A 56,900-nucleotide genomic window follows, 5' to 3' on the forward strand; every position below is an offset into this window, starting at 1 on the left:
CCGATCAGGGCGGGGGAGCGCAACGGTGCGCTGCGGGTGGACAACCCGGCGTACGTGATCTACACCTCCGGCTCGACCGGCACGCCGAAGGGCGTGGTGGTCACGCACGGTGGTCTGTCGAACTTCGCCGCGGAGACCGCACAGCGCTTCGAGGTCCAACCCGGTTGCCAGGTCCTGCATTTCGCGACGCCGAGCTTCGATGCCGCCATGCTCGATCTGCTGCTGGCACTGGGCGGTGCCGCGACGCTGGTGATCACGCCGCCCGGTGTGGTCGGCGGGGCCGAGTTGGCGAAGGTGTTCATCGACGAGGGGATCACGCACGCGTTCATCACCACCTCGGCGCTGGGCACGGTCGATCCGACCGGAATCACCGAGCTGGCGCATGTGCTGGTCGGCGGCGAGGCGCTGCCGCCGGACGTGGTCACTCGCTGGGCGCCCGGACGCAACCTGTACAACGTGTACGGGCCGACCGAGACCACCATCGTCACGGTGATTTCGCAGCCGATGACGCCGGACGGGCCGATCACGATCGGCGGGCCGATCCGCGGTGTCAATGCGACGATTCTCGACCCGCGCCTGTATCCCGCGCCGGTCGGGGTGACCGGTGAATTGCATTTGGCGGGCAGTGCTCTGGCGCGGGGTTATCTGAACCGGCCGGGGCTGACCTCGCAGCGGTTCGTCGCGAATCCCTATGGCAAGCCCGGGGACAGGATGTATCGGACCGGCGACCTCGCGCGGTGGGCAGCCGCGGCGGAGCGCGAGATCGAGTACTTGGGCCGCACCGATCATCAGGTGAAGATTCGCGGGTTCCGCATCGAACTCGGCGAGATCGACGCGGCGCTCGCGCGGCACGACGCGGTGGAGTTCTCGACGACCATCGGATACCGCACACCGGCCGGCGTGACGGCACTGGTGTCCTATGTGAAGCCGCGCGACGGAATCACGCTGAGCGCCGCGGAACTCACCGAGCATGTCGCCGAGCGAGTGCCGAATTACATGGTGCCGCAATCGATCATGCTGATCGACGAGGTGCCGCTCAGCCCGGTCGGCAAACTCGATCGAAAGGCGTTGCCGGAACCGGTCTTCCGCGCGATCGAGGGCTATCGGGCGCCGACCACCGCGACCGAGGCAGAGCTGTGCGCCGCCTTCGCGGCGGTGCTCGGTGTCGAATCGGTGGGTGTCGACGACGGGTTCTTCGAACTCGGCGGCAACTCACTGCTGGCCACCAGGGTCGTGGCTCAGCTGCGTGCCAACGCCATCGATCTCCCGGTGCAGTTGATGTTCGGCGACTCCACCCCGGCCGCCATCGCGGCCCGGTTGGACGGAACCGGCGCCACCGGCGCGGCCATCGCCGCGACGCTGGATCCGGTACTGCCGATTCGCGCCCGCTCCGCCGCGAGCCGGGCCCCGCTGTTCTGTGTCCATCCCGCGATCGGGTTGGCCTGGTGCTATTCGGGCCTGCTCGCGCATCTCGCACCGGACCGCCCGGTGTACGGGCTGCAGGCACCGCACGTGGCGGGCGAGGACGGCTTCGATTCGATCGCCGAAGCCGCGAAAGACTATGTGGCGCGGATCAAGTCGATCCAGCCGGACGGCCCCTACTATCTGCTCGGTTGGTCGCTGGGCGGTTTGATCGCCCAGGAGATCGCGATCCAGCTGCAGGAGGCGGGCGAGGAGGTCGCGCTGCTGTCGATGATGGACAGCTACCAACTGACCGACGAATGGCTCGAGCACGCGATCCCCACGGTCGCCGAGATCATCGGCGAATTCGGCAGCGACGCACTCGGCGACGACGAGGAGTTCGACCCGCGGATGAGCCTGCGCGACGCCGCCGACCTGCTGCGCTCGCGTCCCGGCCCCTTCGCCGCCCTCACCGTCGACCACCTGGAGCGCCTCTACGCGGGCTACACCAACGGCACGGTGCTCGCGCACGGCTTCCGTCCCCGCACCTTCGACGGCGACCTCCTGTTCTTCACCGCGGCCGACGACGAAATCAACCACACCGACCCGACCCGCTGCGCCGCCGCCTGGCAACCCTTCATCACCGGCACCATCCACAACCACGACCTCCCGTGCAAACACTCGGCCATGACCACCCCGGAATCCCTGGCAGTCATCGGCCCGGTGCTGAACGAGCACCTCGAAGGCGCGAAGGAGGCCCAACGGTGAGCGAAAACAGCCGGGAAAGCGTCAGCAGCGAGCAGGTGCTCTCGTGAGAGAGCGTATCGAGCAATCCGTGTACACAGCGCCCGTCAGCGGAGCGGAAAGCAGGTGCCGTCGAGGTGGATTCGCCTCGGGGCAGCGCCAGCGAAGCGAGGGGACCGCACCGGTGCGGACACCGGAGCCGAGGGCTAGAGGGAGAGACGTGAGCGAATGTGAGCGAACAGTAGGCGCGGTGCGCTCGGACGCGTCGGGCCCCAGTGCCGACGAGGTGTACTCGTGAGCCTCGCGGTGGAGGTACTCGGCCTGGTCAAGAACTACGGCCGGGTGCGGGTGCTGGACGAGATCGATCTGGAGATACCGGCCGGGACGGTGATGGGGCTGCTAGGGCCCAACGGTGCGGGAAAGACGACGACGGTGCGGATCGTCACCACATTGCTGCGGCCGTGTGCCGGATCGGTGCGGGTGGCAGGTGTCGACGTATTGCGCGATCCGGCGGCGGCACGACGGCGGATCGGGTTGTCCGGTCAGTACGCGGCGGTCGATGCCAATCTGACCGGCTACGAGAATCTGCGGATGGTGGCGCGGCTGTACGGAATGTCGCAGCGGCAGGCCACCTCGCGCGCGGCCGAACTGTTGAACGCCTTCGGTCTGGACCACGCGGCGCATCGTCGCGCGGGCATCTACTCCGGCGGTATGGCGCGGCGGCTCGACCTGGCAGGGGCATTGGTGGCGCGGCCTGCGGTCGTGGTGCTCGACGAGCCGACCACCGGCTTGGATCCGCGCGGGCGACTCGATATGTGGCGCGTCATCGGCGATCTCGTCGACGACGGCACCACGGTGCTGCTCACCACCCAGTACCTGGAGGAGGCCGACCAACTCGCCGACCGGATCACCGTGATCGATCGCGGGCGGGTCATCGCCAGGGGTTCGGCCGATGAGCTGAAGACTTCCATCGGTGGCGAGCGCCTCACCGTCACCTTCGCCGTCGGACAGGATGTGCAGCCCGCGCTGACGATCCTGGCGCAGGTCGGCATCGGTGAGCCGATCCACGATCCGGGCACCGACGAAGCCTCCATCGTGGTCGGCGACGGTTCGCGCACCATGGTCGAGGCACTGCGCAGACTCGACGACGCCGGGATATGCGTGGTCGACGCCGACGTGCACCGCCCCAGCCTCGACGACGTATTCCTGTCCCTCACCGGCACCACCGCGCGCGAACCCGAGCCGGAAACCGACGATGTACAAGAGGAGATCTTGTCTTGAGCGCAGGCGCGAGCACCGCAGTCGAAACGGTGCCGACCACGAAAACCGAATCACCGCAGCTGATTCGGCAGCCGCACGCCCGGATAATCCGGGACAGCGCCATCGTCGCCCACCGCAACCTGCTGACCATCCTGCGGGTCCCGACCCTGCTCGTGACCGCGACGATCCAGCCGCTGATGTTCGTCTTCCTCTTCGCCTACATCTTCGGCGCGTCACTCGGCGGCGGCCAGTACCGCGAATTCCTGCTCGCCGGAATCTTCACCCAGACAGTCGCTTTCAACGCCGCTTTCACCACCGTCGGCCTGGCGGGCGATCTGGAGAAGGGCATCATCGACCGCATGCGCACCCTGCCGATGTCGCGGCTGGCGGTGTTGATGGGCCGCACCCTCTCGGATCTGGTGGTGAACATCCTCAGCCTGGCCGTCATGGTCGGCTGCGGCTATGTGGTCGGCTGGCGCATCAACGGCGGTATCGCCGACGCCGTACTCGCCTTCGCGGTGATCCTGCTCTTCGCCTTCGCCATGTCCTGGGTCGGCGCCCTGACCGGCCTGGTCTCACCCACCGTCGAAGTGGCCCAGAGCGCGGGCCTGATCTGGCTGTTCCCGCTCACCTTCATCTCCTCGGCCTTCATCTCCGCGGAGTCCCTGCCGGGCCCATTGCGCACTGTCGCCGAGTGGAACCCCATCACCGCGGTCTCGGCCGCCGGCCGCAAACTGTTCGACAACGGCTCCCCACCCGCCTTCGGCACCGCCACCGGTTGGCCCGCCGACCACTGCATCGAATACGCGGTCGCCTGCTCCATCGCCATCCTGGTCGTCGTCGTCCCCTTGGCCCTGCTCCGCTACCGCAAGGTCGCCAGCAAGTAACCCCTGTCCCACCCACCGCACCAATGGCATTTCACCGCTATCGAGGCGAGTCGAATGGTGGCCCGAGACCTAGTCCGCAGCCACCATTCGACTCGCCTCGACGCGTATTCACCCCCAGCAGCATCGACGCGAATGCGGACAGCGGCCGCCGGCCGGTGCCGGGCATACGAAAAGCCGCTTACATCAAAACAATTCGATATAAGCGGCCTTCTGCGATCTGGACTGACGCAACGGCTGCCCGTACGCCTGGAGCTGCGACTAGACCCGACGCCGAGTCTTCAGCAGGTCGAGCCGCTCCTTGAGCAGCTCCTCCAGCTCTTCCTTGCTGCGACGCTCCAGCAGCATGTCCCAGTGCGTGCGCGGCGGCTTGACCTTCTTGGTCTCCTGAGTGGTGCCCTCCATGAGGGTGCCCTCCTGGCCGTTGCGGCACAGCCAGGTCGGGGGGATCTCGGCATCGTCGGCGAACGGAACGTCGAACTCCTCGCCGTTATCGGTCCGGTACCGAGCAATCCGTCGCGGGGCCAGGTCGTGGTCGCGATCGGTTTCGTAGCTCACCGCTCCGAGCCGACTGCCCCGGAGTACGCGATCTGCCATGGTGTGCCTCTCCCTGTGTGCTCGAGTCTTGTTGTGCTGCGACCCCGTCCCGCAGTGGTCACTGCCGGACGGACGCGTCACGCTCGCTGGACCTTAGGTGTAACGACCGTGCCCGCGCCAATAGTTCCCGACGTGCGGGACTTCAACCGTTCCATTGTAGTGGGTGGGTCCGACACGCCCCGCCACGCCCGTGCCGCGTCGGCAAACTGGGGCCGCAAGACCCACACGCCCTCCGCAACCACTACTGTTCTGCGTCATGTCGCGCCGCTTGCTGTCCTGCCTGTGGTGTGGGCGGGAGATCGTCGAATCGGAGGCCGGACGTCGTCGCCGGTACTGCCGTCAGTCCTGTCGCCAACGCGCCTACGAACACCGCAACAGCCTGAAGGGAACCGGGATTCCCGACGATTCGGTGGTTTTGAGCGCCCAGGAGTCGGCCGACCTGGCCGACCGCTGGTTCGCCGCCCGCTGCGCCGCCGAGGACGTCGCCACCGCCATCGGCGAGGGCGCCGACACCGAGGAACTAAAGGCCCTCTGCACCACTCTGCTGACTCTGACGCGCGAGGCCGAACGCCTTCGCTGAGTGCAAACCGGCCTGAGCGTGAACGTGGCTGAAATTGCCAGATTCGGCGGGAAGTGCACGGTCAGGCCGGATCTGCCGGTGCCTGGTGCTCGCCCCGAGCACGCGCAGTTCACCCGCGATGGCGAGTGCCTGCGGTGAACAGCCGTGCGGCGCTCGGGGCGTTGCGGCTCTGGTTGGCGGCGGCTCGGGCCCGCCAGTAGACGGTCGCGGTCAGCAGGCCGACAATCCAGAGCAGCGCGCCGAAGGCGAACAAGGTGCGTCCGTCCGGGTGAACGAGCGATTGGGCTCGCATCGCCTGCCAGAACACGATCGCGAGCAGCCCGGCGTAGCCGAGGGCCAGTACACCGATGAGGGCGGCGCGGGTGCGTTCGGGGCGCAGCCACGGGCAGCGCGGTGCGAGCCAGGCCAGGGCGACGACCGCGAGCAGCAGGACCTGGATGGCGTGTAGTCCGAGAAAATGTGGGATCCGCAGGTCGCCGCCGATGGTGCTCCAGTGCGTGATCGGCATGCCGCCGGCACCGTCACGGGCGTCGAGGGTTCGAGATGTCTTGTCGAGCACGGTATGTCCGGCCACCAGCTCAACGACATCGCCGTCGGCGTCGCGCACCAACTGCTTGCCGGTGAAGCCCATCAGGTAGCCGAGTGCCATACCGACCACGGCGAGGCCGAGTCCGGCGTGTATGGCCCGTGCGGTCGGCCGGTCGACCAGCCGCTGCCACGAAAGGATCAGCACGATAATCAGATTCGCGAAGAACAGCCCCGGCACGCCGGACGCGAACACCAGCTGACCGATCGAATTCACCGCATCGGTCTCGCTGTTGAAGTGGCTATAGGTCCCGCGCGCGGCCTGCACCACGATGAACCCGACATCGACGAACCCGGCGACCGCGAACGCCGTCCCGAGCCACCAGGTGACTCGACTTCCCCTGTGCGGCAACGACAGCAGCCATGCCAGCGTGAAACCGTAGAGCACGAACGCGAGCCCGAACTTGCCGGGTTTGAGCCAGACGGATTCATCGAGCAGCATGCGATCGTCGAATATCGTTCCGGCCATGGAGAACAGGACGAGCGCGCCCATCGCGACCACCATGCACAGCAGTGGGCGATGCAGGCGGCCGCCGCGCGGCAAATCGAGTGTGGCAGGGGCTGGCGTCGGGTGGCGGTGTCGCGGGTGGCGTCGCGCGGAATCGGCGGGGGCGGAAAGCGTGTCGATCGTCGGCATGACCCGACGGTAGGAATCGAGAGTGCGCGTCGACGTCCCGCTGTAGCGCCATTCACGGGTAATACCGAGGTACTAGAAAGCGACTACCGGGGCATTCGCGATCCCTCATCGAATCGCGAATGCCCTGGTGGCCGAATCGGATCCCGGCCGATCTCGGGGTGGGCAGGACCCCGAGACCGGCGGGACGCGGAGCAGCGGGAGGGGGCCGCTTACTCCGCGGCGATACCGACGGCGATACCGCGCGCGCCGAGCCAAGGCATCGGATCGATCGGCCCGCCGTCGGTCTGATGGACCTCGTAGTGCAGGTGCGGCCCGGTGGAGAAGCCGCGGTTGCCGACAGTGGCGATGACATCGCCCGCGCGCACCGGCTGGCCGACGGTGGCCAGGATGTCGTTGACGTGTCCGTAGACGCCGATGGTGCCGTCGTCCTGTTGCACTCGCACCCACAGGCCGAAGCCGGAGGCCGGGCCCGCCTCGATGACGGTGCCGTCGGTGACCGCGGCGATCGGGGTGCCGATGGGGTCGGCGAAGTCGAGGCCCGCGTGCAGTGCGCCCCAGCGCGTCCCGAAGTTGGATGTCAGGACGCCCGCGATCGGACGAACGGTGCGCGGACGCGCCGCTTCCGCGGCGATCCGGTTCTGCTCCCAGACGACGGTCTCGGGCACGGTCTGCGGCATCTGTGCTTCGCGCGGGGTGAATGCGGTGGAGGCGACCGCTCCGTCGGCTGTGTCGGCGCTCGGCTGGTCGGCCTTGCCGGCGAGTGGCAGCGCGTCGGGATCCGCGGCGGCGAGTACGCCGAGTGCGGCGCTCACGACTGTGGTGGCGGCAAACACCCGGGTGGCGGCGCGGTGGCGGCGTGAACGGGCCGAGCCGCGACGGTAAGATAACGGAACGATCACGGGCATGGCTCGAACGTACGGGACCCCGATTCGAGTCCCGCAATCCTGTGGCAGCCGTCACAGGTGAACAAAAGCCCAGTTGATATGTCACAACTGGATAACGACACGGCGTGGATGCGCTGTGTACCGGGGGAAATGGCGTACCGCGCCGAATTGACCAGAAGGATGCCGGTCGATCACACTATTTCAGTGCCGACTAAGGGAGTTCGCGCCCTGGAGGCGCTGGCCGACCCGACCCGCCGCGCCATTTTCGAGTCCTTGCCGACCGGGCCGTTGTCCGTCGGCGACCTGGCGAAGCTCGTCGGAGTCACCAGTTCCGCGGCCTCCCAGCATCTGCGCGTGCTGCGCGAAGCCCGGCTGGTCATGATGCGCCCCGACGGAAACCGTCGGCTGTACTTCCTGGACCCCCGCGGACTGGGTGACGCCCGCGACTACCTCGAGCAGTTCTGGCCGAGCGCCCTGGCCGCCTACGCCGCAGTCCTGAGCACTGCCCGCGCCGACGGTAACGCCTGAACCGGACGGGCTCGCGCCGAAGATTCACGAGCACTCGATGCGACCCGCCCCGGCATCGCGTTCCTGCCGCGCCCTCGCGCGGCCCGCGCGGTCAACCCACGCGGCGATACGCCGTTCGTCCACGGTTGGTGCCGCTGCCCGGCCAAGTGCGCTTGGTGATCTGCTTGTCGACGGCGGATATCACCTCGGTGACGCCGATCCGCAGCAGTCCCGGATCGGGCGTATCGGCCATCGGGTCGCCGACCTGACCGGCCCACAGCACCACATGCCGGCCGAGCAGATGTGGCGGCGGCCCACCCCAGCGCGGCGGTGTCGGGCCGAACAGCAGCACGGTGCGGGTGCCGAAGGCGGTGGCCAGATGCGCGACGCCGGTATCACCGGAGATGACCAGTGCGGCCTCGGCGACGGTGGCGGCGAGTTCGATGAGGTTCTGCTCGCCCGCCAGCACCCGGCCCACCGGTAGGCCCGCGCGGGCGGCGATATTCAGCGCGATATCGCGTTCGTACTCGTCACCGGTGAGCACTACCTCGCGACCGAGCACCAGCAGATGGCGTACGACGGCGGCGAACCGGTCCGCCGGCCAACGGCGCGCCGGTGCTCCCGCGCCGACGTGCACCACGACGCAATCCCGGTGGCTGGTCGTCGCGACCGGCGGGACCAGGCCGAGGTTGCGGCGGTCGGCGACGATGCCGTCGGATTCGAGCAGATGACACCAGCGTTCGACGTCGTGCATATCCGTATGCCACTCCGGGCCTTCCAAGTCCGGAAAGGCTGGGTTGCGGTAGGAGAGGATGCGGCCGGGATCGGTCTTGGTGAGCGCGACGATGCTCTCGGCGCTCGCGCCGTGCAGGTTCACCGCGAGTGCGGGTTCGGGGGCGTCCCAGCGCAGTCCGCTGAGTTCGGCGGTCGGCGCCATGGTGTCGACGCAGGCGATGAGATCGACGATCGGCTTCAAGCGGTGCGGGGCCGCTAGGACGATCTGATCGTGTGGTTTCGCCCGTCGTAACGCACGCAACGCCGGAACCGCGGTGAGTAGATCACCGAGGCCACGTGCCTGCAACACGAGAACAACCGCCACCCTCTTCTCCTAGCCACCCGAGACTCGCGAACCCGACCCAACCCGCCTCACCCCATGGGTGCACACGGCGAGAGCCACTTACGGATGACTACCCGAGCCCGATCGGCGATAAACGTGAGCGCGTAGCGGGTTATCGAGCCCGCCGCGGCTGCCGGAGGACTAACCTCGGCGATGGCGGCACCTATACCAAGGAGCGTTCCCTATGACCTCCCGGCTCAATCCGTACATCGGTTTCGGCGATACGGCGCGCGCTGCGCTCGAGTTCTATCGAGACGTGTTCGACGGCACGCTGACCGTGCAGACCTTCGGGGATATGAGCGACAAGGAAGCACCCGGCGCGGAACTGATCATGCACGGCATGCTGGAGACGCCGAGCGGCTTCACGCTGATGGCCTCCGATACCCCGCCCGGTATGGAATACACACCGGGAAGCAGTATTTCGATCAGTCTCAGCGGTGACGACGCGGGCGAACTGCGCGGTTACTGGGACCAGCTGGTGGCCGGTGGCACGGTGACCGTGCCGCTGGAGAAGCAGATGTGGGGCGACGAATTCGGTATGTGCGTGGACCGGTTCGGTATCGCGTGGATGGTCAACATCGCCACCCCCGCATAGGTTGGCGGCCGCCGGGCGCACTATCGAGCAAATGTCCAGAAAACCAGTGGCGCCAGGCATAACATCAGGTCATGACGACAAACAGCGTGCTAGAGGGTCCTCTGCAGCGGCTTGCGCGCAGTGCGTGGCAAACCGTCCTGGTCACCGGCATCCTGGCGGTGATCCTCGGTGTCATGATCCTGGTGTGGCCGCGGGTGACGCTGGCGGCCGCCGGGATCATCTTCGGCATCTACCTGGTGGTGAGCGGCTTCCTGCAGTTGCTCGCCGCGTTCGGCGCGCCGGCCAGCGCGGGTGTGCGGGTGCTGGCGTTCATCAGTGGCGTGTTGTCGATCATCATCGGAGTTTTCTGCTTCCGTGACGAGTTGGCGTCGATTCTGTTGCTCGGTCTGTGGATCGGTATCGGCTGGCTGTTTCGTGGTGTCGCGGTGCTGGTGGCCGCGATCTCCGAACCCGCGCTGCCGGGTCGCGCCTGGCAGGGGTTCTTCGGTCTCATCACCGCGATCGGCGGTGTGGTGCTGATCGTGTGGCCGGTCGCGTCGGTGGCGACGCTGGCTTTGGTCGCGGGTTGGTGGCTGATCATCCTCGGGATCATGGAGATCGTCACCTCGTTCGGTGTCCGCAAGGATGCCAAGAAGCTCGCCGAAGTCTGAGATCTTCGAATGCAGCATGCGGCACGTCGAGATGCCTTGTCCGCCTTGTGTTTCGTACTCGATCCGGAGTGCTGCCGGTAGGTTGCGTCGGGCTCCGCCGCGGTATCCGGTTCAGGCGTTGGTGATCAGACTGTCCAGCAGCCGGTGCGCGTCGGCGCGCAGTTTGCTCGCGGCGGTGTCGTCGCCGGCCAGCTTGCGGAGCAGGGCTTGCTGGAACAGGCCGTCGAAAACGGCGTAGGCGAAATCGGATGAGGCAGCGGGCGGTGCGTCGGCGAGCTCGCAATAGCGGCTGACCACATGCCAGATCATCTGTTCACGGCGTTGGTCGATCTCACCGACATCCCCCCGGAACGATTCCTCGAACAGGCTCTGGTTGCGCAGGTCGTACCAGAGCCGGTGCAGGTGGGCGTCGGTGTCGAGGGTGGCGGCCATCGCGGCGGCGAACCCGTCGCGCAGTTCCGCCGCGGTGTGCGCGGTGGCGACGACCTCGTCGTATCTGGTGACGCAGGCGGCCTCGTATTGGCGCACGGCGTGGGTGATCAGCTCGTTCTTATCGTTGAAGTAGTAGTGCAGGACACCGTGGGAGAACTCGGAGTTCTGCGCGATCTCGCGCAGGCTGGTGCGGGCGTAGCCGAGTTCGGCGAGGGTGTGCAGCGCGGCGGCGGCCAGCTGCGCGCGGCGTTCGCCGAACTTGTCGACCTGGCGGCGCGATATCCGGTCGCGATTGCTCTCGACGATCTCGGTCACCGTGGACTTCTCCCCGTCTCCTGGGCCCGCTGCCTGCGGGCGCGCCTGCAGTTTATCGCGTGTGGCGGCCGTCTCGCGCGGCGGGTTGGACAGTCGTCAAGAGAAGTCTTGACGACTGTCAAGATTTCACTAGGCTGTGATCCACGTCGCATCGAGGCGAGCCATTCGGGGCAGCCGGGCGATGTCGGTGACTAGCCGTGTTGGGCGTTCATCTCGAGGAGGAGATGTCATGAGTGGATATGACCTGGTCGGCCGCAAGGCGTTGGTGACCGGCGGGGCACGCGGGCTAGGTGCGGGGATGGCCGAGGCCCTGGCCCGCGCCGGAGCCGCCGTCGCCATCGGTGATGTCCGCGAAGACCTGGGCAAGGAGACGGTCGAGGCATTGCGGCAGTCCGGCGCCACGGCCGAATTCGTCGCGCTGGACGTGACCGACGACGCCGCATGGGAGCTGGCCGTCACCAACACCGTCGACGCGCTCGGCGGTCTGGACATCGTGGTCAACAACGCGGGCGTGGAAATCACCAGCTTGATCGTCGATCTCGTCCCGGACGAGGTCCGCCGGATGCTGGAGGTGAACCTGCTCGGTACGGCGCTCGGTATCAAGCACGCCTTCCGGGCAATGCGGCCCGGCGGCGCGGCGGGCCGGGGAGGGGCGGTTGTCAATATCGCGTCGGTCGCCGCGACCATCGCGTTTCCCGGTATCGCGGTGTATTCGGCGACCAAGTCCGGCGTCGATCGGCTCACCCGGGTCGCGGCGATGGAATCGGGCAAGCTCGGCTACGGCGTCCGGGTGAACTGCGTTTACCCCGGGTTGGTGCCGACCGCGATGGGCAGTCAGCTGGCTCAGGATGTGGCGGATCTGGGGCTGTTCAGCAGTCCCGAGGAAGCGGTCGGCGCTGTCGTGGGTCTCACCCCGGCGGGGCGGCTCGGTGAGGTCGCCGATATGGCCGACGCCGTGGTGTTCCTGGCCTCGGATGCGGCCCGGTTCATCACCGGCGCCGGCCTGCCGGTCGACGGCGGCATGGGCATGTGACCCGCGGCCCGACCTGACATCGCTATCAATGAAAGGTTCGAATTTCCATGACTACCGCCAAGCCCGTCATCGTCTACGGCGCCTCCGGCTACACCGGCCGGTTGGTGTGTGAATACCTGCGCGAGTACAACATCGCGTTCGTTGCCGCCGGTCGCGACAAGTCGCGCATCCAAGAGACAATGGAGCGGATCCCCGGCATCGAGACCGCCGCGTACGAGGTGGTGGAGGTCGCCCACGAGGTCGGTCCGCTGACCGAGTTGTTCAGTGGGGCGAGCGTTGTCTGCAACACTGTGGGGCCGTTCGCCCAGTACGGCCACGAGGTGGTCGAGGCGTGTATCGCCGCCGGAACCCACTACCTGGACACCACCGGTGAGCAGGACTGGCTGATCGACTGCGACGAAAACTACGGCCGGCGGATGGCCGAGCGCGGTCTGCTGCTGTCGCCGGGGCTCGCCCAGATGTACACCACTGGTGAAATCGCGGCCAACATCTGCTTGGAGACCCCAGGTCTGGACACCCTCGACATCCAGGTCTTCTGGAAGGGGTTCCCGACCATCGCCTCGACGCGGACCATTCTGGTCAACGCGGCGCTGTCGAAGGCCTATTACCTGGAGCAGAACCAGTACGTGGAGTGGCCCGTCGACGGCGGTCTCTATGACGTCACGGTGCCCGGCCAGCATCAGACCGAGCTGGCGCTGCCGTGGGGCGGCACATCGCATCCGGTGTGGTTCAAGCGCGACCCGCGGGTGGCCAATGTCAAGGTGCTGGGCGGTGTCTTCAATCGGGCGCTCATGCAAGGCGTTCCGCAGATCGTGGCCGCCGTCGTGGAGCAGGTGAAAGACCTGCCGCGAGAAGAGAAGTACAAGGTGCTCGCCGAACAGGCGGCGGGCGTGATGAACGAGATGCCACCGCGGGAGAATCCGCGGATCAACACCTCACTGGACTCGGTGCACGCCTCCGGCCCGCTCGGACGCGCGCACTGCGTGATCTATGGCAACTGCAACTACAAGCAGACGGGCCTGATGCAGGCCTACGCCGCGTATTCCCTACTGCAGCAGGCACCCCGGCGCGTCGGTTTCGCATCGGGCTGCCAAGCGTTCGGTCATCGTGAACTGCTGGGTGTGCTGCGCGGTTTCGGACTGGTCATGGAACCGGTGCTGACCGTGCACAGCTGACCCGGCTCCGGTGGTCGGCGCGCGCCTCGGCGCAGCGGTTCGCGTCGGCCGCCGGAATTCTCGAATCACCGTTCCCGACATCAGTATTCGACTCTCCGAGGATCACCCGTGCGCTTGACCGACTATCTCGACAAGGGGGCCACGCTCGGCGCGAGCGCGCCCTGCCTGACCATGAACGAGCGGACCCTGACCTACGCGGAGGTCCAGCGGCTGTCGTGGCGGATCGCCCGCGCGCTGGATCGCTCCGGCGTGCGCCCGGGCGCGAAAGTCGCGATCCTGTCCGCCAACGACACCCTGGCATTCAGTTGCGTATTCGGCATCGCGCGGGCCGGTGCGGTGTGGTGTCCGATCAACCCGCGCAACGAAGCCGCCGAAAACCGCGACCTACTCGACCTTTTCGACTGCACGTGCCTGATCTTCCAGGACTCGTTCACCCCGCTGGTCGCCGCGATCGTCCCGAACCTGCCGAATCTGACCACCCTGGTCTGCCTCGATGGACCGGGCGTTGCCGAGGCCGAATCCTTCGACGCATGGACCGATGGGCTCGGCGACGAGCCGTGGCAGGCCGAACCGGTCGACGACATCGCTCTGCTCGTCGGCACCGGGGGCACGACCGGCCGCCCCAAGGGTGTGATCTTGACCGGGCACAATATCGAAACGATGTCGGCGCTGACGCTGATGAGCTACCCGTTCGATCCGCGTCCGCGCTACCTCGCGTTGGCACCGCTGACCCACGCGGCCGGGGTGCTGTGCTTCCCGGTGCTGACCCTCGGTGGCGAGATCGTCGTGATGCCCGCGCCGGAGTTGGGTGAGTTCCTCGCGCTGATACGGCGACACCGGATCACCCATACCTTCCTGCCGCCCACCCTGATCTACCTGCTGCTGGACCACCCCGAACTCGAACGCGCCGAACTGGATTCGCTGCAATGCCTGTGGTACGGCGCGGCTCCGATGTCCGTGGCGCGCCTGGAACAAGCGCTGGACCGCATCGGACCGGTCATGGCCCAACTGTTCGGGCAATCCGAAGCGCCCATGATGATCGCCACCCTCGCGCCGAAACAGCATTTCCGGGCCGACGGGTCGATCGCGCGGGAGCGCCTGCGCTCGGTGGGCCAACCGACCGCGCTGACGCTGGTCGCGATCATGGACGATCACGGCGTCCTGCTGCCCGCGGGCAACCGTGGCGAGATCGTCGTCCGCGGTCCGCTGGTGATGGCGGGCTACTACAAGAACGCCGAGGCCACCGCCGAAGCCGGTCGGTACGGCTGGCACCACACCGGCGATATCGGCTACCTCGACGACGACAACTACCTCTATATCGTCGATCGCGCCAAAGACATGATCATCACCGGCGGCTTCAACGTCTATTCCGCCGAGGTCGAACAGGCACTGCTGGCCCACCCCGCTGTCCAGGACTGCGGCGTCATCGGCCTACCCGACTCGAAATGGGGTGAAAGTGTGACTGCCGTCATCCAACTCCGCCCCGGCCGCACCGTCACCGGCGCGCAGGTTCGCGCATTCGTCAAGGAACGGCTCGGCAGCGTGAAAACCCCCAAGCGCGTGGAGATCTGGCCGGATCTGCCCCGCTCGAAGATCGGCAAGGTGCTCAAGAACGAGATCAAAGCCCGGCTCGAGGCGTCGTCGTAGGCCGCTGTGCGTCGTCTCAGGGCAGGGGGTGAGTGCGGAAGAAATCCCAGATGACCTCGGTGGCCTTGATGGAGGTGGTGTTGACGCCGACGAGGGGTTCCGGGAAGGGCAGCGGACTGCCGGGCCAGACGTGTCCGCCATTGATGATCGAGTAGAGCTGGACGCTGGCGTTGGCGGGGCAGGGGTAGTTCTGTAGTTCGACGTCGGGTGCGACCTGGGTGCGTTGCGGCTCGGGTCCGCAGCCATTGCGGTGTGCCCACGCCGCCGCGTTGGCCGGAATGCTTTGGGCCCCAGGGCCGTTGGTATTGGGTTTGCCTTCCTGCACGACCGAGCCGTCGCCGTCCGGTGCGGGCAGCAGGCGGGCGTTCGGTCCGGTGCCGCCGGTGTAGGCGACAATCGGGTCGGCGGTGCCGTGGAACGCGATAACGGGAACCGGCCGGGTCGTCTGGCACCAGCTGAAGTCCTGGAGTCCGGCGACCGGTGCGATGGCCGCGATGCGGTCGGAGAGTTGGCAGCCCAGCGATGAAGTGGTGAAGGCGCCCATCGAGAGTCCGGTGACGTAGACGCGCCGCTGGTCGAGGCACAGGGTGGATTCGACGTGGGTGAGCAGTTCCGACAGGTACCCGATATCAGCGCTCGCGGGTTGGAAGTCCCAGCGGGGCAGGCCGGGCTCATCCAGCTGCGGGGTGATGGTGACGAAGCCGTGGGTGGTGCCGTAGTCACCGACGCCGGTGCTCTCGTGCGCGATCAGGGCCGGTTCGATGTAGCCGTGCAAGTCCAGGACCACTGGCAGCGGTCTGTCGGCGGCAGGCGGAACATCCTGAATATAGGTGCCGGTGCGGCCGAGTGCGTCGAATCGCAACGTGGAACGTTGCGGGGCCGCCGCTTGTGCGCCGCAACCGGCCGACGCCGCGGCCTCGGGGGCATCGGCGTGTGCGACGCCAGGGGCGATCGTGAGGGCCAATGCCGCAACCGTCCCGATGACGTGCAGGAGCCGGCGCCCCGGCGTGCGAAACGACTGGCCGATCGCTCGTACCGGCCGTTCAAGAATCGCATTCTCGATCATGCGAAGCATGGTCTCACAAACGGGCGGTTTGTGTGATTGGTCGTCATCGATATCGCATTTTCTTATGACGTCCTCGAGAACCGGTATCTCCCGACCCATTGCTCGGCTCCGGGCTGTTCGGGCATGGTCGAGCGGCGGTATCCACATCGGCGGACAGGAATATTCATGCGCGGCGAGCGACCACCCCACATCGTGGTGATGGGGGTGACGGGTTGCGGGAAGACGACGATCGCGCGTCGGGCGGCCGGTTTGGCGGCTGCTGAATTCCTCGATGCCGACGACCTGCATCCCGGGTCGAATATCGAGAAGATGGCCGCCGGGATCGCGCTGACCGATGCGGACCGGGTGCCGTGGCTCGCGGCGGTCCGCGACTGGATACGGTCGCGCGAAGGGCAGTGTGTGGTGGCCTGTTCCGCGCTACGGCGACGCTATCGGGACGTGCTGCGCGAGGTACCTGAACCGATTGCGTTCGTGCACCTCGACGGCGAGCCCGACGCCATCCGGTCACGGATGACCGCACGAAACGGCCATTTCATGCCGTCGGCCCTGCTCGCCTCCCAATTGGCGCTGCTCGAGCCACTCGAACCCGACGAATTCGGCATCGCGCTGGACCTCGGGGCGACACCCGACGAGATCGCCCGGTCCGCGGTCGACTTTGCCCAGGCAGCCCGAAAGGTGGCACGGTGACCCCACATCGCAGTTTCGATATCGAGGGCAAGGTCGCCCTGGTGACCGGCTCGAGCCGCGGCATCGGCTACGCGTTGGCGACCGGACTTGCCGAGGCGGGGGCGGTGGTCGTGCTCAACGGCCGGGATGGCGCGGCACTCGAGCGCAGCCGGGACGAGATCGTCGCGGGCACCGGGGGAGTGGTCCATATCCGCGCATTCGACGCGACGGACTCCGCGCAGGTGGCCGCCGCGGCACAGCAGGTCGAGGCCGAGGTGGGCCCGGTCGATATCGTGGTGAACAACACCGGAATTCAGCATCGAAGTCCGCTGCTGGAGTTCTCCGACAACGATTTTCGGCGCGTGCTGGATACCAATCTGTTCAGTGCGTTCTGCGTGGGGCGGGAGTTCGCACGCGCGATGGTCGAGCGCGGGCGCGGGAAGATCGTGAACATCTGTTCGGTGCAAAGTGAATTGGGCCGGACCGGTATCGCACCGTACGCGGCCAGCAAGGGTGGGCTGAAGATGCTCACTCGCGGCATGTGCGCGGACTGGGGGCCGCTCGGACTGCAGGTCAACGCGATCGCGCCCGGTTACTTCGATACCGAGCTGACGGCGGCGCTGGTCAACGACGCCGAGTTCAGCGCCTGGCTCACCAAGCGCACGCCGGCGGGTCGATGGGGGCGTACCGAGGAACTCGTCGGTGCGCTGCTGTTCCTCGCCTCGGCGGCGTCGGACTTCGTCAACGGCCAGATCCTGTATGTCGACGGCGGTCTGACCGCCGTCGTGTGAGAGCCCGTCAACCGTCCACGACATCGAAAGCGAACCGTGCTGTCTACCACTGCTCCGCGAATCCACCTCGGCCCCAACAGAGATCCCGCCCTCGCCTGGGGAATCGAGCAGGGCGGCGGTGTCCTGGTACCGCTCGAGTACGCCGACGCCGTCGTATGGTCGCAGGGGCCCGATACCTTCCCCGACCGCCTGCCCAGCTCCGTGCGCTGGGTCCAATTGCCTTCTGCCGGTGTCGAACCGTGGATCTCCGCCGGAATTGTGGACGAACGCCGCGTATGGACATCCGCGGCCGGTGTGTACGCACGCAATGTCGCCGAGCACGGCGTCGCGCTGCTGCTCGCCGGCGTGCGCGCACTTGCCGAACAGGTGCGCGCGACATCATGGCGCAAGGCCGAATTCGATCACCGGGTCGCGACGCTGCACGGCGCGACTGTCGCGATCGTTGGCTGCGGTGGCATCGGCCGGGCCATGATTCCCTTGCTCACCGCATTCGGTGCGAAGGTGCTCGCGGTGACGCGGTCGGGTGTCCCGGTGCCCGGTGCGAGCGAAACGGTCGACGCCACCCGGACTACCGAAATCTGGTCGCGCGCAGATCATTTCGTGCTCGCCGCGCCAGCGACGTCGGAAACGGCACAGCTGGTCGACGCGGCCGCACTGGCCGGTATGAAGTCGACGGCGTGGATCGTCAACGTGGCCCGCGGCGCGCTGATCGACACCGACGCTCTGGTGCGCGCGCTGGCCGACGGCTCGATCGGTGGCGCCGCCCTCGATGTGACCGATCCGGAACCGCTTCCGGAGGGTCATCCGCTGTGGACACTGCCCAATGCCATCGTGACCCCGCACGTCGCCAATCCGAAAACCGGTCTGACCGCGGTGCTCGCCGACCATGTGTCGGCAAACGTCGAACGGTTCGCCGCCGGACAGCCGCTGCTCGCGACCATCGATATCGAGCGGGGTTACTGAGCGCTGCGCCCCGCGCTGTTCCTGATGTAATCGGCGACGACGGCCCGCAGTAACTCGCGCACCGCCTCGGCGGGTTTGGACAGCGGCTGATTCGTCGGTGTGCCCAGCGACACCTGGACCGTGATCGCCGGCTCGATGCGGCGCAATTCGAGGTTGTCGACGTTCATGATGCGCCGGGCCACCGACAGCGGTAATACGGTGGCGCCCAGACCATTTCGTACGGCCTGCGCCATCAGCGTCACCGATTCCACCTCCCCGACGACATGTGCTTGTTCGAGGGCGTGATCGTAGGCCTGCTCCACGACCTTGCGGATCGTGTGCATCGGGCCGGGTAGGAGCAGCGGCAGGCCCGCCAGCTGTTGGATCGAGACCGCGGCACCCGTATCACCGGGCAGTCCGGTACCGGTCGGGGCGACGACCATCAGTTCCTCGGTGAGCAGTGGCTCGAAGGTGACGCCCTTGATCGGCCCGGCGTCATAGAGCAGCGCCATATCCATCCGGCCGGTCATCATTGCCTCGCTGAGCACGCCGCCGAAGTTCTCGTTGATGTGCAGCAGGATGCTGGGGTACCGCTCGCGCACCGCGGTGAGCAACGGCAGGGCGATCGCGTGCACGGTGCTGTAGGGGGCGAGCCCGACCGATACCCCACCCGCCAGCTCGCGCCCGACGACGCTCACCTCGGCCTGCGCACTCTGCACCTGTCGCAAGATGATCTGCGCGTGGCGGTACAGGGCGCGGCCCGCATCGGTGGGCTCCACGCCCTGCTTGTGCCGGATCAGCAGTTGCTGACCGAAGTGGGCCTCCAGCGCCGTCATCTGCTGGCTCAGCGCCGGCTGGGCGATGTGCAGGATATCCGCCGCACGGGTGATGCTGCCAGCATCCACGATACGAACGAACGAGAACAAACGTCGGGTATCCACTTCGGTTCACCTTCCTGGAAGCGACGTTGTCGCACGCGATGATTTCCGCATTGTTGCCCGCCGGATACACCGCGGTACCGAATTCGCGGCCGTCAACCGCGGCCCTTCGCATTGTCGCTGTTCAGACACCATAGAGGTTCGTTATCGCCTCACCAAAAACAGGTATTACCGGCCCCCGAGGGAACCTGCGTACCGTCCGTAACACCGAAAGTTCACAAGAACGGCGCTCGCAGTTTCCCACCCCGCGGAGGCATCAATGGCACGGAAGATCGATCTCGTCGCCGACGTCGGCGAGAGCTTCGGAGCGTGGACGATGGGCGATGACGACGCGCTGTTGGATGTGCTCACCTCGGCCAACGTAGCCTGCGGCTTCCACGCCGGAGATCCGCGGACCATGGACCGCGCGGTGGCGCACTGCGTCGCTCGCGGCATCCGGGTCGGCGCGCATCCGAGCTTTCCGGATCTCGTCGGTTTCGGCCGCCGTGCGATGGACCTCTCCGCCGACGAGGTGCGCACGGATGTGCTGTACCAACTCGGCGCGCTGCAGGCCTTCGCGGTCACGCACGCGACCACGCTGTCACACGTCACACCGCACGGCCGGTTGGGCAATCTGGTGGCTACCCGCGCCGACTATGCCGCCGCCGTCGTCGATGCCATCCGGTCGTTCGACCCGAGCCTGATCGTTCTCGCGCAGGCTGGTGAACTCGCCGATTACGCTCGTGCACAAGGGATTCGCGTTGCCATCGTCGGTGTCGTCGACCGTGCCTACCACGCCGACGGCACGCTCGTGCCCCGATCGGAGCCGGGTGCGGTCATCCATGACACCGACGAACTCGTCCGGCGCGCGGTCCGACTGGTGACCGAAGGATTCATCGACGCTGTCGAGGGCACACCGATCCCGGTCGAGGCGGACACCCTGCTGCTGCATGGTGATAACGGCGACGCGGTGCGCAATGCGAAGGCGATTCGGGCCGCGCTCACCGACGTCGGCGTCGAGATCGTCGCGCTGCCCGAGGTGCTCGCGGATCGTGCCGAGCGGGAAACCGAATCATGTCCGGCATAACGGATATCGCGGACTGCGGGGACTCCGCGGTACGTGTCACCGCACTCGACGCCGACCCGGAAGAACGCTGGCGGATCGTACATACGCTCGCCACCACCCTCGACAATCACGCCGACCGGTTCGCGATCACCGGCAGCATTGCGACCTACGATGCGCTGCTCGTCGAATTCGACTGCGCGGCAAGCAGTCACGATGCCATTCGGGGGTTGATCGAGCAGCTGGTCCCGGGATCGACGTCCGCGCCGCGGCACCGGAGTCGGCACTTCGACGTTCCCGTGGTCTATGGCGGTGAATTCGGGCCGGACCTCGACGAGGTGGCACAGCACCTCGACCTGTCCCCGGACGAAGTGATTCGCCTACACGGCTCGGCGCCACTGACCATGCGCTGCTTCGGATCTCCCGGCGGTGCGCCGATGCTGGACGGTCCGGCCTTTCCGCGACCGGTGCCGCGCCGCGCCGTTCCGCGCCCCCACGTGCCGGCGGGCGCGGTGGCGGTCGCCGGTCGCCAAGCGGTCATCTCCGCACGCCCCGCGCCGGGTGGGTGGCCGGTGATCGGCCGGACCCCGCTCACCATGGTCGATCTCGGCACCGAGCCGCTGTCGGACTTTCGGCCGGGTGACACGTTCCGGTTCTATGCCATCGCGGCGCACGACTGGTCCAGGTACGAGGGGGGTGCGCCATGGCTGAAACCATCACTGTGACGACTCCGGGGATCAGCTGGATCCAGGATCTCGGCCGTCGGTGGGCGTCGAGGATAGGGCAGCTGACCGGCGGGGCCCTGGACCAGTACAGCGCCGAGGTCGCCAACGCGCTGGTCGCCAGTGCGCCCACCGCACCATTGCTCGAACTCGTCGCCATGGACTTCGGTGCCGTGGCAAGCACCGACCTGCTCGTCGCGGTCACGGGCGCCCCCGCCGACATACGCGTCGCCGGTGTCACACGCACCCAGTGGGAACCGTTCGTTTGGCCTGCGGGCACCGAACTCACCGTCCGCGGCATCCGCGATGGACTCAGGGTCTACCTCGCTGTGCACGGGTCCATCTCCGCGAACTATCTGCTCGGCAGTTGCGCTCCGGATTCGGTTCTCGGATTCGGTCGGCAACTGATGGCCGGCGATGACATCGCCGTCGCCGTCGACGGACCGGCGATCGACCACCCGTATTTCCGAATTCCGCTCTTCCGGTTCGGCGCGCGAGCGGCCGAATTCACCGGCAGCTGGTGGATCGACGTCACCGACGGACCCGACATCGACGAATTCGGCACGTCCGCCGAGCGACTGTGCCGGACTCCCTTCGTGATCGGCGCCAATAGCAATCACATCGGACTCCGGCTCACCCCCGCCGATCCCGATGCCGCCGTCCCACGCCGGGAGAGCCGGACCGAGATCCTGTCCCGGGGCGTGCCGATCGGGGCCGTGGAGGTGCCGGCCGGCGACGAACTGCTGGTCCTGCACCGTGGCCGGGGTGTCACGGCCGGCTATCCGGTGCTGGCGGTCGTCACCGCTACCGGTTTATCGCGGCTCGGGCAGGCCAGGCCCGGCCAGCGGGTCCGATTCCGGCGCGTCACCGTACCCGACGCGGTGCGCCGCTACCGGGCGCAGCAGGCCGCGATCGATCGACTACGCGCGCGGGTGGCGACCGCATTCGACAGCCTCCGCATTCCCGTCCACACCAGCGCAATCAGCTTCCCCCCGCCTTCCCGCGGCCTTTCGAGCCCGCTCAGTAACCTGGAGTACGCATGACCGACACGATCTCACCGACCACCGCGGGTTCGGTGCCCGACCTCGAGACGACCGATCATCGGCCGCGACCCGGCTCGATCCGCAAGGTCGTGCTCGCCGGCTGCGTCGGCATCTTCGTCGAGCTCTACGACAACGGCATCTTCGCCTTCATGGCGACGGCGCTGGCCATCGTGTTCTTCGATGTCTCCAAGTCGAGCGATGCCCTGATGCTGGTATTCGCGGGGTACGCGATCTCCTTCTTCGTGCGGCCGCTGGGCGCGGTGGTGTGCGGCATTCTGGGCGACAAGATCGGTCGCCAGAAAATGCTCGTCTTCGTCATCCTGCTCATCAGCGTCGCGACGGCGGGGATCGGTGTGCTACCGACCTATGCCGCCGTCGGGATCGCGGCGCCGACACTGCTGATCGCCCTGCGGCTGGCGCAGGGATTCTCGGTCGGCGGCGAGGCCGCGGGCGCGATGACCTTCCTCGCCGAGCACGCTCCGGCGGGCAAACGCGGGCTGATCACCAGTTACGCCCAGATCGCCTCCTTCCTGGCGCTGCTGACCGGCACCCTCGTCGCCTACACGATGTCCCCCTGGCTGAATACGAGCGCCATCCACGGCGGCGGATTCGGAAGCTGGGCCTGGCGCGTCCCGTTCCTCATCGCCATCCCCATGGGTGTCATCGGCTGGTACATCCGCCGCGCGATCAGCGACACCCCGAACTTCGGAAAGCTCAAGGAATCCGGCGGACTGTCGCGCAATCCGCTGAAGGAAGCCTTCGCAACGCCCGAGCACCGCAGGGCCATGCTCCTTGCCTTGTTCATCCCACTGATGAACGGCTCCGGCTATTACGTCCTGTTCTCCTACATGCCGACATTCCTCAAGGGCGACAAGATCGGATTCTCCACCGGCACCGCCCTGCTCGTCACCGCGGCCAGTCTGGTCGCGATCTGTATCGCGATTCCGTTCATGGGCGGACTGTCGGACAAACTCGGCCGCAAGAAGGTGATGGCCGGCGCCGCGATCGCGATGGCCATCGGCGCCATCCCGTGCTACGCCCTCATCGCGACCGGTAATTTCGCGCTGGCCGTGCTCGGCGCGTGCATCATGGCGGTCATCTTCGCCGGCCACACCGCGGTCGTCCACATTCTCATCGTCGAACTGTTCCCGACCCGGGTTCGATACTCCGCCTACGGCCTCGGCTACAACATCTCCTCGGCCATCTTCGGCGGCACCGCCCCGCTCCTGATGACCTGGGCGATCCCGCATTTCGGCATCTATATCCCCGCCGTCTACGCCGTCGTCACCGCACTGGGCACCCTGGCCGCGGTCAGCACCGTCACCGACCGGGCCCACCAGCCGCTGCGCGACACGCTCTGACGATTCCGCACCGAAAGATCAAGGAGTGCCATGCCTTTCGACGATTACCGAACCGCCCTCGTCACCGGAGCGAATACCGGTATGGGCGCCGCGGTCGCCGAGATGCTCACCAAACGTGGCCTGTCCGTCTATGGACTCGCGCGCAATCCCGAACGGCTCGATGACGTGGCGGCCAAGACCGGAATGATTCCGCTCGCCGTCGATATCACCGATACCGCGGCACTGACCGGTGCGGTCGCCGATCTCGAGATCGACATCCTGGTCAACAACGCCGGGGTATCGGCGACCGGGAACATCCTCGACGCGTCGACCGAGGCGGTGGATGCCATGGTCGATGTGAATCTACGTGCCGTACTTCATCTTTGCCGACTGCTGATGCCCGGTATGGTCGAACGCGACCTCGGCCATATCGTCAATATCAGCTCGATCGCCGGTCTCTACAACTTCTACGGCCACACCGCGTATCACGCGACCAAGGCCGCCATCCACCAGATCTCGCGGCAGCTGCGCAACGATGTCATCGGCAAGCGCATCCGCGTCACCGAGATCTGCCCGGGACGGGTGGAGACCGAAATCTTCGGACGCAATCTCGGCGGCACCCCCGAAGCGATGCGGGAGGCCTGGGATACCTATTACGAGGGCTTCGAATCCCTGACGACGAAGGACATCGCCGACACCGTCGAGTACGCCATCGAAGCGCCGCGTCATGTGAACCTCGGGCTGATCGAGATCATGCCGACCTTCCAGGTGCCCGGCGGACTCGAATTCAACCGACGCAACGACTGAGCGCCCATGTCCAGCACCGAAATCGACCTGCCCACAAGGACACTCGGCGTCGTCGCCCATGCCGCGGGTGACCTGCGCGTCGAAGCGATACCCCTGCGGCGGCCCGAATCATCCGACGCCGTCGTCGAGATCGCCTATGGCGGTATCTGCGGATCCGATCTGCACTACTGGACCCATGGTGCGGCGGGTGAATCGATCTTGAAGGCGCCCATGCTGCTCGGCCACGAAGTCGTCGGCACGGTGGTCCGCCAGGCCACCGACGGCAGCGGACCCCCGGCCGGTACCCGGGTCGCCGTGCATCCGGCGACGCCGGGCGGGGACAGCCCGCGCTATCCCGCCGATCGGCCGAACCTCTCGCAGGGGTGCACGTATCTCGGTAGCGCGGCACAGTTTCCGCATACGGACGGAGCCTTCACCCGCTATGCGGTGCTGCCGTCGCGGATGCTCCGGCCGCTGCCCGATGACCTGTCGCTGCGCACGGCCGCGGTCGCGGAACCGGCCGCCGTCGCCTGGCATGCGGTAGCGCGCGCGGGCGAGGTCGCGGGAAGGACCGCACTCGTCGTCGGTTGCGGTCCTATCGGCGCCCTCGTGGTTTCGGTGCTGCGCCGGGCCGGTGCGCGGGCGATCACGGCCGTCGACATCCACGACTATCCACTCGCCATCGCGGGTGAGCTGGGCGCGACCACGACACTGCGGGCCGATGACGCGGACGCGATCGCCGCCGTGGACGCCGATGTCGTCATCGAATGCTCCGGCAACCGATACGGACTCGAATCCGCCATTCGCGGAGCGACCCGAGGCGGTCGGGTGGTGCTGCTCGGACTGCTGCCGACCGGACTGCAGCCCGCACCGCTGTCGCTGGTCATCACGCGCGAACTCGAGGTACTGGGATCCTTCCGGTTCAATGACGAAATCGACGCCGTACTCGGCGCGCTCGCCGATGGCAGCCTCGTCGTCGCACCGGTGATCAGCCACGAGTTCGCCGTCCAGGACGCGCTCGAGGCCTTCGCCGTGGCCAAGGACGCCGCGGCCTCGGCCAAGGTGCTGTTGGCGTTCTGAAATCAGTCACATCCATGCCCTCCAGGAGGAATCATGTCCGCGTTCGTCCCCGCCGCACGTGTCGAGCGCATGCGCGAGTCACCGAGTACCGCTGCGGCGCAACGGGTTCGCGAGCTGCGCGCGTCGGGACGAGAGATACTCGACTTGACCGTCGGTGAACCGGATTTCGACACTCCCGATCATGTGAAGGCCGCCGCGGTCGCGGCGATGGACTCCGGGCTCACCAAATACACTGCCGTGAACGGGATTCCCGCACTGCGCGCAGCGGTCGCGACACGGATGTCCGACCGCACCGGCATCGCCTTCGACGACCGCGAGATCACCGTCGGCGGCGGGGCCAAACAGGTCATCTTCCTGGCGCTGATGGCGACCGTCGAGCAAGGCAGTGAGGTCATCGTCGCGTCGCCGTACTGGGTGTCGTATCCGGATATCGTCACCGTGCACGGCGGCACCCCGATTGTCGTGGACTGCCCCGAATCGGATCGTTTCCTGCTCACCGCGGCGAAGTTGGACGCGGCGATCACGCCCGCCACCAAGTGGGTGATCCTCAACGGACCGTCCAACCCGACCGGCGCGATATACGACGCGGCGGAATTGGCGGCGCTCGCGGCTGTACTGGAACGTCACCCGCATGTCAGTGTCCTGTGCGACGAAATCTATGACGAGATCGTCTTCACCGACGCGCCGAGCGCGAGCCTGCTGTCGGTGGCGCCGCATCTTCGCGATCAGATCTTCGTTGTCAACGGGGTGTCCAAGTCGTATGCGATGACCGGCTGGCGGCTCGGGTACGGCGTCGGCAACCCGGGGCTCATCGCGGCGATCAACAAGCTGCAGTCGCAGAGTTCGTCCTGCCCGTCCTCGATCAGCCAGGCGGCCGCGGCCGCGGCGATTGCGGGCGACCAGAGTTTCGTCGCCGAGTCGATCGCGCGTTACCGCGCGCGCCGCGACATCATATTCGAGCTGCTCTCCGAGGTGGAGGGGCTCACGCCGGTACTGCCGCAGGGTGCGTTCTACCTGTTCGTCGGGTGCGCCGGGCTGCTCGGTAAGCGGACTCCGGACGGGCGGCTGCTCGAGACCGACCAGGACGCCGTGCTGTACCTGCTCGAGCATGCGTCGGTCGCGACGATCCAGGGCTCCGCCTATGGTGCGCCGTCCTATCTGCGCATCTCCTACGCCACATCGGAAGACATCCTGCGCGCCGCCGCCGCCGAAATCGCGAAAGCCGTTGCGGCGCTGAGCTGACCACAAGCTGAGCTGACCACAGCACGAGCACTACGGAGTAATCATGGTTCACGTCACCACGAAGATCGACCGGGCCGACCGGGCCCTGATCGACGAGCTCGGCACCTTCTCGGCCGCCACCATCCATGAGGCCCAGGGGCGCAAGGGCGCACTCGACTCGGGCATCAAACCCATCGATCGCGATATGTCGTTCTGCGGATCCGCGTTCACCGTGGTCTGCCATCCCCGCGACAACATCATGTTGCAGGTCGCGATCAGCTACGCCGAACCCGGCGATGTGCTCGTCGTGTCATCCGGCGACCAGCCGGCCGGGCAGTTCGGCGATGTCCTCGCCAACGCCTGCGTCGCCCGCGGCATCCGTGCATTGGTGACCGATGGCGGCGTGCGCGACTCCCGGGAAATCCGAGAACTCGGATTCCCGGTGTTCTCGAAGCATGTGTGCATCGAGGGGACCGTCAAGGAGTCGCTCGGGCCGATCAATCAGTCCCTGGTATTCGGTGGGCAGATCATCTATCCCGGCGATGTCATCAAGGGTGACTGCGACGGAGTCGTCATCGTGCGCCGCGACGAGGTCGCCTCCGCGATCGCCGCGTCCCGGGCGCGCGATGCTGCGGAGGCCGGGTACATCGAACGTTATAAGAGGGGCGAGACGCCCATTGAGGTCTCGCACCTGGCCGCGATCCTCGAAGCGAAGGGCCTCACCGTCGATCAGTGACACGAGAGGGTTCGCCATGCCCGCCAGCGGTTCGATGTGCTCACGGCCGACCGCTGGGCCGAGATCCCCGCGCGAATTGCCCGCGCCATGGGTCGAGCGGCATATCGACCGGCTGGGCGGCTGGCGGCTCGCGCCCGTCCTGCTGACCGACCAACTCGCCGGGTTGGGAACCCCGGCACCGCTGGTGCTGACGCCGCGCCGGCAGCGACGGCAGCTGAACTCGCAGTGCAGTGTTCGTGCCCTGATCAGCCGCTGGACTGCGGACCCGGGCCGGTGTCGGCGAGTCGGTCAACGTGGTGCGGTGATGCTGCCGGTGGCGGTCTGTCGGCCGGTGGCGTCGCGCACGGCCGTGGTGGTCGCTTCGTCGTCCGCGTCGGTGGCGACGATCATGCCTTGGTGGTCGAACAGCGGCGATTGCAGCCGGTAGTCGAAGACCTGGTCGCCGGTGTGCCCGAGCGCGCGGGCGGCCTCGGCCATCGCGAGCGCCTGCAGCGGCCCGTGCACCAGCAGGCCGGGATAGCCTTCGACCTCGCGGGCGTAGTCGCGGTCGTAGTGGATACGGTGGCCGTTGTAGGTGAGGGCGGAGAAGCGGAACAGCAGGGTCGGGGATACGTCGATGCGCCATTCGCCCGGCGCGAGCGGCACCTCGGCTGGATCGGCCGCTGGTTCGGATCGGGGCGATGTTGTCGATACCGCGTCCCGGTAGACGATGTCCTGTCGTTCGTCGACCACAATGCTGTCGCCCTGCAGGATCTGGTGACCGACGGTGACGAAGGTCAGTTTTCCGGACCTCCCCGACTTCTCCTGGACCGAAACGACTTTCGTGCGTCGGGTGGCGATTTCCCCTAGCACGAGGTTGCCGCGGTTGCGTACCCGCCCGCCCGCCCACATCCGGCGACGGCCGGGTCCGGGTGGTTCCGGAACCGTATTGCGGATCGGATGCCCGTCGGGGCCGAGGTCGGCTTGGGCGGGCCGATCCAGCAGATAGATCCAGTGCCACAGCAGCGGCAGTCCGGCCGCTGCGTCGGGCATCGGTACCCCGAGCAGCCCACTGAGCGCTTCGGCGGGGCCAGCGGTCAGCAGTTCGGTGCGTTCGACGACGTCGCTCATGCCCGCGCCTCGCTGTCGCTCGGCTCCGGCATGACCGACAGGTCGGCTGTGTTGGTAGTTCGCTCACTGCGTTCGCTCATGCCCGCGCCTCGCTGTCGCTCGGCTCCGGCATGACCGACGGGTCGGCTGTGTTGGTAGTTCGCTCAGTGCGTTCGCTCACGCGGATGCCTCCTTGGACTGGTGCTCGAATTCGGCCCGGATGGCGGCGGTGTGCGCGCCGAGCGCGGGTACGGGTCCCATGGCGGGTGCCCAGCCGGCGACCTCGACCGGTGGAAGCAGTGCCCGCATGGTTCCGCCGGGTGTCGGTACCGGTCGCCAGCGGTCGCGTGCGGCGAGCTGCGGATGGTGGGTGAACTCCTCGGGGGTGCGCATTCGGGCGTTGGCGATGCCGGCCTCGTCGAGCAGCACGATCACCTGATCGGCGTCGAGGTCGGCGAACGCCTGCTCGAGCAGTTCGGCGAGTGCGGTGTCGTTGGCGACGCGATCGGTGTTGGTTGCGAAGCGCGGATCGGTGATCAGATCCGGCCGCCGCAACACCTCTCGGCACAGGGCCGACCATTCGCGTTCGTTCTGCACGCCCAGGAATACGGTCGCGTCGGCGGTGCGGTAAGGACCGTAGGGCGAGATCGATGGGTGCCGTGCGCCGGTCCGGCGCGGCGGTTCGTGGCTGTACATGGAGAAGTAGGCGGGCTGGCTCATCCATTCGCCGAGTGCGTCGATCATCGCCACGTGCAGCGCCGCGCCGGTTCCGGTGCGCGCCCGATCGTAGAGCGCGGCCAGGATACCGCTGTAGGCGTACATGCCGGTGGCCACATCGGCGATCGAAAACCCGGCCTTGGCAGGGGCTTCGGGTGTGCCAGTGGTTTCGAGCAGACCGGTCTCGCACTGTACGAGCAGGTCGTAGGCCTTCTTCGTGTGATAGGGGCCGTCCGGTCCATAGCCGGATACCGAGCAGTGGATCAGCTCCGGACGGTTCGCGCGCAGGGTGTCGGCGTCGAGACCGAGCCGCTCGACCGCGCCGGGGACCAGATTCTGCACGATAACGTCGGCGCGGTCGATCATGGCGTCGAGCAGCCGCCGGTCCGCGGGTTCCTTGATGTCGAGTTCGACGCTTTCCTTGCCGCGGTTGAGCCAGACGAAGTAGCTGGATTCGCCGTGCACGGTCTGGTCGTAGTGGCGGGCGAAATCGCCGACGCCGGGGCGCTCGATCTTGATGACGCGGGCGCCGAGATCGGCGAGCTGGCGGGTGGCCAGCGGTGCGGCCACGGCCTGTTCGAGCGCGAGGACGGTAATGTCTTCCAGTGGGCGGCGCATCCGGTGCTGCCTTCCGTGAGAGTTGTTGTCGGACAACGTCACTCGATGCGATTACGGCTGATCAGTTGACGGGCGATGACGTTGCGCTGGATCTCGTTGGTGCCCTCGCCGACGATCATCAGCGGCGCGTCCCGGAAATACCGTTCGACGTCGAACTCCGTGGAATATCCGTACCCACCGTGGATGCGTACGGCGTCGAGCGCGATCTGCATTGCGGTTTCGGAGGCGAACAGTTTCGCCATGCCCGCCTCCATATCGGCGCGTTCACCCGAGTCGTAGCGGCGCGCCGCGTACCGGACGAGCTGTCGCGCGGCGGTCAGCTTGGTCGCCATATCCGCCAGATAGTTGCCGATCGACTGGTGCTGCCAGATCTGTTTGCCGAAGCTCTCGCGCTGCTGTGCGTAGCGCAGCGAATCCTCGAGCGCCGCCTGTCCGACGCCCAAGGCGCGACACGCCACCTGGATCCGGCCGATCTCGAGACCGCGCATCATCTGTGCGAAGCCCGCGCCCTCGACCCCGCCGAGTACCGCCGAGGCAGGGACGCGCAGGTCGTCGAAGGTCAGCTCGCAACTCTCCACGCCCTTGTAGCCGAGCTTGGGCAGATCACGCGAGACGATGAAGCCGGGCCCCTTCTCTACCAGCAGGATGCTGATACCGCGATGTGCGGGCTCCGCGGCGGGATCGGTCTTGCACAGCAGTGCGATCAGATCGGAATAGCGGGCGTTGCTGATCCAGGTCTTGGAGCCGTTGACGATGTACTCCGCGCCGTCGAGGCGCGCGGTGGTCCGCATCGCCTGCAGATCCGAGCCGCCGCCGGGTTCGGTCAGCGCCATCGTTGCCCGGATCGCGCCGGTGGCCATCTTCGGCAGATAGCGATCCTGCTGTTCGCGAGTTCCGTAGTCCAGCAGCAGTTTCGAGACCACGGTGTGGCCGCCCATCGCGCCGGCCAGACTCATCCAGCCCCGCGCGAGCTCTTCGGTGACCGCCGCATAACACGGCGCGGATACCCGCGCCTCGCCCCACGGCTCCGGGATCGCCAGTCCGAAGATGCCCAACTGCTTCATCTGGTCGATCAGCTTTTCCGGATAGGTATTGGTGTGGTCGAGCTCCTGTGCGACCGGCTTGACCTCCCGGTTCACGAAATCGCGGACGACGGCGACGATCGCGGTCTCCTCTTCGTCGAGCTCGTCCATGCGCCATCCTCTCGCCGCCGAGTGCGGAACCCGGCATACACCACGCCTAAGTATCAAGTACCACCATCATGGGAGCTAATATCTGGGGACGTAAAATGCCAATTCTTGATAGTGCTATGCCGGTGCGGGATGGTCAGGAGGAACGAATGGAGTTCAAGCAGCTCACGGCATTGGTGACGGTTGCCGAGGTGGGCAGTGTGACCAGAGCCGCGGAGTTACTGCATCTCGTCCAACCGGCGGTCACCCGGCAGATCCGTCTGCTCGAACAAGAATTGGGTGTCGCGCTGTTCGAGCGCACCCGGCAGGGCATGCGCCCGACCGAGGCGGGTGCCGTCATGGTCGAACGCGCGCGCCGCGCCCTGCACGAACTCGACCGGGCCCGCGCCGAGATCCGACCGACACCGGGCGTGGTGACCGGCATCGTCATCGTCGGCCTGTTGGAAAGCGCCGCCGACTTGCTCACCGAGCCACTGGTCACGGCCGTGCTGCGCGACCATCCCGGCATCGAATTGCGAGTGCTCACCGGATATTCCGGACATCTGCAGCGCTGGCTCGACGACGGCGACCTGGACCTGAGCCTGTTGTACAACCTGACCAGCACACCCTCGCTCAATGTCGAACCGCTGGCCAGCGAACGGCTGTGGGCCGCCGCCCCGCCCGAGGCAGGCTTGCGCGCGGATCGGCCCGTCTCGCTCGCGGAGGTCGCCGCGCATCCGATGGTGATGCCCGCGCCGGGGCACGCCTTACGCGCCCTCATCGATGGTGGCGCGAAGGATGTCGAGGTGACCTTCGAGGTGGCCGTCCAGACGAATTCGCTACGCCTGCAGAAACTGCTGGTACGCGGCGGGCACGGCTGGACCATCCTGCCCGGCGTCGGCATCGCGGAGGACGTCGCCGCCGGGGCGCTCAGCGCCGCACCGCTGCGCGATCCGGAGATCTGGCGGTGGATCGTTCTGGGCATCCCGCGTGCCGGGCGGGTACCGGCCGCCGCGGCGGTGGTCGCGGCCGAACTCGTGCGGCAGGTGCGCACCGCGGTGGAGGAGCGACGCTGGCCTTCCGCGATATGCCATCGAGAAATACAGGTATAGCGACTTTTTATTTTTCAAGTGTGTCCATCATCGCTCATGATGTGTATATATCGCCGTCCAGGCCGCGCACCGAGCGTTCACCTCTGGTCCCTGGTCCGAGCTCACCGCGAGCGCCCGTGGCGCGCTGCTGCGCCGCCTCGGCGACGTGATCGCCGAGCACGCACGGCATTTGGCCGAGCTCGAGGTCTTCGGACCGGTCCTGTCGGTGATCGGATTCCACGACGAGGACGACGCCCTCGCCCTCGCCAACGACGTCCGCTTCGGCCTCGGCGCCGGCGTCTGGACCAGCGATATCGGCAGAGCGCTGCGCATGGCCGAGCGCATCCGATCGGGCACGGTCTGGGTGAATACCTACCGTGCCCTCAGCTATATGGCGCCGTTCGGTGGCGTCAAGGATTCCGGAATCGGTCGCGAGAACGGCATCGCCGCGGTCGAGGAATACCTCGAGACCAAGACCGTCTGGATCAATTCCGGCGCACCCGTCGGAAATCCCTTCGTGCTCCGCTGAATTGTGCGATTGCGATCGGTTGGCCCGTGTTCAGGGCAGGTCGACGATCTCGACCCAGTTGGGGTCGCCGCCGACGTCTATGTGCTGGTGTGGTGTGAGCGCGCCGGTGTCGTGGTCGATCGTGTAAATGGTGATGGCATTGGACTTTTCACCGGCAGCGATGAGATATTCGCCGCGCGGGTCGATACCGAAGCCGCGGGGCTGGGTCTCGGTGGGCGTATGACCGAGGAGGCGCAGCGCGCCGGTGGCCTCGTCTATCCGGAATCCGGCGATCGTGTTGGAAGTTCGCTCGGCGACGTAGAGCAGCCGGCCGTCCGGGGTGATGTGCAGGTCGGAGGTCGCGGGGGCCGGGCCCGAAAAGTCCGACGGCAGTACAGATGTGGAGTCCAAGAGTGTGAGTGTGCCGGTGCCGGCATCGAATCGGTAGGTGTTCACGGTCCCGTCCAATTCGTTGGTGCCGTAGACGAACTGGCCGCCGGGGTGGAAGAGCAGGTGTCGCGGGCCCGCGCCGGATCTGGTCGCGACGCCGGCGGGTTGATTCGGGGTGAGCTTTCCGGTGGCCGGATCGAATCGGAACTGCAGGATCGTGTCCCCGCCGAGCGTGGCGGCGAATACGTATCGGTTGGACGGGTCGGTGATGATCGAATGGGCATGTGGCGGTGTCGCGATGACGTCGATCGGATCCGTGACCACGTGGCCGGTCGCGTCGATCGGGTTCACCGAGATCTTGTCGCCGGTGTAGGAGGCGGCGAACAGGAAGCGGCCGGTTCGGTCGGTCGACAGATACGCCATATTGTCGGCCAGAGCCACTGGTGCGGTGGGGTTCGCGAGCCCGTTCTTCGAGTCGATGGCAAGGGCCACCACCGAATACGGCGTCGAGCGCAAAGCGGCGTAGAGGAAACGACGGTCCGGGCCGACCGTCAGCGGCATCACCTTGCCGCCGACGGCCACCCGGTCCACCGCGGTCACCGAGCCGGTGCTGTTGTCCAGACGCAGCACCGAGATGTCCGCACTATCGGCATTGGACACATACACCATCGTCTCGACCGCGGCGGGTCGATCCGCGCTGCAGGCCATGAGGCCGGTGGCGCCGATGAGTCCAGCGAATACGCTGTTCAGGATGCGGGACATCAGCTGGTCTCCGTAACTTCCGGGATAGGTTGCGCCCCGGCACTACTCCGTGTCGGCGACGCGGGTGTGGTTCGGCTTCAGGATCCGATGTGGTGTTCGGCGACGGTCCAGGCACGGGCCTGGTCGCTGATGGTCACGCCGAGGCCGGGGCGGGCCGACAGGTGCATGCGGCCGCCGGCGATCTCGAGGCGCTCGTTGAACAGCGGGTCGAACCATTCGAAGTGCTCGACCCACGGCTCGCGTGGATAGGCTGCGGCCAGGTGGACATGCACCTCCATGACGAAATGCGGTGCCAGTTGGAGGTTCTTGCGGTCGGCCAGCGCCATGATCTCGAGGAAGCGGGTGATACCGCCGACCCGCGGTGCGTCCGGCTGCACGATATCGATACCGGTCCGGATGAGTTCGGCGTGTTCGGCGACGCTGGTGAGCATTTCGCCGGTCGCGATCGGGGTGTCGAAGGTGTTCGCCAACTGGGCGTGACCCTCGAAATCGTAAGCGTCGAGCGGTTCTTCGATCCACACCAGTCCGTGCGGGTCGAAGGCCCGGCACATGCGTCGCGCCGTCGGCCGGTCCCACTGCTGGTTGGCGTCGATCATCAACGGCACGGCGTCACCGACCTTTTCCCGGACCGCGGTGACCCGGGCCAGGTCGACGCGGTTGTCCGGATGGCCGACCTTGATCTTGATACCCGCGATGCCACGGTCGAGCGATTCGGTCGCCCGGTCGAGTACTTCCTCGATCGGTGCGTGCAGGAAGCCGCCGGAGGTGTTGTAGCAGCGCACCGAATCGCGGTGTGCGCCGAGTAGTTTGGCCAGTGGCAGTCCGGCGCGCTTGGCCTTCAGATCCCACAGTGCGACGTCGAAGGCGGCGATCGCTTGTACGGATAGTCCGCTGCGGCCGACGGAGGCTCCGGCCCACATGAGTTTGTCCCAGATCTTGGCGATGTCGCTGGGGTCTTCGCCGAGCAGGGCCGGTGCGAGTTCGCGGGCGTGGGCGAATTGGCCGGGTCCGCCTGCGCGTTTGGAGTAGCTGATGCCGATGCCTTGCAGTCCGGCGGCGGTGGTGATCTCGGCGAAGAGTACGGCTACTTCGGTCATCGGTTTTTGTCGGCCGGTGAGCACCTTGGCGTCGCTGATGCCGGTGGGCAGCGGCAAGGTGACCGAGGAAATCTTGACGCCGGTAATCCGGTCGAGTTTCGCCGAATCCGTTGTGCTGTTCATTCGAATCTCCCTAATCAGGCAATGGTTTCAGCGAGTGCCGTGGCCTCGACGAGCGTGGTCAGCTCGGCGAGTTCGGCCGCGGTGAGATCGGTCAGCGGGGGACGCACCGGACTCGCGGGGCGCCCGGCTGCGGCCAAACCCGCTTTGACGATGGATACCGCGTATCCGGGCCGTCGGTCGCGGATGGCGAGATAGGGGATGACGAAATTACGCAGATGTTCGTATACGGTCACCCGGTCACGCGCGCGCACCGCGGTATAGAAGTCGAGCGCGAATTCTGGAACGAAATTGAAGATCGCCGACGAATACGTGGTCACACCCATTTCGGCATAGGGCAGGGCGAAGGTTTCCGCGGTGGGTAGTCCACCGATGTAGGTGAGCCGGTCGCCGAGGCGGGTGTAGATCCGCGTCATCGTCTCGATATTGCCGACGCCGTCCTTGAAGCCGATCAGGTTCGGGCACCGGTCGGCCATCCGGGCCACGGTCACGTCATCACAGGTGGCGTTGGCGCGGCTGTAGAAGATCACCCCGAGCGAGGTGGCCGCGCAGACCGCGGCCACATGCTCGATGAGGCCCTCCGGCGCGGCTTCGACGAGATACGGCGGGAGCAGCAGAATGCCATCCGCGCCCGCCGCTTCGGCGGCCTCGGCCTGCTCCACCGCGACCGCCGTACCCGCCGTCGCGGGCGCGATCACGGGGACCCGGCCCGCGGTTTCGTCGACCGCCGCCCGCACCACCCGGTCGATCTCGCCGGATGTCAGCGAGAAGCCCTCGCCGGTGCCACCCGCCGCGAACAGGCCCGCGACGTCGTACTCGGCCAACCAGCCGATGTGATCGCGATATGCGGACTCGTCGAAGGCGAGTTCGGCATCGAAATGGGTGACCGGGAACGAGAGCAACCCGCGGCCGAGAGCGGGCCCGAGTTCCTGCGCGGATAGACCTGACACGGACGGTGTCCTCCTTGTTGGGCGATTCGATGTGTTGAAGGTAAGCCGCCATTTTGATACCGGTCCAACATTCGTTCGGCATCATCTGATACCTGCTCGGCATATTGAATTTCTCTGGCCGGACAAATTGGGCGCAGCCAAGGGTTGATGCCTTTTTGGGTATCGCTCAATACCAAATTAGTGTTCGACGGGTATCGCTTCCGCGCTTTAGCCTCCTTGCACGTCGAGTTGTGGGTGATGCAGACCACACTCGCTGGTCATAGGAGGACGACGATGTTGGAACGGGAAACGGTGCGCGCTGTGGGCACCCCGGATGTAATCGAGGACCGGCCGTCGGGTCGTCGTCGTGTTCCGACGCGTTATCTGGTGTTGGGGTTGTTGTTCGTCATCACGACCGTGAATTATGCCGATCGCAGTAGTTTGTCGATTACTGGTAGCGCGGTGAAGGAGGGTTTGGGGTTCACTTCGGTGCAGTTGGGCTACGTTTTCTCGGCGTTCAGTTGGGCGTATGTGGTGGCGCAGTTGCCGGGTGGGATGTTGTTGGATCGGTTCGGGGCGCGGCGGGTGTATGCGGCGAGTCTGGTGTTGTGGACTGCGGTGACCGCGGCGATCAGTCTGGTTGGTGTGGTCACGGTGCCGGTGTTGGTGGCGTTGGTGTTGGTGTTCGGGTTGCGGTTGTTGTTGGGTGCGTTCGAGTCGCCGGCTTTTCCGGCGAATGCGCGGGTGGCGACGATGTGGTTTCCGACTGCTGAGCGTGGGCGGGCGACGGCGGTGTTCAATTCGGCGCAGTATTTCGCGACGGTGATGTTCGCGCCGATTATGGCGTGGGTCACTCATGTTTATGGGTGGCGTTGGGTGTTCGTGCTGTTGGGTGTACTCGGGTTCGGTTTGGCGGTGTTGTGGGCGCGGTGGATGAACACCCCGCGTGAACACCGACGCGTTACACCAGAGGAGTTGGAGTCGATCCGCGCCAGCGGCGCATTGGTCGATTTGGACGAGCGCGGGACCGTGCAGGCCGAGCGTGCCCCGCTCAATCGGCGCACTCTGGCGCGGATTTTTTCGACTCGGCCGTTGTGGGGGGTGTATCTGTTCCAGTATGCGGTGAACGCGTTGACCTATTTTTTCATCACCTGGTTCCCGGTCTACCTGAACAAGGGCCGCGGCCTGTCGTTGGTCGATGTCGGTTTCATCGCCGCGCTGCCGGCGTTGGCGGGGTTCGTGGGTGGTCTGGGTGGTGGGGTCGTCTCGGATGCGATCTTGCGTCGTGGTGGATCGTTGACCGTGGCACGTAAGATCCCGGCGGCGGTGGGGATGGTGTTGACGATCGCGATCGCGTTGTCGAATTTCAGTGACAGCACCACGGTGATCGTGGTGATCATGGTCGTGGCGTTTCTGGGTAAGGGTGTGGGTTCGCTGGGGTGGGCGATCACTACCGATATCGCGCCGCCGCAGGCGATGAGTTTTGTGGGGGCCACGATGAACGCGTGCGGCAATATCGCCGGTATCGTCACCCCGATCGTGATCGGCTATCTGGTCGAGGCGACCGGTTCCTTCGATACCGCGCTCTGGTTCGTCGCCGCCCACGGTGTGCTGGCTTTGATCGCGCTGGCGGTCATGGGCACCATCCAACGCATCCACTTCGATTAGTGTGAACGCTCACATTTCTCTCGTCAACATCCGCGTCCGGTCGTAATCTGACCGGTGACATCACCGTATCCATCCTTGTAGCCGCAGTTCGGGAAGGTCGCGCGAGCACGGCCACCCGATGCGTGAGCGCTAACATGAGCATGGTTGTATCGAGGTGACACAACGGCGCGGAAGGCGGGGTAGGTGACGGAACGGGACCTGCAAGCTCCCAAGGACGCGGCCACGGCGGTTCGGTCCGCCGAATCGCGTCCGGCGGTGATGTTCGATGTCGCCAAGCTGGCCGGTGTATCGCATCAGACCGTGTCGCGGGTGCTCAACGGCAGCCCGAATGTGCGCCCGGCGACTCGGGAGCGGGTACTGCGGGCCGTGGACGAGCTCGGCTATCGGCCGAACGCGATGGCGCGGGGCCTGGTCAGCAGGCGGTCGAAGGTGCTCGGCGTGGTTTCCTTCGACACGGTGCTGTACGGGCCGGCGTCGATGCTGCTCGGTATCGAAAGGGCCGCGCGCGCCGCCGGTTACGGTGTCAGCATCGTCACCATGGAGCAGGTCGACCGTGCCGGTGTGCTGGCGGCTACGAACACGCTCGTCGACCAGGGGGTCGACGGGATCGTCATCATCGCACCGCAGCTGGCCACCGCGGGAGCCCTGCGCGATCTGCCCGACCGATTGGTCGCCGTGGCCGTCGAGGCCGGACAGGACATCGGCTTGCCGTCGGCCTCGGTGGACCAGATCGAGGGCGCACGCCTGGCGGTCCGGCATCTACTCGACCTCGGTCACCGGACGGTATGGCATATCGCGGGACCGAACGACTGGCTGGAGGCGCGCGATCGTATGCAGGGCTGGCGGGAAACCCTGCACGCCGTGGACGCATCCGTTCCGCCCATCATCGGCGGCGACTGGAGTGCGCGCTCGGGCTACGAGGCGGGTCTCGTACTCGCCGCGCAACCGGACGTGACCGCGGTATTCGCGGCCAATGACCAGATGGCGCTCGGGCTACTGCGCGCCTTCGCCGAACGCGGCATCCGAGTGCCCGCCGACGTCTCGGTCGTCGGCTTCGACGACATTCCCGAGGCCGCCTACCTGTCACCGCCGTTGACCACCGTCCGTCAGGACTTCGACGAGGTGGGGCGGCGCAGCATGCGGACCCTGCTGCGGCTGCTGGAAGCCGACGGCGCGAACCACGAACCCGCGCCGCCGCCGGTGGTGCCGACCCTCGTGCTACGCGAGAGTTCGGCGCCACCGGCTCAACGCTGAGGGGCTAGGCGGCCGTTCGCCGCTTGTTGTAGACGTCGAATGCCACCGCGGCCAGCAGCACGAGGCCCTTGATCACCAACTGCCAGTCGCTGCCGACTCCGAGCATCGACATGCCGTTGTTCATCACGCCCATGACCAGCGCGCCCACGATGGCGCCGACGACGGTGCCGATACCGCCGCTGGCGGAGGCACCACCGACGAATGCCGCTGCGATCGCGTCCAATTCGAAGTTCTGGCCGGCTTTCGGCGTCGCCGCACCGAGCCGGGCCGCGAAGATGACACCCGCCAGCGCCGCCAGCACGCCCATGTTCACGAACACCCAGAAGGTGTTCGCCTTGGTGTTCACCCCGGACAGCTGTGCGGCCTTCTCGTTGCCGCCGACCGCGTAGATCCGCCGCCCGATGACCGACCGGTTCATGACGAAGGAGTAGGCCACGATCAGGACGACGAGGATCAGTCCGATGATCGGAAGTCCGTTGTAGGAGGCCAAGACGAAGCTGAACGCGAGGATGACCGCGCCCAACGCGACCATCTTCGCGAGGAACAGCGCTCGAGGTCCGGCGGGCAGGCCGTAGGAGCGGCGGCGCTGACGCAGCCGTGCCTGCGCCCATACCAGTGCCGCGACCGCGAGCACACCGAGCAGCAGCGTCAGTCCGTGCAACTCGCCGACCCGCAGCCGGACCGAGATCCCGTTGAACCCCGCGAATTGAACGGCTTTGAGCGGCAACCAGTTCGGCAGATAGCCACCCGCGATATTGACGAAGCCCGCCGGGAACGGGCCGAGCGACTGACCCTGCAGCACCAGCTGCGCCAGACCTCGGAACAGCAGCATGCCGCCCAGAGTCACGATGAAGGCGGGGATCCGCACATAGGCGATCCAATATCCTTGCCACGCACCGATGACCGCCCCCACGGCCAGCGCGGCCACCACGACGACCGGCCAGGGCCAGTGCCAGTGCACGATCGCGATACCGGTGAGCGCGCCGACGAAGGCGCACACCGAGCCCACGGATAGGTCGATGTGGCCGTTGATGATCACCAGCATCATCCCGACCGCCAGCACGAGGATGTAGCCGTTCTGCAGGATCACATTGGTAACGTTCAGCGGGGTCAGCAGGCTGACGCCATCGGAAAGCTGCGCGGTCGTGAGGATTTGGAACAGCAGGGTGATCGCGATCAGCGCCACCACCATGCCGTACTGGCGCACATTGCCGCGCAGGCCTCGGCGCAGCGCCGCGACCACGCCGCCCGGCTGTTGTTCGGCGGCCTTGGCGATGATCTGATCGGCGGTCTCGTCGCCGTCTTCGAGCTTGTCCAGCAGGGTCATTCGGGCACCGCCTCGGCCGCGTCGATGCGTCGGGTCATGAGCCTCATGACAGCCTCCTGTGTCGCTTCGTGTTTCGGCAACTCGCCGGTGATCCGGCCCTGGCTCATCGCGTAGACGCGGTCGCACAGGCCGAGTAGCTCCGGCAGCTCCGAGGAGATGACCAGCACGCCTTTACCTTCCGCAGCGAGCTGGTGAATGATCAGGTAGATCTCGTACTTCGCGCCGACATCGATGCCGCGGGTCGGCTCGTCGAGAATCAGCAGATCCGGTTCGGTGAAGATCCACTTGCCGAGTACGACCTTCTGCTGATTGCCGCCGGAGAGGTTGCCGACCTTCTGGAACACCGTGGGCGCCTTCACCGTCAGGCGGGTCCGCAGCCGATCGGCCGCGACGACTTCCCGATGCGTATCGACGATGCCGCGGCGCGATACCGCACCGAGGTTGGCGAGGGTCATATTCCGGCGGATGTCCTCATCGAGGATCAACCCGTACTGTTTGCGATCCTCCGAGACGTAGGCGATACCGGCCTCGATCGCGTCGTGGACGGCGGAAAGCCGCAGTGCGGTACCGTCTTTGCACACGGTTCCGCGAATATTGCGGCCGTAGGAGCGGCCGAATACGCTCATCGCCAGTTCGGTGCGCCCGGCCCCCATCAGCCCGGCAAGACCGACGATTTCGCCGCGTCGCACGGTCAGCGTCGCATTCCGGACCACCTGGCGGTCGGCGATGGTGGGATGGTCGACATTCCAGTCCGCGATCTCGAAGAACACCTCACCGATCCGCGGATTCTCCCGCGGCGGGTACCGGTGGTCGAGATCGCGGCCCACCATGCCCTTGATGATGCGATCCTCGGTGACCTCGACCGCGCCGGCGTCCAGCGTCTCGATCGTCTTGCCATCGCGCAGGATGGTGATCGAATCGGCCACCGCCAGTACCTCATTGAGCTTGTGCGAGATCAGGATCGAGGTGATGCCCTGCGCGCGAAGCTCTTTCAGCAGCGCGAGCAGACTCGCGCTGTCGGTCTCGTTGAGCGCCGCGGTCGGCTCGTCCAGGATCAGCAGCCGCACCTTCTTGGCCAGCGCCTTGGCGATCTCGACGAGTTGCTGCTTGCCGACGCCGATGGTCGAGACCAGTGTCTCCGGATCCTCGACCAGTCCGACCTGCCGCATCAGCGCCATCGCCTGGCGGTTGGTCTCCTGCCAGTCGACATTCCAGGTACGGCCGCGTTCGTTGCCGAGGAAGATGTTCTCGGCGATCGACAGCGGCGCCACCAGTGCCAGCTCCTGATGGATGATGGCGATACCGGCGGATTCGCTGCCGCGCACATCCTTGAACGTCATCTCGGTGCCGTCCATGACGATCCGGCCGCTGTAGGCCCCGTGCGGATACACTCCGCTGAGCACCTTCATCAACGTGGATTTCCCGGCGCCGTTCTCGCCGATGAGCGCGTGGATCTCACCGCGCGCCACTTCGAAGTCGACCTCGTCGAGCGCCTTGACGCCCGGGAATTCCATGGTGATCCCGCGCATTTCGAGAGTGTGCTGCGCCATGGGCATCAGGCGAAGTCGCGTTCGGTGTAGTAGCCGGTATCGATCAGCGCTTGCTTGTAGTTGCCCTTGTCGACCGACACCGGTTGCAGCAGATACGCGGGCACCTTCTTCGCGCCGTTGTCGTAGGAGGTGGTGTCATTGGTCTCCGGTGCGCCGCCGGTCAGAATCGCATTGGTCATCTGCACGGCGCGCTTGGCGAGTTCGCGGGTGTCCTTGAATACGGTCATGGTCTGTTCGCCCGCGATGATCGACTTGACCGAGGCTTTCTCCGCGTCCTGGCCGGTGACGATCGGCATCTTCTTCTCGCCCTTGCCGTAGCCGACCGCCTTGACGGCGGAAATGATGCCGATGCTGAGACCGTCGTAGGGCGAGAGCACGGCGTCGAGGTTGGCGTTGGAGTAGTTGGCGCTCAACAGATTTTCCATCCGGGACTGCGCGGTGGCGCCGTCCCAGCGCAGCGTGGTCACCTGGTCGATGGCCGTCTGCCCGGAGCGGACCACCAGCTTGCCGGTGTCGAGATAGGGCTTGATGACCGACATCGCGCCGTTGAAGAAGTAGTAGGTGTTGTTGTCATCGGGCGAACCGGCGAACAGTTCGATGTTGAACGGACCCTTGCCCTCCTTCAGCCCCAGCTTGTCCTCGATGTAGTTCGCCTGCAGCACACCGACTTTGAAGTTGTCGAAGGTCGCGTAGTAGTCCACATTCGCGGTGTCGCGGATCAGCCGGTCGTAGGAGATCACCGCGATCTTGTTCGCTTTGGCCTGCTGCAATACACCGGTGAGCGACTTGTTGTCGATCGCGGCGATCACCAGTGCCTTCGCGCCCCGGGTGATCATATTCTCGATCTGGGCGACCTGGGTCTCGATCACATCCTCGGCGTACTGCAGATCCGTCTCATAGCCGAGATCCTTGAACTGGTTGACGATATTGTTGCCGTCGGCCACCCAGCGTTCGGACGACTTGGTCGGCATCGCGATACCGATCTTGCCGCCCGCGCCCTTGGTTGTGCTGTCGCTGCTCTCGACCGAACACGCGGCCGCGGCCAGCACTGCGGCCGCGGCGGTGGCGCCGGCAAGGAATCCGCGTCGATTCAAAGTGGTCATGGTGCACTACTCCTAGCTAGACCTGGACGAACTCGATGCCGGCGAGTTGGCAGAAGACCTGCCAGTCAGCGGCGTGATGACCGATATTCATGACTTGGTGATGCGGGCCGCCGTTCGCGAGCCAGCCCTCCATGCAGGCGCGCACGCCGCTGACCGGTCGGAACTGTCCGTACGGCATCTCCAGCGCGGGCAGCGGGGGACTGTCGAGCACCGTGCCCTCGGCGACGACCAGCCGGAACCGCTCACCGCCCAGCGACACCAAACAGGCCAGGGTGGCCGGGCCGGGTTGGTAGCGGAACAGGAAGGTCGGCGGCGCGTCGAGTTTGCCGATGCCGAGTTCGCGGCGGATCAGCCGCACCGGTTCGTCGGTGCGGGCGATCTGCCAATTCCCTTCGCCCATATGACTCATCAGAATCGAGTCCGATGGAAAGTCCATCGCGTACATCTCGGTGAAATGGCCCTCGCCGATGAGTTGGTGCCCGGCGTAGACCATGGCGGCGGCCATTGCGTCGCCCTCGGCCCCGTAGCCGTACCCCTTTGCCATCAGGCTGGAGGCTGCGGCCAGCGGAAGTCGTTTGAACCGGCCGTCCTCACCGATCGCGTCGAAATGCGTCGAGTAGGCCCGGTAGCCGCGGTCGAGCAGGATCTCTTCGATGGCGAGCTGCATGCGCACGTGGTCGTCGCGCTGCTCGGCGGTCAATTCCGGATCGATCTCGAAATGCTCGTTCTCCCAATCGATCAGCGCGGTGACCTGATCGGCGGCCACCTGCTGGGAGCCGCGATAGAGGTCGCCGGGCGCGACGAAACTGATCTCCGGGCCGAGCGTGCGCAACAGCGCGTTCTCATCGACCCGGATATCACCCATATCGTTCATGGCGTAACCGAATACGCCCACCTTCAACTGCCGCCACGCCGTGACCGCGCGGGCGGCGCGTGCCCAACGATCGACGCGCACCGCGAATTCCGCGCTGCGCCAGTCATCGGTGATGACGGCGAACGGGCGGTCGGCGCGGACCATGGCATTGGCGGTGTCCTGCGCGCCGTGGATGCCCTGGTTGTAGGTCATATCGGCCATATCCCAGGCGGGCGTCACCGTCGGGTCGGGTTGAATATTGGCCAGCAGCACCGGAAGTCGGTTCTCGTTGAACAGCCGCGCGACCCGCATCGCCGGGCCGTAGGTGAGCATGACGACCATGACACCGTCGAGATCGGCGTTGACGAATTCGCGCATTACCGCCTCGGCGTCGGCGCGGTCCTTCACTGGGCGGCCGACCGTCCACTCGGCGATATCGGAGAGCTGGTCGGCGATATCCTTCGCGTAGCCGGACTGTCGGTCGGTGATACCGGGGATCATGTCGTCGTAGAGCGCCTGCATGATCCCGAGCAGGCCGATGCGCGGTTTCGGATGTGTCATCGAGGGGTCGACTCCTTCTTCGGTGGCTGGTCTTCAGCGCTGGCCGTACACGTTCTGGTAGCGGTCGTGCAGGCGGTCCACCGCGGACTGCGGGAGGGGCACGGGTTCGCCGAGTTGGCGGGCGATGTGGACGGTGCGGGCCACGTCCTCGCACATGACGGCGGCCTTCACCGCGGATTTGGCGTCCTCGCCGATGGTGAACACGCCATGGTTCTTCATCAGCACCGCGGGCGAGCGATGGCCGGAAAGCGTTGCGACAACGCCCTTTCCGATATCGTCATCGCCGATGAGGGCGAAGGGGCCGACGGGGATCTCCCCGCCGAATTCATCGGCCATCGCGGTCAACGCACAGGGAATCGGTTCGGCGCGTGCCGCCCACGCGCAGGCGTAGGTGGAATGGGTGTGCACCACACCGCCGACGTGTGGCATGGCGCGATAGATGTAGGCGTGCGCGGCGGTATCGCTGGACGGTGACAGCGCACCGTCGACGAGCTTGCCTTCGAGATCGCAGACCACCATGGACGCGGGCGTCAGATCGTCGTAGGACACCCCGCTCGGTTTGATGACCAGCAGGTCCGCGCCGGGCACGCGCGCCGAGACATTGCCCGCGGTCCACACCACGAGTCCCCAGCGGACGAGCTCCCGGTGCAAATCGACCAGGTGCGTGCGCAGTTCGGCGATGGCCGAATCGGTCGAATTCATGCGGGGGCGACCTCTTTTCTCGCGGTGTTCCGGATGCGGCGCAGTCGATGCAGCACGTCATTGCCGCCGCGGCCGAAATGGTCGTGTAGGCGCCGGTATTCGGCGTAGAGGGCGTCGTAGGCGGCGGCACGTTCGGGATCGGGCAGATAGGCGGCCGGTCGTACCCGCCCCATCGCCGCGGCGGCGGCGCGCACATCGGGATAGGCGCCGGCGGCGACGGCCGCGTGGATCGCGGATCCGAGCGCGGGGCCCTGATCGGAGTCGATCAGCGAGAGCGGCAGTCGCGTGACATCGGCGTAGATCTGCATCAACAGCGGGTTCTTCAGCAGGCCACCGGCCACGGTGAGCTCACGAACCGGCACGCCGGCCGATTCGAAGGATTCGACGATGGTGCGTGTTCCGAACGCGGTCGCCTCCAGCAGCGCCCGGTAGATGTCCTCGGGCGTGGTCGCCAGGGTGAGACCGAGGACCATGCCGGACAGTTCGGCGTCGACCAGCACCGACCGATTGCCGTTGTGCCAATCCAATGCGACCAGGCCGTGCTCGCCGACCCGCTGTCGCCGCGCCAACTCGGTCAGGTACGCATGGGCGCTGATCCCGCGGGCGTCGGCGGCTTCCTGATAGCGCCGCGGCAGCGACGAATCGACGAACCAGCCGAAGATATCGCCGACGCCGTTCTGTCCGGCCTCGTAACCCCAACTGCCGGAAACGATTCCGTCGGCGACGACCCCGCACATACCGGGCACCTCGGCCAGGTGATCACTGTTCATCACATGGCAGGTGGAGGTGCCCATGACCGCGAGCATCTGGCCGTCGCCGACGGATTTGGCGGCCGGTGCGGTCACATGCGCGTCGACATTGCCGACCGCGACCGCGATACCGGCACGAAGTCCCGTCCACGTCGCCGCCCGCTCGGTGAGACCGCCGGCACGGCCACCGAGCGGGGACAGCGGGTGAGCGAGCTTGCCGGCGGCGAATCCGGCAAAGCCCGGGTGCAGGGCCGCGAGGTACTCCGTACTCGGCCACGCCCCGTCCTGGTGGATGCCCTTGTACCCCGCGGTACAGACATTGCGGGTTTCCACACCGCACAGCTGCCAGACGATCCAGTCGGCCGCCTCGATGAAGCGGTCCGCGCGGGCGTAGAGCTCCGGATCCTCCTCGAGCAGCTGCAGCCCCTTCGCGAACTCCCATTCCGCGGAGATCTTGCCGCCGTAGCGCCCGATCCACGGCTCTGCGCGTTCGTGGGCAAGGGCATTGATGCGATCGGCCTGTGGTTGCGCGGCGTGATGCTTCCACAGTTTCGGATACGCGTGCGGTCGCCCCGTGTACTCCGGCAATCGGCACAGCGGGGTGCCGTCGGCGCGGGCCGGGAGCACCGTGCACGCGGTGAAATCGGTGGCGATGCCGATGACATCGGCCGGATCGATCCCGGCGTCGGTCAGGGCGGCGGGGACCGCGGTCCGCACTATGTCGAGATAGTCCTGGGGATCCTGTAGTGCCCAGTCCGGCGGCAGTGCCGCCCCGGTCGCGGGCAACGTTTGGTCGATCACGCCGTGCCGGTAATCGGTGACCGCACTACCGACCGCCGCACCATCGCAGACCCGGACCACCAAGGCACGCCCGGACAAGGTGCCGAAGTCGACGCCGATGACGTACTTGTCCCGCATGCACTGCTCCCTCATCGGTGTTAACGCTCACATTGTTAACGTGAACATTCCATCCGTGTCAAGAGCGAGAGCCGCGATGCGCCCATTCCGAATCAATAGTCGGCAGTGCGCGGGCGGTGAAATGCCGAGACCCCACTGCCGACAGCTGGGCAGTGGGGTCGTCGTTTGTCATGGCGCGCCGGCGCCGTCGCATGGTCGGTCATGCCGACAGGGCCGGGGCGTGTGCCTCCTTGATCTCGGCGAAGGAGTCCATCGCGTGGCCGGCGACGATGCCGCCGTCGACCGGCAGCACGGTGCCGGTGATGTAGGCGGAACGATCGCCGGCGAAGAAGACGGCCGCCTCGGCGATATCAGTGGCGGTGCCGTCGCGCCGCAGCGGGCGAATGGACTTGATGACCTCGCGCAGCTCGCGGACGGCCGCCTCGGTGTCGTCCAGGTCGCCCATGGTGCTGCCCAGGATGGCCGTGGGGATCGCGCCCGGAGCGATGCTGTTGACGCGGATACCGTATGCGGCCAGGTCGATGGCGGCGCATTTGGTGAAGTGATTGACGCCCGCCTTCGCCGCGCGGTAGACCACCTGACCACGACCGGCTCGGATGCCGCCGATCGAGGTGGTGTTGATGATCGACCCGCCACCGTGTTCGGCCATATGCCGCGCCGCGTGCTGGGTTCCGAGCATGACGCCGAGCAGATCGACGCCCATCAGCCGGTGGAAATCCGCCAGCGGATCGTCGAGCAGGCTGGAATACATGGTGGTGGGGATGCCGGCGTTGTTGAACATGATGTCCAGCCCGCCGAAATGCGCCACCGTGAAGTCGACCAGATCGCGGACCTGATCCGAATTCGCGACGTCGGTCTCCTTGAACGCGACCTCCGGTCCGTACTCCGCGGCCACGGCCGCACCGAGTTCGGCATTGATGTCCGCGATGATCACGCGGGCGCCCTCTGCCACGAAGGCGTCCACTGCGGTGCGGCCGATTCCCGCCGCGCCACCGGTGATGATGGCGACCTTGCCGGTCAGTTCGTTTGTCATGATCGTTACCTTTCGTTGGGTCGGGAACGCGGTCGTTCCCGATCCTTGGGGGAATGTGTGCTGGTTACCAGGTGACGGGGAGTTCGTGGACGCCGTAGGCGAAGTAGTCCTCCTTGAACTCGATCCGGTCGATGGTGGTGGCCAGTTCGAGGGTGGGGATGCGGCGGTAGAGGGTGCCGTAGACGATCTGGAGTTCCACCCTGGCCAGTTGCTGGCCGACGCACTGGTGGATGCCGAAGCCGAAGGCGTGGTGCTGACGGGCCGGCCGGTGCAGGTCGAGGCGGTCGGGTTCGGGGAAGGCCCGCGGATCCCAGTTGGCGATCGGCAGCGGCGTGATGATGCCGTCGCCGGCGCGGATCACCTCGCCACCGACCTCGATGTCCTCGAGCGCGATCCGGCGCAGCCCGTGCTGGGCGATGGACAGATAGCGCAGCATCTCCTCGACGCCGCCGGCGATGACCTTCGGGTCGTCGCTGTCACGGAAAATCGCGAGCTGGTCCGGATTCTGCAGCAGCGCAAGGGTTCCGAGCCCGATCATATTCGCGCTCGTCTCATGTCCGGCGATGAGCAGCACCACGCCCATCTGGGCGGCCTCGTGCACGGTGACATCACCGGCGTTCACGCGCTCGGCGAGATCGGAGACCCAGCCATCGCCGGGGGAGTCCAGCCGCGCCGTGATCAGACCGGCCAGGTACTCCAGGATTTCCGCGCTGGATCGCGCGTTCTCCTCCGGAGTGGCATTGCGGTCGACGGAGACGGTCGCATGCCGATGGAAGAACTCCTTGTCGGAGTAGGGGACACCGAGCAGTTCGCAGATCATCAGCGACGGCAGCGGCAGGGCCAGCGCGGTGACCAGGTCGGTCGGTTTCGGTCCGGCGAGCATCTCGTCGATCAGGTCGTCGGTGATCTGCTGGATGACCGGTCGCAGCGCCTCGACGCGTTTGACGGTGAAGGGCGGGGTCATCAACCGGCGGAACCGGCTGTGCTCGGGGGCGTCGGAGTTGAAGATGGTCAACGGCCGGTGGTCGACGGTTTCGGCCATGCCGAGGTTCTGGTGCGGAAATCCGGGTTGGCGCTCGTCGGCGCTGACCCGTGGGTCCGACAGCACGATCCGCTGCTCGGCGTGGCCGGTGACCAGCCACTGGGTGCTGCCGTCCCAGATCCGCACCTTCGATACCGGGCTCTCGGGCAGCTGTGCCCGCTGCCGCGGCGGCGGCGCGAACGGGCAGCCCGCGGCTCGGGGATTCGGGAATTCGGGCAGGTCCGTGGTGATGGTGGACTCGGACATGGGCTTTCCTTTCGCGGGTTCGTTATTCCTGGAAGGTGATGACCAGTGCCGGGCAGACACCTGCGGCATCTCGAACGGCGTCGTCCTGGTCCGCGGGCGGGTTCGCGTCGAGCAGGATGACGATGCCGTCCTCGTCGCGCTGGTCGAAGACGTCGGGGGCCTCGGCAACGCATTGGCCGCAGGCGACGCATTTGTCCTCGTCGATGAAAACTTTCATGATGTCCTCCTAGGTGTTCTGGGAAATGGCTGGTGGGTGTCAGTGCGCCGGTACGGTGACCGACTGGGCGTCGACGACGTCCTGGCGGCGCAGCCGGGTCTGTTTGGGCATGTTCCAGCCGACGACGCCGGTGACCCGGCCGTCGGCGCGGTATCGGGCGACGAACCTGCGCTCGTCGGTGGAGCCCTCCACGATCTCCACCTCGGCCCCGGCGGGGAGCGTGCCGTGGACCTGGATCTTGGCGTCGAACTGATCGGTCCAGAAGTAGGAAATCGGGGTGTAGGGCTGCTCGGCGCCGAGGATGTTGGCCGCCACCGCGGCCGCCTGCTCGGTGGCGTTGGTGCGGTTCTCCAGGCGGACCAGGGCGCCGACGTGGTCGTGGTGCCAGCGGGCGACATCGCCGACGGCGTAGATGCCTTCGGCCGCACGGCAATTGGCATCGCAGACCACACCGTTGTCGAGGGTGAGTCCGCTACCGTCCAGCCATTCGGTGGCCGGGGTAGCGCCGACCGCGACCACGACGAGGTCGGCCGGGAGTTCCTCGCCGGTATCGAGCCGCACGCCCGCGACACGTCCCGCATTGCGGACGAGTTCGCTGACTCCGGTCCCGAGACGCAGGTTGACGCCGTTTTCGGTGTGCAGGTCACCGAGCAGGCTCGCCACGCGCGGGCCGAGCTGGCCGGCCATCGGCGCCGACAGCGGGCCGACGATAGTGACGTCCAGCCCCAATTTCCGCGCGGTGGCGGCGATTTCGGATCCGAGCACGCCTTCTCCGACGACTACCAGGCGGGTGGCCGTCAACAGGTCTGCACGCAGGGCGAGCGCCTCTTCCAGCGTGCGCAGGACGTGCACGCCCGCACTCGCGGTCGCACCGAAGAGGGTGCGGGGCCGCACTCCCGTGGCGATCACGATCGCGTCCGCTTGCACGGCTAGCCCGGATTCGGCGTGCACGGTGCGGGATTCGGCGTCGAGTGCGACCGCGGGATCACCGAGGATGAAGTCGATATTCAGGTCGGACAGGTGCGCGGCGGGGCGCAGCTGGGCCCGCTCGGGCTCCCAGGTGCCTGCCAGGATCTGCTTGGACAGCGGCGGCCGGTCGTAGGGGAGTTCGGATTCGGCGCCGAGGACGGTGATGCCGCCCTGATATCCGTTGCGTCGCAGGGCTTGCGCGGTGGAGAGTCCGGCGGCGGAGGCGCCGACGACCAATACGCTGGCTGGAGTGTCCATGGGGTGACTCGCTTTCGTGGTTGGAGCGCTGGGTAGTGGTCAGGCGGTCTGCAGGCGGCGGCGCAGCAGCGTCGAGCCGGCCCCCAGCGAGACGAAACCCATGCCGGCACATGTCACGATCTGCTGGATGCCACTGAGGCCGAGGCTGTCGGCGACCGCTTCGAAGCCGACGGCCACGGCGACGGCGAGGTTGAACAGGAACAGGAACCAGAGCGCGGGGCTGGAACTCAGCAGCGACTTCATCAGGTCGGCCTCTCGGATCGGGGGGCGTGATTTGCTGAGACCTACGATTCCGTCTCCGACCTGCTGCGACGAGGGAGTGCCGTCCCGAATCGATGGTGTAGCTGGGTACACCACGACAGGGGTGACGCGTCACCTCCGCGGGGGTAGGCGGCCGCATACGCTGAGCGTTATGTGGGAGACAGTGCGACGGGCGGCGAAGGCCACTCGGCAGTTGGCCGGGGCGGCGGCGCTGGCATTCGGCGCCTACCTGTTCATCTCGCTGATCTTGCTGAGCGTGGCGGGCGCGCTGGTCGTCGTCGGGATCGGAATGGTGCCGACGACGACGATGCTGATGCGCCAACTCGCGGGTACCAAGCGGCGCAATGTGGCGGAATGGACGGGCCGGACGATCCCCGAGCGGTATCTGCGGATCGATGGACCGCTGCGGCAGAGCCTGCGCGGGGTGGTGCGCGATCCGAGCACCTATGCCGACCTGCGCTGGATGCTGGCGTACTACCTCTACGGTGCGCTGGGGTACCTGGCAGTGCCGTTATGGGTGATCGGTGTGCCCGTCGACGGTGTGTGGTGCGGGCTGCTCGGCCGAAAGGCGTTGGTACTCCCGCTGATCGGCCGCTTGGCCGACCTGGACGCCACCTGGTCCGAAGCGCTGCTGAAGCCGACGCCGAAGGCGCTGCTGGTCGAGCGCGTCGAGGAGCTGACCCAGACCCGGGCAGGCGCGATCGCCGAGCATGCCGCCGAACTGCGCCGGATCGAACGCGATCTGCACGATGGCACGCAGGCCCGACTCGTCGCGCTGTCGATGCGGATCGGTTTGGCCAGGCGGGTTTACGATTCGGATCCGAAGGCCGCCCGCGCGCTGCTGGACGACGCGCAGGAACAAGCCGAGCACGCGCTGACCGAACTGCGCCACGTCGTGCGCGGGATCCACCCGCCGATCCTCACCGACCGCGGATTGGCCGGTGCCGTGCGGGCGCTCGCCGCGAGCAGCGGACTCGCCGTCTTCGTCGACGCCGACAGTGTCGAGGCCGGGCCGCGGGCTCCCGCCGCGGTCGAGGCCGCCGCGTATTTCGTTGTCGCAGAGGCATTGACGAATGCGTTGAAACACAGTGGCGCCGATGGTGCCGAGGTCCTGGTCATGCGTTCCGCACAGGGTTTGCGGGTCGTGGTGCGCGATGATGGGCAGGGCGGCGCGCGGATCCCGCAGGCCGGGCTCGATCCGCGCACCGGCGGATCCGGACTGCTCGGCATGTACCGCCGGGTCGCCGCACTCGATGGCACCCTCACCGTGACCAGCCCCGTCGGGGGCCCGACCACTATCGAAGCGGAGCTACCGTGCGTGTGGTAATCGCCGAGGACAATGCCCTACTGCGGGAAGGACTTGTCCTACTGCTGACCTCTGCCGGACATGACGTCGTCGCGGTCGCCGGCACCGGACCCGAAGTGCTGCCAATGCTTTTGGCGAAGCGGCCGGATGCGGCGGTGCTCGATGTGCGGATGCCCCCTGGTTTCCGCGACGAAGGTCTGCGCGCCGCACTCGAAGCGCGCAAAGAGATTCCGGGCCTGCCGGTGCTGGTGCTCTCGCAGTACGTCGAGCAGTCCTATGCCACCGAATTGCTCGGCGGCGGTGCGAGCGGCGTCGGCTATCTGCTGAAGGATCGAGTGGGCCGGGTCGACGAATTCCTGGACGCCCTGGAGCGCGTCGCCGCCGGCGGCACCGCCCTGGATCCGGAGGTGGTGACCGAATTGCTCACCCGCCGACGGGATTCGCCACTGGACACCCTGACCCCGCGCGAGCGCGAGGTCCTCGCGCTGATGGCCGAGGGACACGACAACACGACCATCGCGAAAACTCTGTTCGTCAGTGAACGCGTGGTGAGCAAGCACATCGGCAATGTCTTCCTGAAACTGGATCTGCCACCTTCCGACAGCGGCCACCGCAGAGTGCTGGCGGTATTGGCCTACCTGAACGGCTCTTAGCCGCCACTCTCTCCGAGAGTGATAATCTCCGATTCGGAGAGGGATATGCGCCGCCGCGTCGCGGCAGGAGAGGAATACGGAGTGACCGACGATCTGGGTGCGGCTGGGCTGCGGTTCGAACGCGACGGTGTCATCGGCTGGTGCGTCATCGATCGTCCGGCGGCGCGCAACGCTTTGACACCGGCGATGTACTTCGGGATCAAGCGGGCGGTAGCTCTGGTCAACACCGATCCCGACCTGGCCGCGCTGATCATCACCGGCACCGGTGATGTCTTCGCCCCGGGTGGTGACCTCGGCCGTCGCTCCGAACCCGGCGATGCGCTGCCGCCCGGTCTCGGCGGCCAGGACACGTTGCCGTTCCTCGCGATTCGTGACAGCCGCGCGCCGGTAGTGGCCGCGGTCAACGGCATCTGCCAGGCGGGCGGACTGTTGATCGCGATGTTGGCCGATATCGCCGTGGCCAGTGATCGGGCCACCTTCCGGGTGCCGGAGCTGCTGCGCGGCATCCCCGATGCCACCTATGCTGCCGTGCTGCCCGCTCACGTCGGCATCGCCGTGGCCCGCGACCTGCTGCTGTCGGCCCGCCGCTTCGATGCCGCCGAAGCCCAGCGACTGGGCGTCATCACCCGGGTCGTCCCGCACGATGAACTCCGGGCCGCCGCGGTCACCGCGGTCACCGAAATCCTGCAGACCGCCCCGACGGCCCGCGCGCACGTCAAACGCATGCTCAACGAGCGCTACGGTTTCATCGACTACCAGACCATGTTCATGGAACTGCAGCAGTCACCGGAACCGCGCGAGGGCATGCGAGCCTTCATGGAGAAGCGGGCTCCCGACTGGGTCCCCGAACATCTCCCACCCGACGGCAGCCGTCCCTGACACGCTGCGCTTCGGATCACCGTCCGCGCCATTGCGGGGCACGCTTTTCGGCGAACGCGCGGGGACCTTCCTGCGCGTCCTCGCTGTTGTAGCAAAGTTCGGAAGCGTGTCTGGCGGCTTTCAGGGCGGCCGAGCGGCCCATCTCGGTCGCGATCATGACTGTTTCGCGCGCGGTACGGACTGAGAGCGGGGCGCCGTCGAGAATCTCACCGGCCAGATCGAGGGCGGTTTCCATCAATTCGGCCGGCTCGGCTAGCCGGTTGACCAGGCCGATCTCATAGGCGCGCTGGGCGGTGATCGGTTTGCCGGTGAGCAGGATTTCCATCATGATTCGCTGCGGGATCATATGTATCAGGGGTGCGGCCCACGGTGCGCTGCGGCCCACCTTGACCTCCGTTATCGCGAATTTCGCGGTGGTGCCTGCCACGCACAGATCGCAGGCCTGGGCGAGCATCCAGCCGCCGGCGAATGCGACGCCGTTGACCGCGGCGATGGTGGGTTTCGACAATTCGATGGTGTCGTAGGGCAGCGGGAACATCTCGCGCGGTGGTACGCGCATACCGGTTTCCACCATTTCCTTGAGATCGCCGCCCGCGCAGAATGCCTTGTCGCCCGCGCCGGTGAGAATGGCGATACGCAATGCCGGATCCCGCTCGAAGCGATCCCATGCGGCGTACAGACCTTCGCGAACGTCCTCGGCCAGGCAATTGCGCGTCTCCGGTCGGTTCAGGGTGATGACGGCGATGCCGTCGGCGCGGGCGTCGAACAGTACCGCGTCGCTCATCAGAAACCTCTCCGCTGAATGGTGTGGGCCGCCCGGGCCAGTTCTTCCTGAAAATCGGGATGCGCGATGGCGATCAGCCGACGGGTGCGTTCGGCCAGTGTGCGGCCCTCGAGTTCGGCCGCACCGAATTCGGTGACGATCACATCCACATCGCTGCGCGCGGTGGTGACCGGCCCGGTCAGGTCGGCGGTAATGCGGCTGATCGTGCCGCCTTTGGCGGTGGCGGGCAGGGCGATGATGGCGTGGCCGCCCGCTGAGCGCGCACCCGCTCGAACGAAATCGACCTGGCCGCCGGTGCCGCCGAGATAGGCCGAACCGCTTTGTTCGGCGTTCACCTGCCCGGTGAGGTCGACCTCCATGGCCGAATTGATGGTCACCAGTTTGTCCAACTGTGCGAGCACGGCCGCATCGTGGGTATAAGACGTGGCGCACATGCGGATTCGCGGATTGCGGTGGCCGAACTCATAGAGCCGTTCGGTACCGATCAACGCACCGGTGATCGAAACGCCTCGATCGATGGATTTGCGCGCATTGGTGACGACGCCCGCCTCGACCAGGTCGACGAGACCATCGCCCAGCATGCCGGAATGCACGCCGAGATCCGTGCGATCGTGCAGCAGCCGCAGGATGGCGTCCGGCACGGTGCCGACTCCGGTCTGGATGACCGAGCCGTCCTCGATATAGGCGGCGGCGTATTTCGCGATGGCTTGGTCGATTTCGCTGATATTCCCCGGCGCCACCGTGACCGGCGGGCGCGAAACATGTACGGCGTAATCGATATCGGCGGCGGACAGTGATTCGCCGGGCGTGAACGGCACCTGCTCGTTCACCTCCGCGACGACGACACGCGCCTTCGCGACGGCGGCCCGCACATAATCGCTGATGAGGCCGAAGCTGTGGTTGCCATCCGCATCGGCCGGGCTGACCTGGACGAAAGCGATATCGCATCCGATGATCCCGGCCTCGATCATCGGGCCGACCTGGCTGACGTGGCAGGGGATCACGGTGAGCTTGTGCTCCTTGGTCAGCGCCCGCAGCGCGCCGATCGCTCCCATACTGGACAGCGCGAAACTGTCGGTGGCCGCCGGGGTGAACACACCGGAGAAGCTGGTCGCGATGAAGGCCGACAGCCCGCCGATATCGCGGCCCTGCTCGATCAGCGCCTCGATGAGCGTCGTCGGTTCGCCGCACGCCTGGCCGATGACGATGCGATCGCCCGGGCGCAGAAACCGGCCGAGGTCCAGATCGCCGGTCATTCCCGCGCCAATTCCCGCATGATCTCAGCGGTGTGCGCGCCGAGCCGCGGGGCCGGGCCCGCGATATGAGCGGGGGTTCGGGAGAACCAGGTCGGCGTCCCGGGAAAACGCACCGCGCCATTAGGGGTGTCGACCGTCTCGAAGAATCCGGCCGCATTCAAATGCGGATTGTCGAACAGTTCGTCGAGCGTGCGTACCGGCGCGGCGGGAATATCGAGTGACCGGAGCAGATCCAGCCAGTCCTGCGTCGTACGTTCCAGGAACGTTTCGCCCAGTAGGGCGTAGACGGTATCGATTCGGCTCGCGCGTTGTTCGAGAGTGGCGAAATGTTCCCCGGCCCAGGCCGGGCGTACGGCGTCGACGAAGGCGGTCCACTGCTTGTCGTTGTATACCAGCGCGGAGATATGGCCGTCTTTGGTGCGATACGGTTTTCGATTCGGTGTCAGCGCGCGCGGATATGCCGCGGTACCGAGGGGTGGCGTGAACATCGCCCCGTTGGCGTGCTCCACCAGCATGAACGCGGCCATGGTCTCGAACATGGCGACCTCGACCTCTTGGCCCTCGCCGGTCCGTTCGCGGTGGAACAGCGCCATGGTGGTGGCGTACAGAGCCGTCAGTCCGGCGACTTTGTCCGCCATGATCGTGCCGACGTAGCTCGCCGCGCCGGTCAGTTGTTCCTGGGCGAAAGGCAGGCCGCATTCCGCCTGAATGGTGTCGTCATAGGCGGTCAGGTTCGCATCTGGTCCACGGCGTCCGTAGCCGTAACAATTGGTGTAGACGATGGCCGGATTGATGGCGGCCACGGCTTCGTAGTCGAATCCGAGTCTGGCGATCGCCGTGGCGCGCATCGAATGGATGAAGATATCGCCGTGTTCGATGAGATTGCGCAATGTCTGCTTGCCTTCGTCGGAGCGCAGATCCAGTACCATACTGCGTTTGCCGCGGTTCACATTGACGAATACGCCCGCCATACCGGGTTCCGGGCCGACCGAGATGTAGCGAGTGTTATCGCCGGCCGGTGGCTCTATTTTGATCACATCCGCACCCATATCGGCCATGATCTGGGTGCAATAGGGGCCCATGACCATGGCCGTCAGATCGATGACGCGCACTCCGGACAGGGGGCCTGTGTGTTTCATATCCGCGCCTCGCTGCGTCGTGTTTCGCCGGGGGCTCGCGCCGCACCCCGGTCCGCGAACGGCCGCACTGGCGACGACGGCTTCACCCTATAGTATGAATCTTTGTAAGGATAGTGATAGAAAGATGGCGTGGACAGCAGCAAGGACGGTGGCGTACCACGGCACACCGATCGAGATTCCCAGGACGTGTCCAGCCGGCCGGTAGCCGTCCCCGCCACGATCGCCCACGTGCTGGACGCCGCGCTCGCGTCGCACCCGAATGCCAC

56 protein-coding genes (2 of these 56 only partly in view) are annotated in these 56,900 nt (G+C 66.5%); 29 read left to right on the forward strand and 27 right to left on the reverse strand.

Annotation, left to right across the window (positions count from 1 at the left end; genetic code table 11):
* The 3 genes from OG874_RS10185 to OG874_RS10195 form a co-directional block, all read left to right on the forward strand.
* Positions 1-2,169, forward strand: partial view of an amino acid adenylation domain-containing protein gene (locus tag OG874_RS10185; protein WP_330254866.1) — the final stretch only. The gene continues 11,511 nt to the left of window position 1, outside the view; the window shows 2,169 of its 13,680 coding nt (coding positions 11,512-13,680); its start codon lies off the left edge, out of view; it ends in the stop codon at positions 2,167-2,169.
* A 270-nt stretch (positions 2,170-2,439) separates the two neighbouring features.
* The gene (locus tag OG874_RS10190) at positions 2,440-3,426 is read left to right on the forward strand and encodes an ATP-binding cassette domain-containing protein (protein WP_330254867.1); all 987 of its coding nucleotides are present in this window, start codon (positions 2,440-2,442) and stop codon (positions 3,424-3,426) included.
* Positions 3,427-3,509: 83 nt separating this feature from the next.
* A complete protein-coding gene (locus OG874_RS10195; protein WP_442943390.1) occupies positions 3,510-4,292 on the forward strand; it encodes an ABC transporter permease in 783 nt (260 codons plus the stop codon).
* 258 nt (positions 4,293-4,550) lie between these two features.
* On the opposite strand, the gene OG874_RS10200 is transcribed toward OG874_RS10195, so the two are convergent.
* The gene (locus OG874_RS10200) at positions 4,551-4,886 is read right to left on the reverse strand and encodes an RNA polymerase-binding protein RbpA (protein ID WP_040691372.1); all 336 of its coding nucleotides are present in this window, start codon (positions 4,884-4,886) and stop codon (positions 4,551-4,553) included.
* A gap of 256 nt (positions 4,887-5,142) precedes the next feature.
* Here OG874_RS10200 and OG874_RS10205 point away from each other — a divergent pair, with 256 nt between their 5' ends.
* Positions 5,143-5,466, forward strand: coding sequence for a hypothetical protein (locus OG874_RS10205; protein WP_330254869.1), 324 nt, complete (start codon positions 5,143-5,145; stop codon positions 5,464-5,466).
* 109 nt (positions 5,467-5,575) lie between these two features.
* Here the strand turns inward: OG874_RS10205 and OG874_RS10210 are convergent, their stop codons facing one another.
* Positions 5,576-6,688 (reverse strand): hypothetical protein, encoded by a 1,113-nt coding sequence (locus OG874_RS10210; protein ID WP_330254870.1) that lies wholly within the window; start codon positions 6,686-6,688, stop codon positions 5,576-5,578.
* Positions 6,689-6,897: 209 nt separating this feature from the next.
* Positions 6,898-7,593, reverse strand: a complete 696-nt coding sequence (locus tag OG874_RS10215; protein ID WP_330254871.1) for a M23 family metallopeptidase — start codon at positions 7,591-7,593, stop codon at positions 6,898-6,900.
* 183 nt (positions 7,594-7,776) lie between these two features.
* On the opposite strand from OG874_RS10215, the gene OG874_RS10220 reads away from it, so the two are divergent.
* Positions 7,777-8,100: an ArsR/SmtB family transcription factor gene (locus tag OG874_RS10220; RefSeq protein ID WP_330254872.1), complete on the forward strand. Its 324-nt coding sequence runs from the start codon at positions 7,777-7,779 to the stop codon at positions 8,098-8,100.
* Between the two features lie 91 nt (positions 8,101-8,191).
* Here the strand turns inward: OG874_RS10220 and OG874_RS10225 are convergent, their stop codons facing one another.
* On the reverse strand, positions 8,192-9,178 hold the full coding sequence (locus tag OG874_RS10225) for a glycosyltransferase family 9 protein (protein WP_330254873.1): 987 nt from the start codon (positions 9,176-9,178) through the stop codon (positions 8,192-8,194).
* 202 nt (positions 9,179-9,380) lie between these two features.
* On the opposite strand from OG874_RS10225, the gene OG874_RS10230 reads away from it, so the two are divergent.
* Positions 9,381-9,791 carry a VOC family protein gene (locus tag OG874_RS10230; protein ID WP_330254874.1) on the forward strand — a complete coding sequence of 137 codons (411 nt, stop codon included), beginning with the start codon at positions 9,381-9,383 and terminating at the stop codon, positions 9,789-9,791.
* Positions 9,792-9,862: 71 nt separating this feature from the next.
* Positions 9,863-10,441 (forward strand): HdeD family acid-resistance protein, encoded by a 579-nt coding sequence (locus OG874_RS10235; RefSeq protein WP_330254875.1) that lies wholly within the window; start codon positions 9,863-9,865, stop codon positions 10,439-10,441.
* A 111-nt stretch (positions 10,442-10,552) separates the two neighbouring features.
* Here OG874_RS10235 and OG874_RS10240 read toward each other — a convergent pair whose 3' ends face one another.
* Positions 10,553-11,188 carry a TetR/AcrR family transcriptional regulator gene (locus OG874_RS10240; protein WP_330254876.1) on the reverse strand — a complete coding sequence of 212 codons (636 nt, stop codon included), beginning with the start codon at positions 11,186-11,188 and terminating at the stop codon, positions 10,553-10,555.
* Between the two features lie 229 nt (positions 11,189-11,417).
* On the opposite strand from OG874_RS10240, the gene OG874_RS10245 reads away from it, so the two are divergent.
* The 3 genes from OG874_RS10245 to OG874_RS10255 all read left to right on the forward strand — a co-directional run bounded on the left by OG874_RS10245 (position 11,418) and on the right by OG874_RS10255 (position 15,043).
* A complete protein-coding gene (locus OG874_RS10245) occupies positions 11,418-12,221 on the forward strand; it encodes an SDR family NAD(P)-dependent oxidoreductase (protein ID WP_330254877.1) in 804 nt (267 codons plus the stop codon).
* A 47-nt stretch (positions 12,222-12,268) separates the two neighbouring features.
* Positions 12,269-13,396: a DUF5938 domain-containing protein gene (locus OG874_RS10250; RefSeq protein WP_330254878.1), complete on the forward strand. Its 1,128-nt coding sequence runs from the start codon at positions 12,269-12,271 to the stop codon at positions 13,394-13,396.
* 108 nt (positions 13,397-13,504) lie between these two features.
* Complete coding sequence (locus tag OG874_RS10255; protein WP_330254879.1) at positions 13,505-15,043, forward strand: acyl-CoA synthetase; 1,539 nt, start codon at positions 13,505-13,507, stop codon at positions 15,041-15,043.
* A gap of 16 nt (positions 15,044-15,059) precedes the next feature.
* Here the strand turns inward: OG874_RS10255 and OG874_RS10260 are convergent, their stop codons facing one another.
* Positions 15,060-16,109, reverse strand: coding sequence for an alpha/beta hydrolase family esterase (locus OG874_RS10260; RefSeq protein ID WP_330254880.1), 1,050 nt, complete (start codon positions 16,107-16,109; stop codon positions 15,060-15,062).
* Between the two features lie 165 nt (positions 16,110-16,274).
* Between OG874_RS10260 and OG874_RS10265 the strand changes: the two genes are divergently transcribed.
* From OG874_RS10265 to OG874_RS10275, 3 genes are read left to right on the forward strand one after another with little or no spacing between them, the layout of a single operon-like run.
* Positions 16,275-16,796 (forward strand): gluconokinase, encoded by a 522-nt coding sequence (locus OG874_RS10265; protein ID WP_330254881.1) that lies wholly within the window; start codon positions 16,275-16,277, stop codon positions 16,794-16,796.
* On the forward strand, positions 16,793-17,566 hold the full coding sequence (locus tag OG874_RS10270; RefSeq protein WP_330254882.1) for an SDR family oxidoreductase: 774 nt from the start codon (positions 16,793-16,795) through the stop codon (positions 17,564-17,566). Before OG874_RS10265 ends, OG874_RS10270 begins: the two co-directional genes overlap by 4 nt.
* 36 nt (positions 17,567-17,602) lie before the next feature.
* On the forward strand, positions 17,603-18,529 hold the full coding sequence (locus OG874_RS10275) for a D-isomer specific 2-hydroxyacid dehydrogenase family protein (protein ID WP_330254883.1): 927 nt from the start codon (positions 17,603-17,605) through the stop codon (positions 18,527-18,529).
* On the opposite strand, the gene nac is transcribed toward OG874_RS10275, so the two are convergent.
* Positions 18,523-19,434, reverse strand: a complete 912-nt coding sequence (nac, locus tag OG874_RS10280; RefSeq protein ID WP_330257246.1) for a nitrogen assimilation transcriptional regulator NAC — start codon at positions 19,432-19,434, stop codon at positions 18,523-18,525. The genes OG874_RS10275 and nac overlap by 7 nt on opposite strands.
* A 271-nt stretch (positions 19,435-19,705) precedes the next feature.
* On the opposite strand from nac, the gene OG874_RS10285 reads away from it, so the two are divergent.
* Genes OG874_RS10285 through OG874_RS10320 form a run of 8 tightly spaced genes read left to right on the forward strand, consistent with a single transcriptional unit; the run spans position 19,706 to position 27,416 of the window.
* Positions 19,706-20,512: a LamB/YcsF family protein gene (locus OG874_RS10285; RefSeq protein WP_330254884.1), complete on the forward strand. Its 807-nt coding sequence runs from the start codon at positions 19,706-19,708 to the stop codon at positions 20,510-20,512.
* Positions 20,500-21,213, forward strand: a complete 714-nt coding sequence (locus OG874_RS10290) for a 5-oxoprolinase subunit B family protein (RefSeq protein ID WP_330254885.1) — start codon at positions 20,500-20,502, stop codon at positions 21,211-21,213. The genes OG874_RS10285 and OG874_RS10290 overlap by 13 nt, the downstream gene beginning before the upstream one ends.
* Positions 21,192-22,253 (forward strand): biotin-dependent carboxyltransferase family protein, encoded by a 1,062-nt coding sequence (locus OG874_RS10295; protein ID WP_330254886.1) that lies wholly within the window; start codon positions 21,192-21,194, stop codon positions 22,251-22,253. The genes OG874_RS10290 and OG874_RS10295 overlap by 22 nt, the downstream gene beginning before the upstream one ends.
* On the forward strand, positions 22,250-23,614 hold the full coding sequence (locus tag OG874_RS10300) for an MFS transporter (RefSeq protein WP_330254887.1): 1,365 nt from the start codon (positions 22,250-22,252) through the stop codon (positions 23,612-23,614). Before OG874_RS10295 ends, OG874_RS10300 begins: the two co-directional genes overlap by 4 nt.
* Before the next feature lie 30 nt (positions 23,615-23,644).
* The gene (locus tag OG874_RS10305; RefSeq protein ID WP_330254888.1) at positions 23,645-24,400 is read left to right on the forward strand and encodes an SDR family oxidoreductase; all 756 of its coding nucleotides are present in this window, start codon (positions 23,645-23,647) and stop codon (positions 24,398-24,400) included.
* 6 nt (positions 24,401-24,406) lie between these two features.
* Positions 24,407-25,459, forward strand: a complete 1,053-nt coding sequence (locus OG874_RS10310; RefSeq protein WP_330254889.1) for a zinc-binding dehydrogenase — start codon at positions 24,407-24,409, stop codon at positions 25,457-25,459.
* A gap of 33 nt (positions 25,460-25,492) precedes the next feature.
* Positions 25,493-26,701, forward strand: coding sequence for an aspartate transaminase (locus OG874_RS10315; RefSeq protein WP_330254890.1), 1,209 nt, complete (start codon positions 25,493-25,495; stop codon positions 26,699-26,701).
* A 43-nt stretch (positions 26,702-26,744) separates the two neighbouring features.
* On the forward strand, positions 26,745-27,416 hold the full coding sequence (locus OG874_RS10320) for a 4-carboxy-4-hydroxy-2-oxoadipate aldolase/oxaloacetate decarboxylase (RefSeq protein WP_330254891.1): 672 nt from the start codon (positions 26,745-26,747) through the stop codon (positions 27,414-27,416).
* 288 nt (positions 27,417-27,704) lie between these two features.
* On the opposite strand, the gene OG874_RS10325 is transcribed toward OG874_RS10320, so the two are convergent.
* From OG874_RS10325 to OG874_RS10335, 3 genes are all read right to left on the reverse strand, one after another.
* Positions 27,705-28,526, reverse strand: coding sequence for an FAS1-like dehydratase domain-containing protein (locus tag OG874_RS10325; RefSeq protein ID WP_330254892.1), 822 nt, complete (start codon positions 28,524-28,526; stop codon positions 27,705-27,707).
* 156 nt (positions 28,527-28,682) lie between these two features.
* On the reverse strand, positions 28,683-29,840 hold the full coding sequence (locus OG874_RS10330; RefSeq protein WP_330254893.1) for a CaiB/BaiF CoA transferase family protein: 1,158 nt from the start codon (positions 29,838-29,840) through the stop codon (positions 28,683-28,685).
* A 38-nt stretch (positions 29,841-29,878) separates the two neighbouring features.
* Complete coding sequence (locus OG874_RS10335; RefSeq protein WP_330254894.1) at positions 29,879-31,033, reverse strand: acyl-CoA dehydrogenase family protein; 1,155 nt, start codon at positions 31,031-31,033, stop codon at positions 29,879-29,881.
* Positions 31,034-31,179: 146 nt separating this feature from the next.
* Here OG874_RS10335 and OG874_RS10340 point away from each other — a divergent pair, with 146 nt between their 5' ends.
* Both OG874_RS10340 and OG874_RS10345 read left to right on the forward strand, forming a co-directional pair.
* Positions 31,180-32,121: a LysR family transcriptional regulator gene (locus OG874_RS10340; protein ID WP_330254895.1), complete on the forward strand. Its 942-nt coding sequence runs from the start codon at positions 31,180-31,182 to the stop codon at positions 32,119-32,121.
* A gap of 49 nt (positions 32,122-32,170) precedes the next feature.
* Positions 32,171-32,629 (forward strand): aldehyde dehydrogenase family protein, encoded by a 459-nt coding sequence (locus OG874_RS10345; RefSeq protein WP_330257247.1) that lies wholly within the window; start codon positions 32,171-32,173, stop codon positions 32,627-32,629.
* 30 nt (positions 32,630-32,659) lie between these two features.
* Here OG874_RS10345 and OG874_RS10350 read toward each other — a convergent pair whose 3' ends face one another.
* From OG874_RS10350 to kdgD, 3 genes are all read right to left on the reverse strand, one after another.
* Positions 32,660-33,760: a lactonase family protein gene (locus tag OG874_RS10350; RefSeq protein WP_330254896.1), complete on the reverse strand. Its 1,101-nt coding sequence runs from the start codon at positions 33,758-33,760 to the stop codon at positions 32,660-32,662.
* A 77-nt stretch (positions 33,761-33,837) separates the two neighbouring features.
* Positions 33,838-34,980 (reverse strand): L-talarate/galactarate dehydratase, encoded by a 1,143-nt coding sequence (locus tag OG874_RS10355; protein ID WP_330254897.1) that lies wholly within the window; start codon positions 34,978-34,980, stop codon positions 33,838-33,840.
* A gap of 14 nt (positions 34,981-34,994) precedes the next feature.
* On the reverse strand, positions 34,995-35,927 hold the full coding sequence (kdgD, locus tag OG874_RS10360; RefSeq protein WP_330254898.1) for a 5-dehydro-4-deoxyglucarate dehydratase: 933 nt from the start codon (positions 35,925-35,927) through the stop codon (positions 34,995-34,997).
* 273 nt (positions 35,928-36,200) lie between these two features.
* On the opposite strand from kdgD, the gene OG874_RS10365 reads away from it, so the two are divergent.
* Positions 36,201-37,574, forward strand: a complete 1,374-nt coding sequence (locus OG874_RS10365; protein WP_330254899.1) for an MFS transporter — start codon at positions 36,201-36,203, stop codon at positions 37,572-37,574.
* 183 nt (positions 37,575-37,757) lie between these two features.
* Positions 37,758-38,828, forward strand: coding sequence for a LacI family DNA-binding transcriptional regulator (locus OG874_RS10370; protein WP_330254900.1), 1,071 nt, complete (start codon positions 37,758-37,760; stop codon positions 38,826-38,828).
* Between the two features lie 4 nt (positions 38,829-38,832).
* Here OG874_RS10370 and mmsB read toward each other — a convergent pair whose 3' ends face one another.
* The 11 genes from mmsB to OG874_RS10425 all read right to left on the reverse strand — a co-directional run bounded on the left by mmsB (position 38,833) and on the right by OG874_RS10425 (position 50,599).
* The gene (gene mmsB, locus OG874_RS10375; protein WP_330254901.1) at positions 38,833-40,155 is read right to left on the reverse strand and encodes a multiple monosaccharide ABC transporter permease; all 1,323 of its coding nucleotides are present in this window, start codon (positions 40,153-40,155) and stop codon (positions 38,833-38,835) included.
* A complete protein-coding gene (mmsA, locus tag OG874_RS10380; RefSeq protein WP_330254902.1) occupies positions 40,152-41,705 on the reverse strand; it encodes a multiple monosaccharide ABC transporter ATP-binding protein in 1,554 nt (517 codons plus the stop codon). Before mmsA ends, mmsB begins: the two co-directional genes overlap by 4 nt.
* A 5-nt stretch (positions 41,706-41,710) precedes the next feature.
* On the reverse strand, positions 41,711-42,808 hold the full coding sequence (gene chvE / locus OG874_RS10385) for a multiple monosaccharide ABC transporter substrate-binding protein (protein ID WP_330254903.1): 1,098 nt from the start codon (positions 42,806-42,808) through the stop codon (positions 41,711-41,713).
* A 16-nt stretch (positions 42,809-42,824) separates the two neighbouring features.
* The gene (locus tag OG874_RS10390) at positions 42,825-44,222 is read right to left on the reverse strand and encodes an L-fucose/L-arabinose isomerase family protein (RefSeq protein WP_330254904.1); all 1,398 of its coding nucleotides are present in this window, start codon (positions 44,220-44,222) and stop codon (positions 42,825-42,827) included.
* A gap of 33 nt (positions 44,223-44,255) precedes the next feature.
* Entirely contained in the window at positions 44,256-44,924 is a 669-nt protein-coding gene (locus OG874_RS10395) for an L-ribulose-5-phosphate 4-epimerase (protein ID WP_330254905.1), read from the reverse strand.
* Positions 44,921-46,591, reverse strand: coding sequence for a ribulokinase (gene araB, locus OG874_RS10400; RefSeq protein WP_330254906.1), 1,671 nt, complete (start codon positions 46,589-46,591; stop codon positions 44,921-44,923). Before araB ends, OG874_RS10395 begins: the two co-directional genes overlap by 4 nt.
* A 199-nt stretch (positions 46,592-46,790) precedes the next feature.
* Positions 46,791-47,624, reverse strand: coding sequence for an SDR family NAD(P)-dependent oxidoreductase (locus OG874_RS10405; RefSeq protein ID WP_330254907.1), 834 nt, complete (start codon positions 47,622-47,624; stop codon positions 46,791-46,793).
* Between the two features lie 64 nt (positions 47,625-47,688).
* On the reverse strand, positions 47,689-48,912 hold the full coding sequence (locus tag OG874_RS10410; protein ID WP_330254908.1) for a cytochrome P450: 1,224 nt from the start codon (positions 48,910-48,912) through the stop codon (positions 47,689-47,691).
* A 22-nt stretch (positions 48,913-48,934) separates the two neighbouring features.
* Positions 48,935-49,129, reverse strand: coding sequence for a ferredoxin (locus tag OG874_RS10415; protein WP_330254909.1), 195 nt, complete (start codon positions 49,127-49,129; stop codon positions 48,935-48,937).
* Between the two features lie 39 nt (positions 49,130-49,168).
* Positions 49,169-50,356, reverse strand: coding sequence for an NAD(P)/FAD-dependent oxidoreductase (locus tag OG874_RS10420; RefSeq protein WP_330254910.1), 1,188 nt, complete (start codon positions 50,354-50,356; stop codon positions 49,169-49,171).
* Positions 50,357-50,395: 39 nt separating this feature from the next.
* Positions 50,396-50,599 carry a hypothetical protein gene (locus tag OG874_RS10425; protein ID WP_330254911.1) on the reverse strand — a complete coding sequence of 68 codons (204 nt, stop codon included), beginning with the start codon at positions 50,597-50,599 and terminating at the stop codon, positions 50,396-50,398.
* 169 nt (positions 50,600-50,768) lie between these two features.
* Here OG874_RS10425 and OG874_RS10430 point away from each other — a divergent pair, with 169 nt between their 5' ends.
* The 3 genes from OG874_RS10430 (at position 50,769) to OG874_RS10440 (ending at position 53,455) form a co-directional block, all read left to right on the forward strand.
* On the forward strand, positions 50,769-51,944 hold the full coding sequence (locus OG874_RS10430; protein WP_330254912.1) for a sensor histidine kinase: 1,176 nt from the start codon (positions 50,769-50,771) through the stop codon (positions 51,942-51,944).
* The gene (locus OG874_RS10435; protein WP_330254913.1) at positions 51,932-52,576 is read left to right on the forward strand and encodes a response regulator transcription factor; all 645 of its coding nucleotides are present in this window, start codon (positions 51,932-51,934) and stop codon (positions 52,574-52,576) included. The genes OG874_RS10430 and OG874_RS10435 overlap by 13 nt, the downstream gene beginning before the upstream one ends.
* Positions 52,577-52,657: 81 nt before the next feature.
* Positions 52,658-53,455: an enoyl-CoA hydratase/isomerase family protein gene (locus tag OG874_RS10440; RefSeq protein WP_330254914.1), complete on the forward strand. Its 798-nt coding sequence runs from the start codon at positions 52,658-52,660 to the stop codon at positions 53,453-53,455.
* 16 nt (positions 53,456-53,471) lie between these two features.
* On the opposite strand, the gene OG874_RS10445 is transcribed toward OG874_RS10440, so the two are convergent.
* The 3 genes from OG874_RS10445 to OG874_RS10455 are packed head-to-tail and all read right to left on the reverse strand — an operon-like array spanning position 53,472 to position 56,634.
* Positions 53,472-54,239, reverse strand: a complete 768-nt coding sequence (locus OG874_RS10445; protein ID WP_330254915.1) for an enoyl-CoA hydratase/isomerase family protein — start codon at positions 54,237-54,239, stop codon at positions 53,472-53,474.
* Positions 54,239-55,495, reverse strand: coding sequence for an acetyl-CoA hydrolase/transferase family protein (locus tag OG874_RS10450; protein WP_330254916.1), 1,257 nt, complete (start codon positions 55,493-55,495; stop codon positions 54,239-54,241). Before OG874_RS10450 ends, OG874_RS10445 begins: the two co-directional genes overlap by 1 nt.
* On the reverse strand, positions 55,492-56,634 hold the full coding sequence (locus OG874_RS10455) for a CaiB/BaiF CoA transferase family protein (protein ID WP_330254917.1): 1,143 nt from the start codon (positions 56,632-56,634) through the stop codon (positions 55,492-55,494). The genes OG874_RS10450 and OG874_RS10455 overlap by 4 nt, the downstream gene beginning before the upstream one ends.
* A gap of 129 nt (positions 56,635-56,763) precedes the next feature.
* Here OG874_RS10455 and OG874_RS10460 point away from each other — a divergent pair, with 129 nt between their 5' ends.
* Positions 56,764-56,900: the beginning of a class I adenylate-forming enzyme family protein gene (locus OG874_RS10460; RefSeq protein WP_330254918.1), read on the forward strand. Its footprint extends 1,429 nt past the window's final position; 137 of the gene's 1,566 nt are visible here — the first part of the coding sequence; it begins with the start codon at positions 56,764-56,766; its stop codon lies beyond the right edge, outside the window.

The organism is Nocardia sp. NBC_00565 (genome assembly GCF_036345915.1).
In the GTDB taxonomy this organism is placed as follows: Bacteria; Actinomycetota; Actinomycetes; order Mycobacteriales; family Mycobacteriaceae; genus Nocardia.

Coding starts and splice junctions, on each gene's coding strand:
- OG874_RS10200 (WP_040691372.1), bottom strand. CDS start 4,886: ATGGCAGATCGCGTACTCCGGGGCAGTCGGCTCGGAGCGGTGAGCTAC.
- OG874_RS10205 (WP_330254869.1), top strand. CDS start 5,143: ATGTCGCGCCGCTTGCTGTCCTGCCTGTGGTGTGGGCGGGAGATCGTC.
- OG874_RS10210 (WP_330254870.1), bottom strand. CDS start 6,688: ATGCCGACGATCGACACGCTTTCCGCCCCCGCCGATTCCGCGCGACGC.
- OG874_RS10215 (WP_330254871.1), bottom strand. CDS start 7,593: ATGCCCGTGATCGTTCCGTTATCTTACCGTCGCGGCTCGGCCCGTTCA.
- OG874_RS10230 (WP_330254874.1), top strand. CDS start 9,381: ATGACCTCCCGGCTCAATCCGTACATCGGTTTCGGCGATACGGCGCGC.
- OG874_RS10235 (WP_330254875.1), top strand. CDS start 9,863: ATGACGACAAACAGCGTGCTAGAGGGTCCTCTGCAGCGGCTTGCGCGC.
- OG874_RS10245 (WP_330254877.1), top strand. CDS start 11,418: ATGAGTGGATATGACCTGGTCGGCCGCAAGGCGTTGGTGACCGGCGGG.
- OG874_RS10250 (WP_330254878.1), top strand. CDS start 12,269: ATGACTACCGCCAAGCCCGTCATCGTCTACGGCGCCTCCGGCTACACC.
- OG874_RS10260 (WP_330254880.1), bottom strand. CDS start 16,109: ATGATCGAGAATGCGATTCTTGAACGGCCGGTACGAGCGATCGGCCAG.
- OG874_RS10265 (WP_330254881.1), top strand. CDS start 16,275: ATGCGCGGCGAGCGACCACCCCACATCGTGGTGATGGGGGTGACGGGT.
- OG874_RS10285 (WP_330254884.1), top strand. CDS start 19,706: ATGGCACGGAAGATCGATCTCGTCGCCGACGTCGGCGAGAGCTTCGGA.
- OG874_RS10290 (WP_330254885.1), top strand. CDS start 20,500: ATGTCCGGCATAACGGATATCGCGGACTGCGGGGACTCCGCGGTACGT.
- OG874_RS10295 (WP_330254886.1), top strand. CDS start 21,192: ATGGCTGAAACCATCACTGTGACGACTCCGGGGATCAGCTGGATCCAG.
- OG874_RS10300 (WP_330254887.1), top strand. CDS start 22,250: ATGACCGACACGATCTCACCGACCACCGCGGGTTCGGTGCCCGACCTC.
- OG874_RS10305 (WP_330254888.1), top strand. CDS start 23,645: ATGCCTTTCGACGATTACCGAACCGCCCTCGTCACCGGAGCGAATACC.
- OG874_RS10310 (WP_330254889.1), top strand. CDS start 24,407: ATGTCCAGCACCGAAATCGACCTGCCCACAAGGACACTCGGCGTCGTC.
- OG874_RS10315 (WP_330254890.1), top strand. CDS start 25,493: ATGTCCGCGTTCGTCCCCGCCGCACGTGTCGAGCGCATGCGCGAGTCA.
- OG874_RS10320 (WP_330254891.1), top strand. CDS start 26,745: ATGGTTCACGTCACCACGAAGATCGACCGGGCCGACCGGGCCCTGATC.
- OG874_RS10325 (WP_330254892.1), bottom strand. CDS start 28,526: ATGAGCGACGTCGTCGAACGCACCGAACTGCTGACCGCTGGCCCCGCC.
- OG874_RS10330 (WP_330254893.1), bottom strand. CDS start 29,840: ATGCGCCGCCCACTGGAAGACATTACCGTCCTCGCGCTCGAACAGGCC.
- OG874_RS10335 (WP_330254894.1), bottom strand. CDS start 31,033: ATGGACGAGCTCGACGAAGAGGAGACCGCGATCGTCGCCGTCGTCCGC.
- OG874_RS10340 (WP_330254895.1), top strand. CDS start 31,180: ATGGAGTTCAAGCAGCTCACGGCATTGGTGACGGTTGCCGAGGTGGGC.
- OG874_RS10350 (WP_330254896.1), bottom strand. CDS start 33,760: ATGTCCCGCATCCTGAACAGCGTATTCGCTGGACTCATCGGCGCCACC.
- OG874_RS10355 (WP_330254897.1), bottom strand. CDS start 34,980: ATGAACAGCACAACGGATTCGGCGAAACTCGACCGGATTACCGGCGTC.
- OG874_RS10365 (WP_330254899.1), top strand. CDS start 36,201: ATGTTGGAACGGGAAACGGTGCGCGCTGTGGGCACCCCGGATGTAATC.
- mmsB (WP_330254901.1), bottom strand. CDS start 40,155: ATGACCCTGCTGGACAAGCTCGAAGACGGCGACGAGACCGCCGATCAG.
- mmsA (WP_330254902.1), bottom strand. CDS start 41,705: ATGGCGCAGCACACTCTCGAAATGCGCGGGATCACCATGGAATTCCCG.
- chvE (WP_330254903.1), bottom strand. CDS start 42,808: ATGACCACTTTGAATCGACGCGGATTCCTTGCCGGCGCCACCGCCGCG.
- OG874_RS10390 (WP_330254904.1), bottom strand. CDS start 44,222: ATGACACATCCGAAACCGCGCATCGGCCTGCTCGGGATCATGCAGGCG.
- OG874_RS10395 (WP_330254905.1), bottom strand. CDS start 44,924: ATGAATTCGACCGATTCGGCCATCGCCGAACTGCGCACGCACCTGGTC.
- araB (WP_330254906.1), bottom strand. CDS start 46,591: ATGCGGGACAAGTACGTCATCGGCGTCGACTTCGGCACCTTGTCCGGG.
- OG874_RS10405 (WP_330254907.1), bottom strand. CDS start 47,624: ATGACAAACGAACTGACCGGCAAGGTCGCCATCATCACCGGTGGCGCG.
- OG874_RS10410 (WP_330254908.1), bottom strand. CDS start 48,912: ATGTCCGAGTCCACCATCACCACGGACCTGCCCGAATTCCCGAATCCC.
- OG874_RS10415 (WP_330254909.1), bottom strand. CDS start 49,129: ATGAAAGTTTTCATCGACGAGGACAAATGCGTCGCCTGCGGCCAATGC.
- OG874_RS10420 (WP_330254910.1), bottom strand. CDS start 50,356: ATGGACACTCCAGCCAGCGTATTGGTCGTCGGCGCCTCCGCCGCCGGA.
- OG874_RS10425 (WP_330254911.1), bottom strand. CDS start 50,599: ATGAAGTCGCTGCTGAGTTCCAGCCCCGCGCTCTGGTTCCTGTTCCTG.
- OG874_RS10430 (WP_330254912.1), top strand. CDS start 50,769: ATGTGGGAGACAGTGCGACGGGCGGCGAAGGCCACTCGGCAGTTGGCC.
- OG874_RS10445 (WP_330254915.1), bottom strand. CDS start 54,239: ATGAGCGACGCGGTACTGTTCGACGCCCGCGCCGACGGCATCGCCGTC.
- OG874_RS10450 (WP_330254916.1), bottom strand. CDS start 55,495: ATGACCGGCGATCTGGACCTCGGCCGGTTTCTGCGCCCGGGCGATCGC.
- OG874_RS10455 (WP_330254917.1), bottom strand. CDS start 56,634: ATGAAACACACAGGCCCCCTGTCCGGAGTGCGCGTCATCGATCTGACG.